Raw genomic sequence first — 55,908 nt, 5'->3', positions numbered from 1 at the left:
CAGCCAGTGGGGGGCGGGGAGTTGCTGCCCGTACAGCTGGAACGGGTCGTAGATGTAGCCCTTGCCGGAGTACACCTCGCGGCCGATGATGACGCCGGAGTCACCGAGGCCGGGTGCGGCTGTGGGGAGATAGACGGCCTGGGCCTGCCCGGTGGAGGTGCGGACGGGGAGCCGGGTCGACTCCACCTTGCCGAAGAGGAAGCTGGTGAAGGCGTCCGTGAGGGCCGCGAGGGGATCCAGCATTGCCATAGCGGGGTTGCCTCCTCAGCTCGCGCTTGCGGTCCGGGGGGCTTTGCCCGCCCGCCCACCCGTGCAGTCGGTTGTCGGTTGCGGGCCTGCCTGTGGAGGGCGGGGCGCCGTGCGCCGCCGGCGCGGCATGGCGGCGGCTTCGTCCTGGGCGGGACGGCTGATGGTGTCCATCGGGTCCATCCCTCCTTCAGCGGCGGATGCCGGTTGCGAATGGCAGCGTATTCACAAACGCCCGGTGATGTTCCCGGTCGCACCACTCCAACTTGAGGTACGACTTGCCGGCGGATGCCCTAATCGTGCGCTTGTCGCGCGCCAGCGCTTCGGGGGAGCGCGAGGAGACGGTGATGTAGCCGACCAGATTCACTCCGGCGGCTCCGCTCGCGAGGTCCTCGCCGCGCTGGTCGACGCGGCCGTGGTGGGCGACGTCGCGGGGGTCGATGACGCGGTTCATCTTGGCGGCGCGGCTGGCGTCGGCGTCGTCGTTGGTCTTCTCGGTGAGCATCCGCTCTATGGCGACCTCGGTCGGCTCCAGGTCCATGCAGACGGCGACGGTGCGGATCACGTCGGGGGTGTGGACGAGGAGGGGGGCGAGGAAGTTGACACCGACGGGGGTCATCGGCCATTCCTTCACCCAGGCGGTGGCGTGGCACCAGGGGGCGCGGGTGGAGGACTCGCGGGTCTTGGCCTGGAGGTACTCCGGCTCGGTGGCGTCGAGTTCGGCGGGCCAGGCGTTGCGGCGGGTCATGGCCTGGATGTGGTCGATGGGGTGGTCGGGGTCGTACATGCCGTGGATGAGCGACGACAGCCGGGACTGGCCGAGGGGCTGGCGGACGCGGATATCGGCCTCGGCCAGACGCGCACAGATGTCGGTGAGCTCGCGGGCCATGACGGCGGCGATGCCGGCGTCCTTGTCGAGGCCCTTGCGGCTGACGCCGCTCGCACGGGCGATGGCATTGCCCTCGGCGGCGAGTTCGCGGCCGTAGTGCATGCAGGCGACGAGGTAGGCCCGGTGCTGCTCGGAGGAGGTGGAGACCATGGACTGCAGCTGCTCGTAGGAGACCTTCAGCCACTCCTCGGACTGCGGGTCGCCGCGCACGGCGACGTCCTTGGCGTGGGCGTCGGGGTCAGCGGGGAGGGTGCGGGCGAGCATTTGCAGGCGGGTGACGAATCCGTCGCCGTTCGCGACGTGCTTGAGGAGGGTGCCGAATCGTTCGACCAGCGCCTCCTGGTCCTCGGAGTCGCGCAGGCCGACGCCGGGGCCCTCGATCTCGATGGCGGCGGTGACGGTGCGGCGGTCGACGTGCAGTAGCACGGCCATCTCGTCGGGGCCGAAGGGGGCGGCGAGCCAGGTGATGCGGCCGATGCCGGGCGGCGGGCCGACCTCGATCTCGCGGCCGTCGAGGCGGGTGCCGGCTTCGCTGGCGTCGGAGCGGTAGGTGGGCGTGTTGCGCAACATCCGGCGGTAGGTGCGGTTGATCTCGAACCACTTGTAGAAGGTGCGGCGCCGGTACGGCATGTAGACGGCGGCGAAGGCCAGGATCGGCCAGCCCATGAGCCCGAGGATGCGCGGCAGCAGGATCGGGATCAGCAGGCCGGACATCATGCCGAGGAACGCCCCGGCGATGATGAGGGCGATCTCGCCGGTCTCGCGGTTCTTGCCGACGATCGCGTTCGGGCGGGCCTTGCCGATCAGATATGTGCGGCGCGGCTGGGCGGCGTAGGGCTGGGACGTCACCGGCGGTCACCTCCTGGCTTGCCGTTGTTGCTGCGGTCCTGGGTGCGCGGCGGCGGGGCGGCCGCACTGGGGCCGGGGTTGCCGGTGCGGCTGCTGTGTGCCGCCACTCCGCCGGCCATGGGGTTGCCGGGCTGGGCGCCGCCGCCTCCGGAGCCCTGCTCCTGGGGGCCGCCGCGGGCGCTGTGCGTCTTGATGCCCTGCTTCACCAGGGCCGCCGGGGAGGAGATCACGGCGGCGGCCTGGCTCTGGCCGCTGGCCTTGCGGTTGTTGCGGAGTTCCTGGACGTCGTCGCCGAAGCCGGGGACGAAGCGGTAGATCATGAAGCTGGCGAAGATGGCGAGCAGGATGATCGCCAGGCCGGAGACCACCGCGCCGAACGCGTCGGGGCCATTGGAGGAGCTGAGCGCGCCCGCGAGTCCCAGGACGATCACGATGACCGGCTTCACCATGATCACCGCGATCATGACTCCCGCCCAGCCCTTGACGTGGCGCCACATGTTCTTGTCGACAAGCCCGGAGTAGACGACGGTGCCGAGCATCGCGCCCACGTAGAGGAGTGCCGCCCGGATGACCAGTTCCAGCCAGAGCACACCGGCTGCCAGGACCGAGACGAGCGACACCACGATCAGCATGATCGGGCCCCCGCCGATGTTGGTGTCCTTGGACAGCGCGTTGGAGAAGGAGCCGAAGAACACATCGGTGTTGGAGGAGGTGCCGGACGCGATCACCGTGGTGACGGCGTCGACCGCCTGCACCACGGTGTAGAGGATCAACGGGGTGAAGGCCGAGGCGATGACGGTCAGCCAGAGAAAACCTATGGCCTCGGTGAGGGCCTCGGTGAGCGGGATGCCGCGGACTGCGCGCTTGGCGACGGCCAGCAGCCACAGGACGAGGGTGAGGACGGTGGAGGCGGCGAAGACGACGGCGTACTGGCGCAGGAAGGTCGTGTTGGTGAAGTCGACCGCGGCGGTCTTGGTGACGGCCTTGGAGAGCTGGGTGATCACCCATGCGGCGGCGTCCGCGCAGCCCCGGGCGAGCGACGACAGGGGGTCGAGGGTACTGGTGACGGAGGGCGCGGTGCTGCCGCTGTTGCTCTGCTCGCAGAGCGCCTTGGCCGCGCCGGTGATGAAGCGGCAGGCGGGATTGCCCGTGCTGGCCGACGGGGTGGGCGTCGGGGCTGCTGCGGCCCGGGAGGCCAGCAGGACGAGGGCGGTCTGCGCCCCCGTGAGCATGGCGGCGAGCGACAGGGCACGCCGGCTGCGGCTGACCCCGCGACTTCGGCCGTCTTGGCTCTCTCGGCTACCTCGCATACGTGAACCCTCCGTACCCGTTGACCGCGTTCGCGATCTCGTCCGCGCCGGCAGCCTGGTCGTCACCGCTGACCGGCGCCGGGCCCTGCTTCTGGCTGGACGACTCGATCTTCCAGTCGCCGTTGACCCATGCGAGCTGTTCGGTCAGCGTGAACCAGGTAGCGCTGACCGGTTTGGTCGATCCCTGGCCGGCCAGGCCGCCGAGAGCGGTGGACCAGACCTCCACGGTCGCACTGCTCCCCGAGTAGCCCGTGACTTTGGTACCCACCGGAACGGTGCGTGAGACGAAAGTGAGGCCCTTCGGCGCGGAACCGTCGCTATTGAGGCCGACATCCTTCAGGAAGGCCGCGGAGTAGGCCTTGTCCAACTCGCCCTGGAGCTTGCCGACGACGGCCGGGTCGTGGATCGCGGCCACGATCGTGTGCCGGCGGTCCGTACGGAACATGCCGTCGGAGCCCAGGGCCACCGCGTAGTTCGCGGCAGCGGACTGCGCCCCCTGCTGCGACTTCGCGAAACCCTTGGCGATGCCGGCGGCCTGGCCGGTCACCGGCTTGTCGCCGGTCGGCGCAGTCGGCTGGGCCTGAGTGCCGGCGCCGCTGTTGCTGCCGCCGCCGTTACCCGACCCGCCGCCGGAGCTGTTGCCGCCGCCACGGTTGGCGAAGGCGATGGCGGCGATGAGCACCACGACGACACCGACAACGGTGACGAGGTTGCGGCTGGAGCGGGGCTGGCGGCGGGTGCCGCCGCCCGGTCCGCTGTGGGTCTCGGGAAGCCGAGTGCGGGTCGGTGGGCCGTCCTGTCCGAGGCTCATCGAGAGCTCGCCCCCTCACATGTCGCCAGTGGTCGTGGGCGTGGTCGGGCGAGGGCCGTTCCGCGCATGCCCAACCACCCTACGGCGCCGCCGTAGGGTCCGGCACTGCTGCTCGGGTGAGTGGGCATCAGCAGACGCAGCCTCGGTTGAGGGACAGGGGACAGGGACGGATCCCCAGGGAACAGGCGAACGGAAGCTATGGGGCGTGGACCGACCGCGCTAGACGGCCATCCCGTAGACGATGGTGAACACCGTGCCGAGGGATCCGATGATGAAGACGCCGGTCAGGCCGGCGATGATCAGGCCCTTGCCCTGCTCCGCGCTGAAGGTGTCCCGCAGCGCTGTTGCTCCGATCCGCTGCTTCGCCGCGCCCCAGATCGCGATGGCGAGACAGAGCAGGATCGCTACTGCCATCACCACCTCGACCATCACGCGCGCCTGGTTTCCGAGGGTGCCGAAAGGCCCCCAATTCGGAGCGATGCCACCGATAATGGTGTTGATATCGCCCTTCTGGGCTGCCAGGAACATGGAACTCACCACCGCTACAAATCAGTTGGCATCCTCGCCGGGGCGCAAGGTACCAGGGTCTATCTTGGCTGATGATGCCGCAGTCGTATGTCGACTCAACGACTTTATCGGCCGATTCCCTCGTGTGATCCGGACCGCAGCGTCCACACTGGTGCCGGGCCGGTGTTCGACGGGACATGGTTGACTACTCTGTGTATCACGCACAATAGCGCAGGGCAACGATTGGGGGTGGTGACGCATGGCAAGGCTTCGGGGGGCTCCGGAGGCCTGGCGCACCGTCACCACAGGCTTGGACATTACTTGCATGGGGAGCGCGGATGAGCTCGGCGGTGCGCAAGACCTGGCTGGCCGTCACCGTCGCGGGGGGGCTGTTCTTCGCGTTCCTCGCCCTGCTGCTCGTCGGGACCTTCTCGGCTGCGGCGTCGCTCACGGGGGCGAACGGGCCGGTGGCGTTGGCCAAGGGCGCGGTGCCGGCGGCGTACAGCAACCTCGTGCGGCAATGGGGGAGTCTGTGCAGCGCGATCAACCCGGCGCTGCTCGCCGCGCAGCTGTACCAGGAGAGCGGATGGAACCCCAAGGCGCAGAGCGGGGCGCACGCGCAGGGGATCGCCCAGTTCATCCCCGGCACCTGGGCCACCCACGGCATTGACGGGAACGGCGACGGGGTCCGGGATGTGTGGGACCCGGCGGACGCGATTCCGTCGGCGGCGTCGTACGACTGTGAGCTCGCGCAGTATGTGAAGGACGTGCCGGGGGACCTGACCGCCAATATGCTCGCGTCCTACAACGCGGGCGCGTACCGGGTGATCCAGGCGGGCGGGGTGCCGGACATCGCCGAGACGAAGAATTACGTCAAGATCATCACCTCCCTGGAGAAGAGCTTCGCGGCGCCGGTGGGGACGGTCGCGGCCTCGCAGCAGGCGGCCGCGGCGATCTACTACGCGCAGAACAAGCTGGGCACGCCCTATCTGTGGGGCGGTACGGGCACGACGGCGCAGGGCGGCCGGTTCGACTGCTCGGGGCTGTCGCAGGCGGCGTACGCCTCTGTGGGGATCGCGCTGCCGCGGGTGGCCAACGACCAGTGGAACGCGGGGCCGCACCCGGCCCGGAACGCGCTGCTGCCGGGGGACCTGGTGTTCTTCGCCACCGACTTGAACGATCCGCGGACGATCCATCACGTGGGGATCTATGTGGGCGGCGGGTACATGATCAATGCTCCGCACACGGGAGCCGTGATCCGCTTCGACAAAATCGACACGGCGGACTACATCGGGGCGACCCGGGTGACGAAGGACGGGGCCGCGGCCCTGCCGACGGCGAACACCAACTACTGACCTCTGGTCTCTCTTCTATAACTTACAAGTGATCATCTGGTGCAGACCGGAACGCGCCGTACCGTGCGCCCCGTTGGAGAGGGGAGAATGACCTCCTCGCGGAACGCGGAACGTCGGGTAAGGGGTACCACCACATGGCAGAGCTTGCATTGGACGGTTCGAACCCCGATGTGAGCCTGCTCCGTGACATCAATGGGCTCGCGAAGGACGCTCCGCACTGGCTCGACCGGGTGGTGGAGTTCGTCGGCGAGTACGGGCTCATCCTGCTCATGGTGCTGCTGGCGGGATGGTGCTGGTGGCGCATCGCCCGGCGCAGTGCCGCCGATGAGGCTCCGGCGGCGGTGGCCGGGGTGGTGTGGTCCGGACTGGCGGCCGGGATCGCGCTGCTGCTGAACGTGCCGCTGCGGGCGTTCGTGGAACGGCCGCGGCCGTTCGTGGACCACGACGGGCTCGACGTGCTCATCAGGGGCAAGAGCGACTTCTCGTTCGTCAGCGACCACGCGACGCTGACCATGGCCGTCGCGGTGGGGCTGTTTCTCGTCAGCCGGAAGGCCGGGCTGCTCGCGATCGGCGTGGCGCTCCTGGAGGGTTTCTGCCGGGTCTACATGGGCGTGCACTACCCGACGGACGTTGTCGGGGGGTTCGCCCTCGGGACGGCCGTCGCCCTGCTTCTGGCTCCGCTGGCGATGATGCTTCTGACGCCGTTGGCCGCCGCGGTGGGGCGGTCCAGGGCGGGCTGGCTCGTCCGCGGCCGTCCGTCCCCGGCGTCGGGTGACGGCATCCCGTACCCGGAGCCTTCGGCGTACGACAAGGGGCTTGCGGCGTAGCGGTCTTCCGCCCCCTGCTCCTGCTCCCTCCGCTCCCCCCTGTTTCCCCGCTCCCCCGTTTCCCGCCTCCCCGCTGATCAGAGGGCCTGCGGGAAGTCGAAGAGTCGTGCGGGGTCGTACTGGTGCTTGAGGTTGGTGAGGCGTGTCGCCGCGCTGCCGTAGTAGGCCTGGCGCCAGTCGGTGAGGGAGGCGTCGGTGTAGTTCTGGTAGGCGGCGCCGGAGGCGTACCGGCGCATGGCCGCGTGCAGGGTGCCGAGCCAGGTGCCGGTGCCGGGGGCGTCGATGTACTGGGCGAGGAACCGGGAGCGGCGGTGGACGAAGGCGGTGGCGGTGGGGGAGACGCGGTTGACGGCGCCGCCGAGGGCGGTGAGGGCGACGGAGCCGGCGCCGGAGCGGACGCCTTCGACCTGGGCGAGGAGGGTTTGGATGCCGGTGGGGGAGAGGGAACGGTCGTAGAAGTCGGAGCGGGCGGAGTAGGTCTCGCGGGCGAGCCGGCCGGAGCTGGTGCGGCCGGGGGTGGTGCCGGGCAGGTGGCACTGGGCGGTGCTGAGGGAGGAACAGCCGGCGTAGGCGAGGGTGGCGTCGAGGTAGGGGCGCGGGTGGAGGGAGACGGAACTCGCGGAGGCGCCCGCGCTGGTGGCGAGGCGGTCGAGGGCGTTGGCGAGGTCACCGCGTGAGGTGAGAGAGAGGACGGCGACGGAGATCTGCGGGGTGCCGTTGGCGGATTTGTCGAGGTGGAGGGCGGACCAGATCTCGTCGGGCTGGCCGGGGCCCCACTCCTGCCAGGCGCGCAGTACGGCGGCGGCTTTTGCCCAGGGCCAGGTGAGGTAGCCGGTGACGACCTGGGGCGCGGCGAGGGTGCTGAAGTACAGCTTGGTGACGACGCCGAACTGGCCGCCGCCGGCGCCTCGCAGGGCCCAGAAGAGGTCGGGGTGCTCGGCCGTGGAGCAGTGCAGCAGTTTGCCGTCGGCGGTGATGATGTCGGCGGCGGTGAGGCTGTCGCAGGTCAGGCCGTGGGCGCGGCTGATCACGCCGTGGCCGCCGCCGAGGGTGAGGCCGGATATGCCGACGGTGGGGCAGGAGCCGCCGGGTATGGTGCGGCCGTGTTCGGCGAGACCGGTGTAGATGTCGATGAGTTTGGCCCCGGCGCCGATGGTGGCGGTGGTGCCGGAGGCGGTTACGGCGGAGAGCTTTGATACGTCGATGACGAGGTGGCCATTGCCGCTGGACCAGCCGGCGTAGGAGTGGCCGCCGTTGCGGATGGAGACGGGGACCCCGGTGTCGCGGGCGAAGGCCAGACACTCCCGGATGTCTTCGTCTGACGACACATATGCGACGGCCGCTGGCTTCAGGCCGTCGAAGCGGGTGTTGTAGAGGTGCCGGGCGGTGGTGTAGTCGGCGTCGCCGGGGCGGATGAGCCGGCCTTCGAGGCCGTGGCCGAGGGCTGCCCAGTCCGGGGTGCTGCGCTTGGTCATGGTGGTGGCGGTGCCTGCCGTGGCTGTCGTGCCCGTCGTCCGGGCCGTAGCCGCCGGGGTGGCGGACACGGCGGTCGAGCCGCCGCTGTCGGCTGTGCAGCTGCTGGCCAGCCAGCCCCCCGTGACCAGGCCGGTTGCGGCGAGTAGCGCCTGTCGTCGTTCCACTGAAGTCCCTTCCGCTGTCGTTGCGGAGGACGTGCGGTGGGGATGATGCGGTTCCGCTTGGATCGTCCGCCTACTGGCGGACGATCCGAGGGTAAGCCTAGTCCGGGGAGTGTCGGGTGGCGTCGCGTCTGGCCCGGTCGCGGGCCCGGCGGGCGGGGCCGCGCCAGCCGCAGGTGCAGTTGGCGATGGCGAAGGAGCCGTTCTCGGTCACGGATGTGTGGTGCGGCAGCGCGGGCGCATGGGGCCGTTCCGCGGGGAGGTTGAGCACGCAAGAACGCTACCCGGCCGTGACACGGGCCAAAGATCGTCGTTAGGAAAAAAGAGGTCCGGAGACGGAAACTGCGGAAGGTCGGCGTCGATGGGGCAGCGGGGACGCGCTACTGCCGCACTTGTGGGTCTCGGGCTGGCCGCGGCGGCGATGTCGGGGTGTTCCGGCAGCGGTCACGCCGCCGAGGTCGATCCTGTCCCGGTGGACCCGGCCACGGCGGTGCGCCACGCCGCGGACGCGCTGGAGGGGGCCGGCACCTCGAAGGTCCGGACGTGGATGGAGATGGCCAGCGGCGGGACGCGGGTCGCGATCAGCGGCGATGGCGTCTTCGACTACGTAAAGCGGCGGGGGGAGCTGAAGCTCGCGCTGCCCAGAGACGCGGTCGGGGTGGCGGAGCACAAGCCGATCACCGAGCTGCTGATCTCCGGGACGCTGTATATGAAGAACCGCGGTGAGGGGGTGCCGGCGGACAAGTGGGTGCGGATGGACACCGCGGAACTCGCCGACGGCAATCTCGTGTACGGCGGCGCCACGGACCCCTTGACGACCGCCGAGATGCTGCGCACCGCGCGGGGCGTGACGCTTGTCGGCGAGGAGACGCTGGGCGGGGTGCGGGTGCGGCACTACCGGGGCACGGCGGACATCGCGCGGGCGGCGGAATCCGCCGCGCCGGGTGTGCGCGGGGCGCTGCGGGCCGCGGCGAAGGGGTTCGCGGTGACGGCGGTGCCCTTCGAGGTGTATCTGGACGAGGAGGGGCGGCTGCGGAAGGTGCGGCAGCGCTTCACCTTCAGCGACCGTGCCGTGGTGACATCGGTCACCGGGCTGTACCGATTCGGGTTGCCGGTGCGGATCCGGGTGCCGGACGAGGACGACGTCTATACGGGAAAGATCGTTTCTCCCCGCAACCCGTAAGCATTGCCACTCATCGCGGAAATGGTCCGGAAGTGCCATGCGCGGACTGTGCGCCGGTGCCTACCCTGGGCAGTGAGGAGGCGGTACACGTGTCATTGTCGCGCGGATCACAGAGGCCGGACCAGGAACGCATGGCGCTCGCGGAGATCGAGCTCTGCGGTGAGCTGATGATCGCCGCGGCGGCCACCGTCGAGGACCGGTTGAGCTGGCTTCGTATCGACGAGGTGCTCGAAGTGCGGTCGCCGGGCGGCGGGCTACGTGCGTAGCAGCCGCGCTATCGCGGCCGTCGCCTCGGCGACCTTCTCGTCCAGCTCCTGGCCCGCCTGGGCGGTGCCATCGGCGGAGCCGCTGTTGGCCGCGGTGGCGACGCAGTGCCGCAGATGCTCCTCCAGCAGCTGAAGTGCGAATGACTGCAAGGCCTTTGTGCCCGCCGAAACCTGGGTAAGGATGTCGATGCAGTACACGTCCTCCTCGACCATGCGCTGGAGGCCGCGGATCTGCCCCTCGATCCGGCGCAGCCGCTTCAGGTGCTGGTCCTTCTGCTTGCTGTAGCCATGCGGGCCCTGCGGTGGTTGGTCGTGCGGTGCGGCCTCGTGGGTCTCGGTGGTGTTTTTGCTCTCGCCGGTCGCGCCGGTCGTGGTGACCTCTGCGGTCGTCATGGCCGTCCTCCCTAGCCCGATATACCCCTGGTGGGTATATCCTACCGAAATCGGTCCGTTGTGCGAGACTGTGGGACGCCGGTTAGCTGTGGCCGGATGTTGCACCTAGCATCAATGCGACCGACACCGATGTATCCCGAGGACTTCACGTGCGCTTCCGTCTGACCCCCAGGGAGACGAGCTTTTATGACATGTTTGCCGCATCCGCGGACAACATCGTCACTGGCTCGAAACTCCTCATGGAACTGCTCGGAGCCGATTCGGCCACGCGCACCGAGATCGCCGAGCGCATGCGGGCCGCCGAGCACGCCGGTGACGACGCGACGCACGCGATCTTCCACCAGCTGAACTCCTCCTTCATCACGCCGTTCGACCGCGAGGACATCTACAGCCTTGCCTCGCAACTCGACGACATCATGGACTTCATGGAGGAAGCGGTCGACCTCGTCGTCCTCTACCAGGTCGAGGAACTGCCCAAGGGCGTCGAGCAACAGATCGAGGTCCTCGCGCGGGCCGCCGAGCTGACGGCGAAGGCGATGCCCAATCTCCGTACGATGACGGACCTCACCGAGTACTGGATCGAGGTCAACCGGCTGGAGAACCAGGCCGACCAGATCCATCGCAAGCTACTGGCACACCTCTTCAACGGCAAGTACGACGCCATGGAGGTGCTGAAGCTGAAGCAGATCGTGGATGTGCTGGAGGAGGCGGCGGACGCCTTTGAGCACGTCGCCAATACGGTGGAGACCATCGCGGTCAAGGAGTCCTGAACCAGGTGGACACCTTCGGACTCGTCGTCGTCATCGGCGTCGCGCTCTTCTTCACGTACACGAACGGTTTTCACGACTCCGCGAACGCGATCGCCACTTCGGTGTCGACGCGGGCGCTCACCCCGCGGGCCGCGCTCGCGATGGCCGCCGTGATGAACCTCGCCGGTGCTTTCTTCGGCAATGGCGTCGCCACCACGGTCGGTAAGGACATCATCACCACCCCGTCGGGCAAGCAGGGCCTGATCGTGCTGTTCGCAGCGCTGGTCGGAGCGATCGCCTGGAACCTGGCGACCTGGTACTTCGGCCTGCCGTCCTCCTCCACCCATGCGCTCTTCGGCGGCATGGTCGGTGCCGCACTGGCGGGGGCGAGCACGGTGCACTGGCGCGGGGTGCTGGACAAGGTCGTCATCCCGATGATCGTCTCGCCGATCATCGGGCTGGTCGTCGGCTATCTGGTGATGCTGGCCGTCCTGTGGATCTTCCGCAGGTCCAACCCGCACAAGGCCAAGCGCGGCTTCCGTATCGCCCAGACCGTCTCGGCCGCGGCGATGGCGCTCGGGCACGGTCTCCAGGACGCCCAGAAGACCATGGGCATCGTGGTGATGTCGCTCACGATCGCCGACGTCCAGCAGGGGAGCGGCATCCCGATCTGGGTGAAGTTCGTCTGCGCCGCGATGCTTTCGCTCGGTACGTACGCGGGTGGCTGGCGGATCATGCGGACGCTCGGGCGGAAGATCATCGAGCTGGATCCGCCGCAGGGCTTCGCGGCGGAGGCGACTGCGTCGTCGATCCTCTATACGACGGCGTACGTTTTCCAGGCGCCGATCTCCACGACGCATGTCATCACGTCGGCGATCATGGGGGTCGGGGCGACCAAGCGGGTCAAGGCCGTGCGATGGGGCGTTGCCAAGAACATCGTCATGGGGTGGTTCATCACGATGCCGGCTGCCGGACTGGTGGCCGCCGTCATCTACTGGCCCACCCACCTGGTCCTGGACTGACTTCTCTCTCCGCGAGAGTGCGGGCCCGCCCCCGGGAGGGGGCGGGCCCTTCGCCTTGCGGTGGCACCGCCATGCAGCACCGCAAGGCTGCTCTTTCTCGCTCGCCTCCGGGTGCTCGGACCCCTTTGGCTCCCGAGGTGTGGTCAGCCGAAGCGGCCGGAGATGTAGTCCTCGGTGGCCTGGACCGAGGGGTTGGAGAAGATGCGCTCGGTGTCGTCGATCTCGATGAGCTTGCCGGGCTGGCCGACGGCCGAGAGGTTGAAGAAGGCGGTGCGGTCGGAGACGCGCGCGGCCTGCTGCATGTTGTGGGTGACGATGACGATGGTGAAGCGTTCCTTGAGCTCCCCGATGAGGTCCTCGATGGCGAGGGTGGAGATCGGGTCCAGGGCGGAGCAGGGCTCGTCCATGAGCAGGACCTCGGGCTCGACGGCGATGGCGCGGGCGATGCAGAGCCGCTGCTGCTGACCGCCGGAGAGGCCGGAGCCGGGCTTGCTGAGGCGGTCCTTGACCTCGTTCCAGAGGTTGGCGCCTCTGAGGGACCTCTCGACGATGGTGTCGAGATCGCGCTTCTTCTTCATGCCGTTCAGCCGGAGGCCGGCGGCCACGTTGTCGTAGATCGACATGGTGGGGAAGGGGTTCGGGCGCTGGAAGACCATGCCGACGGTGCGGCGCACGGTGACCGGGTCGACGCCGGAGCCGTAGAGGTTCTCGTCGTCCAGGAGGACCTTGCCCTCCACACGGCCGCCGGGGGTGACCTCGTGCATACGGTTCAGGGTGCGCAGGAAGGTGGACTTGCCGCAGCCGGAGGGGCCGATGAAGGCGGTCACGGTGTGCGGCTCGATGTTCATCGAGATGTCGTCGATGGCTTTGAAGGCGCTGTAGAAGGCGCTGAGGCCGCTGACGTCGATGCGCTTGGCCATGGTGCTGGTCTCTCAATCCGTAGGTCGCTGGGCTGGCCGCGTCAGCGACCGGTCTTCGGGGCCTTCCAGCGGGCGATGCCGCGGGCCACCATGTTCAGGATCATGACGAAAACGATCAGTACGAGGGCTGCCGCCCAGGCCCGGTCGTAGGACGGTTGGTTGCCGTTCCCGTACTGCTTGTAGATGTAGTAGGGCAACGATTCCTGCGGTCCGCTGAACGGGTTGTTGTTGATCGTGTTGCTGCCGAAGACCAGCAGGGCGATGGGTGCGCTCTCACCTGCGATGCGTGCCACGGCCAGCATGACACCGGTGGTGATACCGCCGATGGCGGTGGGCACGACCACCTTGAGGATGGTGCGCCACTTGGGGATGCCCAGGGCGAGGGAGGCCTCGCGCAGCTCGTTGGGGACGAGCTTGAGCATCTCCTCGGTGGAGCGGACCACGACCGGGGTCATGAGGATCGTCAGGGCCAGCGAACCGGCGAAGCCGGACTGCGGGGCGACGCCGTTGATCACGAACCAGACCGAGAGGATGAAGAGGCCGGCGACGATGGACGGGATGCCGGTCATGACATCGACGAAGAAGGTGACGACCTTGGCGAGCCTGCCCTTGCCGTACTCGACGAGGTAGATCGCGGTGAGCATGCCGAGCGGGGCACCGATGATGGTGGCGATGCCGACCTGCTCCAGGGTGCCGATGATGGCGTGGTAGATACCGCCGCCGGGGCCGATGGTCAGCACGCCGTTCATGGAGTGGCTGAGGAAGTTGACGTCGAGGACCTTCACGCCCTTGCTGATCGTGGTCTCGATCAGCGAGTAGAGCGGGATGACGGCGAGGACGAAGGTGGCCCAGACGAGGCTGGTGGCGACCCGGTCCTTGGCCTGGCGCTTGCCCTCGACCTTGGTGGTGATCGCGTACGTACCGACGACGAAGAGTACGAGGGCGATCAGGCCCCACTGGACCTTGCTGCCGAGGCCCGCGCCGAGCCCGATGGCGACGCCGAGCACGATCGCGCCGGCCGCGATGGCGGCCGGGGCCCAGCGCGGCAGGTGGGCGTGCGCGAGGGTGTTCGGGCGCGGGGCGGCTACGGGTGCTTGTGTCACCAGGTTGCTCATGCGTTGGCCCCCGAGTACTCCTTGCGGCGGGCGATGATCAGTCGGGCCGCGCCGTTGACCAGCAGGGTGATGATGAAGAGCACCAGACCGGACGCGATCAGCGCGTTACGGCCGAACTCGTCCGCCTCGCCGAACTTGGCGACGATGTTCTGGGAGAAGGTGCCGCCGGCCGGGTCCAGGATGTGGATCGTGAGGACGCTGGAGGCGGAGAGCACGGTGGCGACAGCCATCGTCTCGCCGAGGGCGCGGCCGAGGCCGAGCATCGAGGCGGAGATGATGCCGGAGCGGGCGAAGGGGAGGACCGAGAGCCGGATCGTCTCCCAGCGGGTGGCGCCGAGCGCGAGGGCGGCTTCCTCGTGCATCTTCGGGACCTGGTTGAAGACCTCGCGGCTGACGTTGGTGATGATCGGCAGGATCATGATCGCCAGCAGGATGCCCACGGTGAACAGGGAGCGCGCGGCCGCCGGGTTGTCCGACTTGAAGATGACGGTCCAGGCGAAGTAGTTGTTCAGCCACTCGTTGAGGCCGACGAGGTGCGGCACCAGGAAGAGGGCGCCCCACAGGCCGTAGATGATGCTGGGGACCGCGGCGAGCAGGTCGATCACGAAGGAGATCGGCAGGGCGAGCCGGCGCGGTGCGTAGTGCGAGATGAACAGCGCGATGCCGATCGCGATCGGCACGGCGATGAGGAGCGCGATGATCGAGCTGACCACGGTGCCGTAGGCGAGGACCGCGATGCCGAAGACCGGCGGGGTCGCACTGGCGTTCCACTCGAAGGTGGTCAGGAAGTTGCCGTGGTCCTTGGCGATCGCATCGGCGGCGCGGACGGTGAGGAAGACCGCGATCGCGGCCATGACCACCAGCAGCAGGATGCCGGATCCGCGCGAGAGATTCGAGAAGACCGCGTCACCCGGGCGGGTGACCTTGCCGCTTCTGACGGCTGGGGCACTGGGGGGCGGTGCGGGTGAGTTATCAGTTATAGCCATCGGATTCTCCGGTCTGGTGGGGCTGGGGCCCCGGGCGGCGGTGCACCGGAAGGTGGGCCGGCCCCGCGGTTTTGAGGCCGCGGGGCCGGCCCGTCAGAGGGTCAGGAGAGGGAGGTCACGGTGGAGCGGACCTTGGTGGCGATCTCCGTCGGCAGCGGCGCGTAGCCGGCGGTCGACAGCTTGGCCTGGCCGGCCTCACTGGCGGTGTAGGTGAGGAAGGACTTCAGCAGCGGCAGGGTGCTGGCCTTGTTGCCCTTGTCACAGGCGATCTCGTACGTGACCAGGACGATCGGATAGGCGTTGGCGGCCTTGGTGGTGTACGTCGAGGAAAGGTCCAGCGACAGGTCGGAGCCCGTGCCGACGACCTTCGCCGAGGCGATGCCCGCGGAGGCGTTGGCGGAGGTGGCCTCGGCCGGGGAGGACGCGCCGGTGGCGATCTTGGCGGTCGTGATGCTGCTGGCGGTCGCGTACGACAGCTCGAAGTAGCCGATGGCGCCATCGGTCTGCTTGACCTGCGCGGCGACACCCGAGGACTTGGCGGCGGACTGGCCGCCCTTGCCGGCGAAGGCCTTGGCGTGCGGGTACGGCCAGTCGGCCTTGGCAGCGGTGCCCAGGTACTTGGTGAGGTTGTCCGTGGTGCCGGACTCGTCCTGGCGGTGGAAGGCCTGGATCTTGGTGCTCGGCAGGGTGGCGGTCGGGTTGAGCGCCTTGATCGCCGGGTCGTTCCACTTGGTGATCTTCGAGTTGAAGATCTTGGCGATGGTGGAGGCGTCCAGGACCAGGTTGTTCACGCCCGAGAGGTTGTAACCGATAGCGATCGGGCCGCCGACCATCGGGATGTCGATGCCGGTGCCGCCGGCGCAGACCTTCTTCGAGCTGGTGGCCTCTGCGGGCTTCAGCGGGGAGTCCGACCCGGCGAAGGAGTCGGTGCCCTGGTTGAAGTCGATGACGCCCTCACCGGAGGACGACGTTTTGTAGTTGATGGTCGTGCCCGTGCAGGCGGCCTGGTAGGCCTGCACCCAGGCATCCATGGCGTTCTGCTGGGCGGAGGAACCCGAAGCCAGCAGCTGGCCCTTGCCGTCGCACTTGATACCGCTTGAGGACGAACCGGACGGGGTGCTGGAGCTGGGGCTCGAACCGCTGTTGTTGTCCGAACCGCACGCCGTGAGAACCAGCGCACCGGAAATCGCGACCGCGCCGACGGTCAGGGCGCGCAGCCCGCTCTTACGCTGAAGCTTCACCTTCGAGTGTTTCCTTCCAGAAGCCCGCCGGTGGACGGCGAAGCAGAGGATTGGGTTTCTGCATCCACCCGGCGACATGATGCTCACCGGTAAGGCCGAAATTAGGCAGATGAGGTGAAGCGCCCGGCGGCAGAGGGTGAACGCGAGGTGAACCTCGTATATCAGTGCGGCAACTCGATGCTGTGCGGACCGCGCGGGGCCCGACGGGGGACCCTGCCGAAGGCCCAACGCACCTTCAACCGTAACCTCCCGCTGCCGGTCGTAGGCTCTGCGCATGAACGATGCCGCGCAGCAGACCGCAGAGCCGGACCCCCGCCGGATCGACGTACTCGACGAGCCGGCCCCCGCCATCGTGCGGGCGGTGCTCACGCTCATCGAGGAGGGGGCGGCGGTCGACGGCCAGCCGGCGGTCTCGGAGCAGGGCCGGATCAATCTGCGGGCCGGCGCGCGCCCCGGCGTGCGGCATCTGCTGGTGTACGGAGGGGAACGCCTCGTCGGCTACGCCCAGCTGGATGACACCGACCCGGTGGAAGCCCCCGTCGCCGAGCTGCTGATCCACCCCGGCCACCGGGCCGAGGGCCACGGCCGCGCCCTCGGCCACGCGCTGCTGGTCGCGTCCGGCAAGCGGCTGCGGGTGTGGGCGCACGGCGGGCACCCCGGTGCCCGGCACCTGGCGGGGGTGCTGGGGCTGACCCTCTTCCGGGAGCTGAGGCAGCTGCGGCGGCCGCTGCCCGGTGACGCGCTTCCGGCGCCGGTGCTGTCGCCCGGGGTCACCGTACGTACCTTCGTGCCCGGCGAGGACGACGAGGCGTGGCTGGCGGTGAACGCCGCGGCGTTCGCGCACCACCCGGAACAGGGCGGACTGACCCAGCGGGACCTGGACGACCGGAAGGCGGAGCCGTGGTTCGACCCGGCCGGCTTCTTCCTCGCGGTACGGGACGAGGACGGGGCCGTCATCGGCTTCCACTGGACCAAGGTGCACGCGGCCGAGCGGCTGGGCGAGGTGTACGTGCTGGGTATCCATCCTTCGGCCCAGGGGCTGGGGCTGGGGAAGGCGCTGACCTCGATCGGGCTGCGGTACTTGGCCGGTGAGAGGGGGCTGCCCGGGGCGATGCTGTATGTCGATGCCGACAACGGGGCGGCGGTCAGCGTCTATGAACGCCTTGGCTTCACCACGCACGAGGTGGACCTGATGTACCGCACGGAGAACTAGGTCCTGTCGCCCGGACAGGACCTAGGGCCGTCCGGGGCTCCGCCCCAGGCCCCGGTCCTCGAACGCCGGACGGGCTGGACTGTGCCGGCCACTTCTATCCCCCCGGGCCATAGCCTCCGCGCCATCTACCCGTTACCGGCGATTCAACCTCCCTTGCGAGCATCACAGAATGCAGCCGGTGCCTTACACCCCCGTGCCGCCGCTCGACCTGCCACGATCCCGTCCGACGCGCGAGAATGGAGTAACGGCCGACGGCAGGCGCCAGCGCGCCGCCGGCCGGGTGTATGACGTGCCGGAACCGGAGGAGGGCCCGCACCGATGGCCTCAGTGAACATTCCCGCCGAGCCCGTGGGGCCGGAGCCGTTTGGCTCCCTGACCCCGTTGGCGCCCTACCGCCCTCGCGTCGTACCGGATCTCACCGCCGACATCGATCAGGATGCCGACGACCTGGGCGGCACGGCCGGGGACGACCTCAACGCTGCCGAGCTGCCCCAGGGCCGCTTCCTGGACCGGGAGCGCAGCTGGCTGGACTTCAACGAACGGGTGCTGGAACTCGCCGAGGATCCGACGACCCCGCTCCTCGAACGGGCAAACTTCCTGGCCATCTTCGCTAGCAATCTCGACGAGTTCTTCATGGTCCGCGTCGCCGGTCTGAAGCGCCGCATAGCCACCGGTGTCGCCACCCGCTCCGCCTCCGGCCTCCAGCCGCGCGAGGTGCTGTCCCAGATCCTGAGCCGTTCGCGCGAGCTCATGGCCCGCCACGCGGCCTGTTTCCAGCACGATGTCGCCCCGCAGCTGGCGGACGAGGGCATCCATGTCATCCGCTGGCACGAGCTCACCGAAAAGGAGCAGGCCCGCCTCTTCACCCTGTTCCGTAACCAGATCTTCCCGGTCCTCACCCCCCTCGCCGTGGACCCGGCCCACCCCTTCCCGTACATCTCCGGCCTCTCGCTCAACCTGGCCGTCGTCGTACGGAACCCGGTCTCGGGCCATGAGCACTTCGCCCGGGTGAAGGTCCCGCCGATCCTCTCCCGCTTCTACGAAGCGAGCCCGCAGCGCTACGTCCCGCTGGAGGACGTCATCGCCGCGCACCTCGAAGAGCTCTTCCCCGGCATGGACGTCCTGGACCACCACATGTTCCGGGTCACCCGCAACGAGGACCTGGAGGTGGAGGAGGACGACGCGGAGAACCTCCTGCAGGCGCTGGAGAAGGAGCTCATGCGGCGCCGATTCGGCCCGCCGGTCCGCCTGGAGGTCGAGGAGTCGATCGCGCCGAGAGTGCTCGACCTGCTCGTGCACGAGCTGAAGATCAAGGAGGCCGAGGTCTACCCGCTGCCCGGCCCGCTCGATCTCACCGGCCTGTTCGCCATGTCGTCGCTCGACCGGCCGGAGCTGAAGTACCCGAAGTTCGTGGCCGGCACCCACCGCGACCTCGCCGAGGTGGAGTCGGCGCACGCGCCCGACATCTTCGGGGCGATGCGCGAACGCGACATCCTGCTGCACCACCCGTACGACAGCTTCTCCACCTCCGTACAGGCATTCCTGGAACAGGCGGCCGCCGACCCCGACGTCCTGGCGATCAAGCAGACGCTCTACCGCACCTCCGGCGGCTCCACCTCCCCCATCGTGGACGCGCTGATCGATGCCGCCGAGTCCGGCAAGCAGGTCCTGGTCCTGGTCGAGATCAAGGCGCGCTTCGACGAGCAGGCCAACATCAAGTGGGCCCGCAAGCTGGAGGAGGCGGGCTGCCATGTCGTCTACGGCCTGGTCGGCCTGAAGACCCACTGCAAGCTGTCGCTGGTGGTACGGCAGGAGGGCGACACCTTGCGCCGCTACAGCCATATCGGCACCGGCAACTACCACCCCAAGACCGCCCGCCTCTATGAGGACCTGGGCCTGCTCACCGCCGACCAGCGGGTCGGGGCGGATCTGTCGAATCTCTTCAACCGGCTCTCCGGATACTCCCGCTACAAGGACTACGACCGGCTCCTCGTCGCGCCGCGCAGCCTCCGCGACGGCCTGATCACCCGGATCCTCGCCGAGATCGAACACCACCAGGCGGGCCGCCCCGCCTTTGTGCGCATCAAGGTCAACTCGATCGTCGACGAGGCGATCATCGACGCCCTGTACCGGGCCTCGCAGGCCGGGGTGCCGGTGGACATCTGGGTCCGCGGCATCTGCGCGGTGCGGCCCGGGGTCGAGGGCCTGTCGGAGAACATACGGGTGCGCAGCGTGCTCGGCCGCTTCCTGGAGCACTCCCGGGTCTTTGTCTTCGGCCACGGCGGCGAGCCGGAGGTCTGGTTCGGCAGCGCCGACATGATGCACCGCAACCTCGACCGCCGTATCGAGGCGATGGTGCGGGTCGCCGACCCCGCCCACCGCGCGACCCTCAACCGTCTGCTCGAAACCGGCACCTCGGACACCACCGCGTCCTGGCACCTCGGGCCGGACGGCTGCTGGACGCGGCACAGCACCGACGCCGAGGGGCGCCCGCTGCCCAACGTCCAGGAGATGCTCATCGACGCGCGGAGGCGCCGGCGTGGCCCAGCGACACCCTGAGACCGCACTCGCCTCCGACGACGTGGCGGCTCCGCCATGCATAGGCAGCGACTCCGCCGGAGAGGTGCTGTCCCATTACCTCCACGACCAGGCCGGCGTTTTCCTGCGCGCCCTCGCCGTCACCGGGCAGCCGGACGACGACTCCGAGACAACCCTGCCCCTGCGCCGTTCCGCCCGCCGCATCGCCGCCGCCCTCCACACCTATGCCCCGCTCACCGACCCCGGCTGGGCGGAGCCGTTCCGCACCGAGCTCGGCTGGCTCGCCACCACGCTTTCCCGCGAACACCAGCACGCCGCGCGCCTGGCCAGGCTCCTGTCCGCGCTGCACCGCCTGGCCTCCGAAGAGGACTCCCCGCACTCCTACGACCGCCTCGCCCCCCCGCCGCCGGGGCCCCAGCCCGTCCGGGCCCGCGGCAACGAGACCACCCCCGGCAGCGGTCCCCTCGCGGTCGGCGCCGCCCGCGCGGGCGCCCTGCTCGACCGCCAGCTCCGGCTCGCCCGCACCCGCGCCCACTCCGCCGCGCTCCAGGCGATGGGCTCCTCCCGCTTCCACGCCGTCGCCGACGCCGTCGCGGTGCTCGTCTCCGACGTCCCGCTCTCCGCCGCTGCCGCCGCGCCCGCCGCGCACACGCTCCCCGCGCTCACCGAGCAGGCGCACGCCCGCCTCACCGACGCCGTCGGCGCTCTCCCGCTGGCCCGCGCCGCCCACCCCTACACCGCCGACGCGCTGCGCGCCGCCCTCGGCGCCGAAGACGCGGCCGAGCGCCAGGACGCCCCCTGGCACCGGGTACGCAGCCTGCTGCGGATCAGCCGCTACGCCTGCGAAATCCACCCTTACGGTGACGTGGACGCCGAGCCCGCCGGCCGCCTCTCCGCCGCCGCCCGCACCCTTGAGCAGCACCGCGAAGCCGCCGAGGCTTCGGCGGCGGTCGCCTCCGCCGCCCGCACACCCCGGATCGCCCCCGCCACTGCCTACGCCCTGGGCGTGCTCCACACCGACCAGCGCCAGGAGGTCGAGGCCGCCCGCTTCGCCTTCGCCCGGCTCTGGCAGCGGCCCGCCTCAGGTGCCTGAGGAGACGCAAGCCATGGACACCGACGACCCCGCGCTCCCCGTCCTCGCCGCCGGCGCTGTGCTCTGGCGCCGCTCGCCCTTCGACGACGGGCTCGAGATCGCCCTCGTACACCGCCCCCGCTACGACGACTGGTCGCACCCGAAAGGCAAGCTCAAGCCGGACGAGGACGCGACGTCGGCCGCCCTGCGCGAGGTCAAGGAGGAGACCGGCATGGACTGCGTCCTGGGCTCCCCCCTCCCGCCCGCCCGGTACATGGCCAACGGGCGCCCCAAGCACGTCCGCTACTGGGCTGCCCGCGCCACCACCGGCGCCTTCACTCCCAGCCGCGAAGTGGACCGCGTCATCTGGCTCCCGCCTACCGCCGCCCGCCACCGCCTCACCCAGGACCGCGACCGCGAGCTGCTTGACGCGCTCCTCGCCGGGCCGGCGAGTTAGAGGCCACGCAGATAGGTGGGGCGGCGTCGCGGGCCGATGGCTCTCGCCTGGAAGTGTTGCCGTCGGTGTCGGTCGACGACTCTCCCCCAGACTCCGTCCGGGAGGTGCCCCCACCAAGCTCTCGGCTCCGCTCGAGCAGGGGGCACCCCCATCGCGTCGCCTCGCCCCCAGCCTTCGGCCGGGAGGTGCCCCCAGGAGGTGCCCCCACCTCCGCCTTGCCAGACTCGGCCCTCGCCCCGCTCCTTCACCCACCCCACCCATCCGCGCGGCCTCTTAGGGCCTGTCCGGCCGCTGCGGCTGATATCCCTCCCCCGGCTGACGCCGGGAGGTACCCGCAGCGCGTCCGGCCCGAATAGAGGCCACTCTGCAAGCGTTCTGGCGCCTTGCGATTCACCGCGCCAGACGACGCCTTGACCGCCCATGATCGGCCGGACACGGCCTAGGTGCCGGTGCCCGTGCCGGTGGGAGATGCCTGCGGCCGCAGGCGGGCGGCGGGGCCGGGCTCCGGGTCGGGCCCGGCGGCGGTGGCGCGCACCGGGATGACCAGTGCCGAGGCGCAGGCGCAGACCGCGGCGACGGCGAAGCCGGGCCAGTAGCCGGCGGCGGTGATGAGGGCGCCCATGGCCGGGGGTACAACGGCCGCCGTCAGATTCTGACCGGTGTTGTGGACACCGAGGGCGCGCCCGGACCACGCGGGCCCCGCGCGCTCGGCGGTAGCCGTGAAGGAGAGCCCGTTCGTGCTGGCCGTGATGGCGACGGCGGTCACAAGCACCGCGCCGGTGAGAGCCGACGGATAAGCGACGGCCAGCGCGGTGGCCGCGCACACCGCCGCAGTGAAGAGGGCGAGCTGCCGCATGGGCCGGAGCCGGGAGCCGACGCGGTCGGACCAGCGGCCGGCGGCGATCCGGACGAGGGCGCCCAGGACCTGCGCCCCGGCGAGGAGCTGCCCGGCGTGCACCGCCGACCAGTCGCGGACGTCGACAAGGAGGACCAGCGCGAACGCGCTCGCCGTGAACTGCGGTACGACCAGCAGTGCACCGCCCGCATGGATCCGGGGCAGCACGGATGAACCCCGGTAGGGGTTGCCGGACCGGTCCGCGGCGGTGCCCTTCGGCGTCGTACGGGGAGGGTCGGCGGTGAGAAGCGCCGTCATGACGGCAACGCCACCGCAGGCGGCAGCCAGGGCGGCGACGGCGCCGTGTACCCCGTAGGCGGCGGCCAGCGGGGGCATGGAGAGGGCGGCGAGGCCCATGCCGAGGGGGGTGGAGGTCTGCCGGATGCCCATGGCGAGGCCGCGCTGACGGGCGCCGAACCAGCCGAGGACCAGTCGCCCGCTGCCGGAGGAGACGGACCCGGTGGCCACGCCCGCCAGGGCGAGGAGCAGGCCGAGAGCGAGCATGCCGTGGGCGACGGGGGAGGCGGCGAGGAGCAGCAGGACCGCGGTCAGGCCGAGGCCGAGGGCGAGCACGGTGCGCTCGCCGTGGCGGTCGGCGGCGGCGCCCCAGGCGTACAGGCCGACGACGAGCCCGATGGTCGGGCAGGCGACGAGCATCCCGACCTGCGTGAGAGTGAGGTGTTCGGCGCTTCGCAGCTCGGCGGCGAGGTAGGGGATGCCGTAGAGGAAGGCGCAGGCGGTGGTCTGCGCGGCGGTCCCGAGCGCCAGCATGAGCCAGCGACGTGCTCCTATGTCCACTATGTGAGACGCGTTGTCTCGCGCTTCGGTCATGACAGCCAGTCAAGCACGACCCACGCACGGTGCGGTACCGCATTCCACAAGGCGGACGCATGGGAGAGGGCGGCCCCCGGCAGGGACCGCCCTCTCTCACTTCACCACACGCCTAGAGGTCCGACGGATCCAGCCGGTAGATGTCACTGCTGGAGCCGGCGGAGCCGGAGCTCGACGTCGACGACGTGCTGCCGTACGCGCTGGGCTTGACCAGCGTGCCGTGCTTCTGCACCCACGTCGTGATGTCGGACGTGCTGTTGCCGCCGCCGCCAAAACCGCCGCCCCCGCCGCCGCCGGTCTGGATGTAGTGCAGCTTGCCCGCCTTCACCAGCTCCTCCAGCTTGGCGAGGGTCATCGCCTTGTCGCTGCCCGACCAGCCGCCCATCGCGGCGACCGGCTTCTTGGTCTGAAGGATCAGCGGGGACGCGCTCTGGTCCCTGGAGACCGCCAGGATCCAGGTGGCGCCGTCCTGGTGCTTCAGCAGATACGACACCAGCTGGGAGCTGACGCCCCCGCCCATGCCACCGCCCATGCCGCCGCCACGTGCGGCACCGCCGGCGGGCATCTGACCGCCGGTAGCGCCGGCGCCGGCACCGGCGGCGCCCTTGCCCGTACCCGTACCGCCGCTCCCCGGCTGCGCCTGCCCACCCCGCTGCGCGCCGCCGCCGGGGAAGCCTCCGCCGGGGAAGCCGCCCGGGCGACCCGCGCCTCCGCGGCCCCCGCCGCCGCCAAACCCGCCACCGGCGACCGCCGGGCCCGCCGTCGGGTTCGTACCGTCCTCCGAACCCTTCGTCGCCGCCGAGACGGCGTACGCCGAAGGCCCCGCCAGCAGCGCCACGACTCCCGTCAGGGCCGCCACCGCGCCCGCCCGGCGCGCCGTGACCTTGCCGAACCGGGCCAGGAGCAGCCCCGCGATCGAAGCTGCCGCCAGCACCCCGGCCACCGGCCCGATCCAGGCGTTCCACGACGTCGTACGGCTCAGCAGCACCACGGCCCACACCGCGCTCACCGCGACAGCGGCCGGCAGCACCCACACCCAGCGCACATCCCGGCCGCGGAACGCCCGGTACATGGCCACCCCGCCGGCGCCGCACAGCGCGGCGATACCCGGCGCCATGGCGGTCGTGTAGTACGGGTGGAAGATGCCCTGGGCAAAGCTGAAGACCACAAAGTGGACCCCGACCCAGCCGCCCCACAGCAGATAGGACGCCCGCTGCGTATCGGTCCGGGGCCGCCGCCCCCGCAGGACCAGCCCCGCCGCCAGCGCGATGGCGGCAAAGGGGATCAGCCATGAGATCTGGCCGCCGATGATGCTGTTGAACATCCGCCCCACTCCGGCGGCCCCGCCGAAGTTGGCGCCCTGCCCGAACGAGCCGGTGCCGTCACTGGCCCCGAAGACCCGGCCCAGGCCGTTGTAGCCGACGACCAGGTTCCAGAAGGTGTTGTCCGTCGAGCCGCCGATGTACGGACGCGAGTCCTTCGACACCAGGAAGTCGGCCACCAGCACGAACCAGCCCGTCGACGCGGCCAGCGCCACCCCGGCCACCGCCAGGTTGCGGATCCGCTTTACCACGCTGCACTTCGCCGCGAAGCCGTACGCGAGTACGAACGCCGGAAGCACCATGTAACCCTGCAACATCTTTGCCATGAAGGCGAAGCCGATCGCGACCCCGCACCACACCAGTGGCGCCAGCCTGCCCGTACGGATCGCCCGCAGGCATCCGGCGGCGCCCAACAGCATCAGCAGCACCAAGAACGGGTCCGGGTTGTTGTCCCGGCTGATCGCCACCGTGATCGGGGTCAGGGCCAGAACCAGCGCCGCGATCGTCGCGGCCACATAGCCGAAGCTGCGCCGCACCATCGTGTACAGCAGCGCCACCGACGCGGTGCCGGCCGCCGCGACCGGCACCATCATCTGCCAGGTGCCGAAGCCGAAGACCCGGCAGAACAGCCCCATCACCCACTCGGCGAGCGGTGGCTTGTCGACGGTGATGAAGTTCCCGGCGTCGAGTGAGCCGAAGAAGAGCGCCTTCCAGCTCTGGGTGCCGCTGAGCACGGACGCGGCGTAGAAGGAGTTGGCGTTCCCGATGGATGAGACGTTCCACAGGGACAACAAGGCGGTCAGCAGCAGCACGGCCCACAGTGCGGGCCGTGCCCAGCGTGGAGCGTGCGTAGGCCCGAAGGCCGCCTGCCTGGCCCTGACCGCAGCAGTGGCGGCAGAGACCGGGAAGGAAGCGGGGGCAGGAGTAGTCGAAACGGACATGGGGTCGAGACTTGCGCCTGCGTATGGGGGGTTCATGAGATGTCAATGAACGCAGCATGAGAAATCTATAATTTACCAGCCGCCGTCGTCCTCTTGACCTACCGCTTCCTTCTCTGAGGATTTTCAAAGATGCATGAGGGAATCTAAGCGACTGCTAACGGCGCCTTAAGTGATTTCGGGCTTTGGGCCCGAAAATTTTCGCTACTGTCTCTCTTGTCGACACGAACCGGTGACGACAGCAGGTACGACGAACAGGATTCTGAGATGGCTTTCAAGGCCCCGCTGCACAAGCCGAAGAAGAAGCTCCTTCCCCCGCCGCCGCCGCCGAAGAAGCACCACAAGAAGCACCCCAAGCCGGTCGACCTCCACGGCGACAAGTAAGCAAGAGTAACCGCTGATCAGCAGGTTAGAGCGGGCCAGTGACAGACGTCACTGGCCCGCTCTGCCGTGTGCCCGACGGGGCCGGCGAGGTGGTGGGACGCGAAACGAAGGGCGCCCGGTTGCGGCTCGATGGTGAGAAGTTGCCTCACATTCATTTCATAGGCATCTCACCGGAAACGGCTTCCACGCCGCCTCTTCTCGCGTAATGTTTCGGGTGTCGGAGGGAAAGCACACTCCGGCGGGAAACGCGCAAGAACGTCAGAAAACTTGTATTAGGGAGAACCATGAGCTTCCGTAAGATCGCCCCCCTCGCCAAGCCGGCCCCCAAGCACGAACTGCACAAGAAGGCCCAGCCTAAGAAGGCCTGCAAGAAGGCGCACCGGCGTCCCATCGCCGGCTGACCCACGGCCTGACGCCCCTGAATTCGGGCACACGGCACACCCGCAGATCAGGCACCCACACCCGCACACCTCAGGAGAAACCATGAGTTTCCACAAAATCGTCCCGCTTAAGCCCGCCCACAAGAAGGCCCCGGCCGCCCCGGCGAAGAAGTGCGACCCCAAGAAGCACGCCAAGAAGCACCCCCGTCGCCCCATCGGCGGCTGACCCAGCTTCCGGAGGCGGGCTGGTGGCAAAGCGCCGCCGGGCCCGCCTCGGCCATGCCCGCACCACTCACAGTCCCGCACCACTCCGCACCAACGGTGGGAGGAACGTTGACCACGTACGAACCCCGGGCCGACCAAGCCACCATGCAACTCCGCGTGGTCGACCTCGAGCCCGTCGCCGCAGGCAGCGGCCGGCACCGCAGATCCCGTCGTGGCCGTGTCCACGGCCGCTATGAGACCGGCGCCATCCCCATCCCGGTCTTTGACACCGAGCCTGTGTACGAAGACGCGGAGGAAGAGGCCGAGGCCAAGCCCACCCTCCCCGTCCGCGACGCCTTCAAGCGCTTCTGGCCGCTCACCAAGGGCGACCGTCGCTGGATGATCGTCATCTGCCTCTGCGTCGTCATCGCCGCCCTCGGCGAGACCGCCGCGATCCTGCTCTTCAGCGACCTCACCGACAACGCCCTCCAGACAGGCAAGCTGTCCGCCTTCTGGGCTCCGGCCGCCAAATGGCTGGGCGTCACCATCTTCGGCGCCGGCGTCGGCTACGTCGGCAACTCCCTCGCGGTATGGGTCGCTGAACGGTTTGTCATGCGCCTGCGAGGTAAGGTCTTCAGCCACATCCAGGACCTCCCGCCGGACTTCTTCCAGCGCAACCGCCACGGCGACCTGGTCGAACGCCTCACCGGTGACGTCGAGTCCGTCGAGCACATGGTCGTCTCCGGAGTCGTCGGCACCATCTCCGCGGTCTTCAGCGTGGTCTTCTTCTCCGCCGCCGCGCTCTACCTCCGCTGGGACCTGGCCCTGGCCACCTTCGTCCTGGCCCCGCTCTTCTGGCTGTCCGCCAAGCTCTTCTCCAGCAAGCTCAAGGACGTATCGCGGGACGAGCGGGTCGCCGACGGCGCCATCACCTCCGTAGTGGAGGAATCCCTCGGCAATGTCCTGCTCACGCAGGCCTACAACCGTAAGCGCTCAGAGGAGACGCGCCTCCGGAAGGAGGCCAAGTCCTGGCTGACGGCCTCCGTCCTGAGCGCCCGGCTCAGCGAGCGCTACGCCCAGCTCGTCGAGGTCGTCGAGACCGTCTGCGTCCTCACCGTCATCGGCCTCGGCGCCTGGGAGATCTCCGCCGACCGGATGACCATCGGCAAGCTCCTCGCCTTCGCCGCCTTCCTCGGCTACCTGTACCCGCCGATCCGCTCCCTCGGCACCCTGGGCCTCACGCTGAACGCGGCCGCCGTCAGCGCGGAACGCATCCTCGAAATCGTCGACACCGAGGTCACCGTCCGCGACCCCGAACGCGCCGTCCCCGTCCCCCGCCGCGTCCAGGGCTACGTCGAATTCCGGCAGGTCGGCTTCCGCTACCCCGCCGCGGAGAAGAACTCCCTCAGCAACGTCTCCTTCTCCGCCCAGCCCGGTGAGCTCGTCCTGGTCACCGGCGCGAGCGGGGCCGGCAAGTCAACCGTCTCCAAGCTCCTGCTCCGCTTCTACGACCCCGGAGCCGGCGCCATCAGCCTCGACGGGGTCTCGCTCAGCGACTACCCCGTCGACCACCTGCGGGACAACGTGGCGCTGCTCCCTCAGAAGACCCTCATCCTTCACGACACCATCCGCGAGAACATCGGCTGCGGCCGCCCCGGTGCCACCTACGAGGAGATCGTCCAGGCCGCGATCGACGCCAATGCCGACGACTTCATCATGGCCCTCCCCGGCGGGTACGACACCCCCATCGACAGCCATACCGCCGAGCTCTCCGGCGGTCAGCTCCAGCGCATCGCCATCGCCCGCGCCATGCTCCGCGACGCCCCCGTCCTCGTCCTCGACGAGCCCACCACCGGCCTTGACGCCCTCGCCGCCCGCCGCGTCATCAAGCCGCTCCGCCGTCTCATGCGCGGCCGCACCACCATCATGATCACGCACGACCTCAACCTGGCCCCCGACGCGGACCGCATCCTCGTCCTCGACAACGGCCGCCTCGTCGAGGTCGGCACCCACGAGCAACTGCTCGCCCAGCAGGGCGCCTACGCCCACCTTCACCACTCACAGAACAGCGGGACCGCGATCGCCGACAGCACCGGAGCGTTCCGCATCCCCATCGAGCTCGCAGCGGAGAACCGGATATGGCGATGACCGTGACCGGCACGATCGAGGCGGCCGACGCCTCACGCATCCTGGTGGTCGACGACGAGCCCGCCATCCGCGACGCGCTCGAGATGATCCTCACCCGCCGCGGCTACGTAGTCCTCTTCGCCGGAGACGGCGAGGAGGCCCTCGGCCTGGTCGAGTCCCAGCGCCCCGACCTCGTCATCCTGGACGTACTCCTCCCTTTCATGGACGGCCTCACCGCCTGCCGCCGGCTCCGTGCCCGCGGCGATGACGTGCCCGTCATGATGCTCACCGCCCGCGACACCATCGGCGACCGCGTCACCGGCCTCGAAACCGGAGCCGACGACTACCTCGCCAAGCCCTTCGCCACCGACGAACTCATCGCCCGCGTCCGGGCCCTCCTCCGCCGCCGCGCCACCACCGTCGCCGCCCATGACGCCGTCCTCAGCTACGGCGGGCTCCGCATGGACACCGCCGCCCGCGAAGTCACCCGCGAGGGCCGTGACCTGCGCCTCACCCGCACCGAATTCGCGCTGCTGGAACTCTTCCTCGCCCGCCCCCGCCAGGTCCTCGAACGCGACTGGCTCCTCAAGTCCCTCTGGGGCGACCACGGCCTCCCGACCCCCAACTCCCTCGACGTCTACGTCATGTACCTCCGCCGTAAAACCGAGTCCGGCGGCAAGCCGCGGCTGCTGCGTACGGTGCGCGGCGTGGGGTACGTACTGGACGCGGAAGGGGCTTGACGCGGGTTTCGGTGCCCTCTGTCGGGGTTGCCGATCCGTCCTCAAACGCCGGGCGGGCCCGCAAGGGCCGTCACCAGCACCCCCATGAGGCAATTTGTCCACCTTTACGCCCATTGTTCGAGCGGGCACGGATTCTGAGTGCTGAAAGTGAAGAGAATTGCCCTAATTGCCCACTTCTGGACTTCACTAACTGCACTGAAGTTCACAGGAGACCAATGCACTCTCGGACGGGAGCACAACTGCCCGCCTGCGTGCACTTCCACCCATGCTTGCGTACAGCCCCGCCCTGGCGGGGGTGTACGCAAGCATGGGTGCGATTCTGTACAGGCAGCCCATCCCGGGCGTGGTGGTGTGCCTCGACCGGGCGCTGGCGCCGTCCGGACTTCCTCTTTCGCGCCGAGGGCCTTGTCGTCGAGATCGAGGGTTGCGCCTGGCGCGGCACCCGCCGCTGGGCCGCCTGACGCGAGAACCGGTCGGCGGGAAAATCCCGCGACACCGGGTCGCCGCGCTGTTAGTTTCGGGCATCATGGAGCCGCTCAGCGAGAACCAGATCCGCGCATTGTTCGTCAACTGTTCCAAGGGCGAGGCGCGCAGGCTGAACCTCCCCCGTGGCCTGGCCGAATTGCCCTGGGCCGACCTGGACTTCCTGGGCTGGCGGGACCCGGGCGCTCCGGACCGGGGTTACCTCGTCACCGAGCGGCACGGCGAGTATGTCGGCTTCACGCTGCGCACACCGTCGGCCGCACGCAGGAGCCTCATCAAGACCAGCCTCTGCTCGATCTGCGTCACCGCCCACGCCGGCTCCGGCGTCGACCTGCTGACCGCGCCCAAGGTCGGCGCCGCCGGCCGCCAGGGCAACACCGTCGGCACCTACATGTGCGCCGACCTCGCGTGCTCCCTGTACATCCGGGGCAAGAAGGCGTCCGTGCTGGTCCGTCCGTTCGAGGAATCGCTCACCCTGGACGAGCGGATCGCCCGCACCCGCTCGAACCTGGCCCGCTTCCTGGACAAGGTCTACGAGGGCGCCGAGACGAAGGCGTAGCGGTCCCGGGCTGTCCGTGCTGGGCGGGAATCCGGGATACGCAGCCGGGCGATGGGGGCCGCCTGCGCAGAATCGCACCCACGCCTGCGTACACTCCCGCCCCACGCAAGTCTACGCAGGCATGGGTGGAAGTCCGCGCAGGCACCGAGGCGATACGCCCGATATGCCGGAGTGGCTCCCGTGTCCCGACCCGCACCGGACCGGCAACGGGTCCACCCCTCCCGCCGGAACGTTTCTGCACCCCCAGTCGGGACCGTAAGGCACCAACCCCTCGCCGGAACGTTTCTGCACCCCCAGTCGGGACCGTAAGGCACCAACCCCTCGCCGGAACGTTTCTGCAGCCCCACCCCCTCCCCGGGTCACCGGGACCGCCACCACCCCACCCCCGCACGAGACCCAAACCACAGGAAGCCCCCAACGGCACCCCCGCCCCCGGACACCTGACTACCCCCGCCCCCAAGCACCCGACAGCCGCCGGTTACGGCAGCGCAACCACCCACGAACAACAGGCGTCGCCACCGACCATCTCTACCCGGATCCGGCAACGAGACCCCAGACACCCACCGGACCGAAGCTGCTCAAGCGCCTGAACCCCCGCCACCCACCCACCCGATACCCGGCCGACGGACAGGAGCCCCCTCCCCTCTCATCCGCAGCCAGCCGCCTTGCGCCCGGAGGGCGCGAGACGCACCCGCACTTACGACGCAGCGAGCGACAGGCGGATCGTCAATCGGCGAGGCGGCGAAGGTCGTCGACAAGACGGAAGCGTTCCAGAACCGCCAGTGTCGCGTCGTCCACGGTGAACTCCGGGTCCTCCAACGCAGCCCGCATCTCCTCGCTGTGCCAGAACCGCTCGTGACTCGACCTCCACCCGGCCACGCTGGTGTCCCCCTCCCCCTCGTCCACCGCATGAGCGAGATCCACCTCCGCCAGCGGGACGACGCGCACGCTGGTCACCTCGATGACCGCGACCGGATGGCCGTCCGAGTCGATGACCACCGAACGGCTCCCGACTTCCGGCAGCGACTCCCCCTCGTGCTCGTAGTCGGCGACCAGCCCTGTCGTGGAGGACTTGGAGCCGTTGAGGATCGCTGCGACGAGCTGGTCGCGCAATGGGCCCGGGAAGGCGAATTCCGCCCTGGGCATCGACGCGAGGTCTGCGGGTGCGGCTGAGTCAGTCGTCATACGGTCACGGTAGCGGCCCCTCCGCGCAGGTCGGCGCCGACCAAGGAGTTTCCCGGACCAGGTCCAAGCACCCCCTGAGGAGCGGGTGTCGGACGCGCCGGTCCAGGAGACAGCCAGCCGCCCGGCATCGGCGAGGACCGCAGCCCCGGCGGCGCTCCCGGCGCCGAAGCGGCAACCGCAAGCGGGGTGGGCGCCATTGGGCGCTTGTCGCCCCGTTCGCCCGCCTCGCTGTCGTGGCTGGCTTTCTGCGGCGGCGGTAAAGGTCTGCGGTCAGATCAGAGGGCTACGTCGTTGAACTCACCGGCCTTGATGCCGAGGAGGAGGGTGCGGAGGCCGGTGGGCGTGGCGGTGAGGACGGCGTTCGGGGCGTCGCTCTCGCGGAGGCGGATGGTGCCGTCGGGGGCGGCGGCGACGTTCAGGCAGTTGGAGCCCGAGCCGCTGTGGGAGGACTTCTGCCAGGTCAGGGTAGACACGTTCGCTCCCGTGGCCCCGAGCCCCCCACCCGGCGCCGACCCGCCCCAACTGTCCGCACACTCCCGCACCAGAAACAGCCCCCTCCCCCCAGCCCCGTCCCCCGGCACCTCCCACGGCCCCGACGGCACCGTCCGTCTCCGCGAAAGCGACGACCCCGACGTCATCCTCACCGCCAGGGCTGCCGGACTCCGCGCCCTCATACTCAGCATCCGGGCAGGCGAGTTCGATCGTCCGACGGCTGCATGGGAAGACGTTGTGGTTCGAGATGGCGGCGGCATGACGAAGGCGGGCCGCCCGGGTGATCCCGGGTGGCCCGCCTTCTTGTTGCGGGTGGGTCAGCTGACGTCGGAGGGGTCCAGGCGGTAGAGGCCGCTGGAGGTGCTGGAGGTGCTGGTCGAGCTGGACGAGCTGCTGGTCGAGGTCGTGTACGCCGAGGACTTGACCGCGGTGCCGTGCTTCGCGACCCAGGTGGCGATCTCGGAGTTGGTGGACTGGCCGCCGGTGCTGATCATGATGTAGTGCAGTTTGCCGGACTTGACGAGGGACTCGAGCTTGGCCAGCGTCATGGCGTTGTCGCTGCCGGACCAGCCGCCCATGGAGATGACGGGCTGGCCGGACTCCAGGATGATCGAGGAGGCGGTCTGGTCGGTGGCGACCGCCAGCAGCCAAGTGGCGCCGTCCTGGTGCTTCTTGAGGTATGTGATCATGTCGGAGCTGACGCTGCTGCCGCCCATGCCGCTGCCGCCCATGCCGCTGCCGCCCATGCCGCCGCCGCCCATGCCGCCGCCGCCCATGCCGCCACCGGCGCCGCTGGGCCGCGTGCCGGACTTGGAAGCGCTGGAGCCGGAGCTGCCCGGGGCGCCGGACGGGGGCGTGCCCATGCCGCCGCCGCTGCCGGAAGGAGCGGTGCCGCTCGGCCGCGTACCGGACTTGGCGCCGCTCGGGGCGCCGCCGCCCATGCCACCGAAGCCACCGCGGCCGCCACCGCCGCCGCCCATGCCGCCACCCGTGGAGGGACCGGCGGTGGGGTTGGTGCCGTTGCCCTGGGAGGTGGCGGCGGAGACGGAGTACGTGGCGGGGCCGGCCAGGAGGGCGACGACCGTGGCCGTGATGGCGAAGCCCATGAAGCGGTTCCGGCGGGTGAAGCGGGCGACCAGGAGGCCGATGACCGACACCGCGGCGGCGACGCCGATGAGGAACTCGGCCCAGCTGTAGCCGGTGGTACGGGCCAGGAGGACGATCGCCCAGACGGCCGAGCCGGCGATGGCGGACGGCAGGACCCAGGCCCACTTGGTGATGGAGCCTTCGCGGAAGGCCTTGTAGAGGGCCACCCCGCCGGCGCCGGTGAGGGCCGCGATGCCGGGGGCGAGGGCGGTGACGTAGTAGGGGTGGAAGGTGCCCTGGGCGAGGGCGAAGGTCAGGTAGTTGAGCAGGAACCAGCCGCCCCAGAGCAGGAGGGAGGCGCGCTGGGTGTCGGTGCGCGGGGCACGGCCGCGCAGCAGCAGGGCTGCCACCAGCCCGACCACGGCGAAGGGGATGAGCCAGGAGATCTGGCCGCCCATGATGGTGTTGAAGAGGCGGCCGATGCCTGCCGTGCCGCCGAAGCTGGCGCCGCCGCCGGCGGAGCCTACGCCGCTGGTCTCGCCGAAGATGCGGCCGAAGCCGTTGTAGCCGATGACGAGGTCCCAGACGGTGTTGTCCGTGGAGCCGCCGATGTAGGGGCGCGACGATGCGGGGATGAGATCGACGATGACCATCCACCAGGCGCTGGAGACGATCAGGGCGACCGTCGCCACGGCGAGGTTACGGATCCGCTTGCCCAGCGAGAGCCTGGTGGCGAAGAGGTAGACGACGAAGAAGGCGGGCAGGACCACGTAGGCCTGCATCATCTTGGTGTTGAAGGCGAAGCCGATGGCGACGGCGGACCACACCAGCGGGGCGAGCTTGCCGCCCCGTACCGCCCGCAGCAGCCCGGCGGCGCCGAGCAGCATGAGCAGGACGAGGATCGGGTCAGGGTTGGTGTCGCGGTTGATGGCGACGGTGATCGGGGTGAGGGCGAGAACGAGAGCGGCGATGAGGGCGGCGGCGTGGCCGAAGGGCTTGCGCACCATGCGGTAGAGGAGGGCGACGGAGCTGACGCCCGCCGCGACCATCGGGAGCATCAGCTGCCAGTTGCCGAAGCCGAAGATGCGGGCGGAGATGCCCATCACCCACAGGGCGAAGGGGGGCTTGTCCACGGTGATGAAGCTGCCGGAGTCGAGGGCGCCGAAGAAGAAGGCCTTCCAGCTCTTGGTGCCGCTGTAGACGGCGGCGTTGTAGAAGGAGTTACCGGTGATGGAGGAGATGTTCCAGACGTACAGGCCGGTGGCCAGCAGCAGGATCAGCCAGAGGGCGGGACGGGCCCAGCGCGGGTCGTCGGGGCGGCCGGTGAAGAGGGTCTTCACCCGGGAGGCAGGGGCGACGGTGGCCCGGTGCGAACGCCGCCCCTCAAGGGTGGGTGACGGCGGAGAGACGAGGGTCGTCATGATGCGTACTCCGAGGTGAGGGCGGTCTTGCGACGCGGGTTGAAGACCCAGAGCCGCATGAGGACGAAGCGCGTTACGGTGGCGACTGCGTTGGCGCCCACGAGTACGGCGAGTTCGGTGCCGTGAGAAGCGTCTGCGGCCAGGACATGCAGGCCGGCGACGGCGCCGGTGGTGAGTCCCAAGCCGATGATGAAGGCGAAGCCGCCCTCGATCTGGTGGCGGAGAGCGTCGGCGGAGCCGGTGATGCCGAAGGTGTAGCGGCGGTTGGCCGCGGTGTTGGCGACGGCGGTCACCAGCAGGGCGAGCCCGTTGGCCCAGATGGCGGGCATCAGCTGCCGGGCCAGCAGGTAGAGCGCCATGTAGGCGAGGGTGCAGGCGACGCCGACGGCCAGGAAGCTCGGCAGCTGTCCGGTCAGGCCTTTGCGCTGGGCGGGAGCGTCCGGCTGCGGCTGGTTCAGCCGCCGCGGCGCGGGGATCGCGGCGATACGGGTCTCACCGCGCAGCGTGCGCCTGGTGATCCGCGCCATGCCCTTCAGGTCGTCGATCGCCGTACGGACGATGTCGACTCGGCTGTCGGGGTCGTCGACCCAGTCCACCGGGACTTCGTGGATCCGCAGGCCGTTGCGCTCGGCGAGGACGAGCAGTTCGGTGTCGAAGAACCAGGCGTTGTCCTCGATGTGCGGGGCGAGGGCCTGGAACACCTCGGTCCGTACGGCCTTGAAACCGCACTGCGCGTCGGAGAATTTCGCGGCGAGGCCGACTCGCAGCAGGAGGTTGTAGGAGCGTGAGATGAACTCGCGCTTGGGTCCGCGCACGACGGCGGAGTCACGGTGCAGCCGGCTTCCGATGGCCACGTCGCTGTGGCCGGACAGCAGGGGTGCGACGAGTGGCAGGAAGCCCTCGAGCCCCGTTGACAGATCAACGTCCATGTAGGCGACGACATCCGCCGTGGACCGGCTCCACACGTGCTTGAGCGCGCGGCCGCGGCCCTTCTGGTCCAGGTGCACCGCGTGCACGTGGGGCAGCTGGTAGGTCAGGTCGATCGCGACCTGCCAGGTGGCATCGGTGCTGGCGTTGTCCGCGACGGTGATCCGGAACGGGAACGGGAAGGAATTCTCGAGGTGGGCGTGGAGGCGGCGGATGCTGTCGGCGAGGACGTGGGCCTCGTTGTACACCGGCACCACGATCTCCACGGACCGCTGCCGCGCGCCTCCTGCTGTCGTTTGGTTCATGTCAAGGACTCTGACGGCCGGATCTGGAAGGCCTCTGTGAGCTCAGTTAGCGGAAGATGAGAATCAGAAAGCTCACAGGCCAGTCACAAGATGGCCGATTCCGGAGGTCGCCTGAGGGGCTCCGGGCAGATGGATACGGGCCATCGTGCCGCCTCCGTAGGCGGGTTGCAGCGCCACCGAGCCGCCGGAGCGCTGCACGGTGTGGGCCACGATCGACAGTCCGAGGCCGCTGCCGGGCATGCTGCGGGCGCTGGGCGACCGCCAGAAGCGTTCGAAGACGTGCGGCAGCTCCTCGGCCGAGATGCCGGGGCCGTAGTCACGCACGGTCAGCTCGCCCTTGCGCAGCTGGACTTCGATACGGCCGCCGGGCGGACTGAACTTGACGGCGTTGTCCAGCAGATTCACCACCGCGCGCTCCAGGGACGCCGGGTCGCCCTGGACGTACCAGGGCTGCACATCGGTGACGAAGGAGATGTGCGGTCCGCGCAGCCGGGCCCGTTGCAGGGCCCGGTCCACGGAGTTGTGCAGGGGGGTGGGGGCCGCGGTGGTGGGCTGGATGGCCTCGGGCCGGGAGAGTTCGAGGAGGTCGCCGATGAGGCTGGTCAGCTCGGTGGTCTGGGCCTGGAGGCTGCCGAGGAGAGCGTCCCGCTTGTGGGCGGGGATGGGGCGGCCGGTCTGGTTGCTGCGTACGAGCAGGTCGATGTTGGCCCGCAACGAGGTGAGCGGGGTGCGCAGTTCATGGCCGGCGTCGGCGATCAGGCGCTGCTGGTGGTCGCGGGAGCTTTCCAGGGCGGCGGTCATGCTGTTGAACGACTGGCTGAGCCTGGCGATCTCGTCGCGGCCGCTCACCGGGATGCGGACCTTGAGGTCCTCGGTGCGGGCGATGTGCTCGACGGCGGCGGTGAGCCGGTTCACCGGGCGCAGCGCGGAGCGGGCGACGAGCAGGCCGGTGCCCAGTGCGGTGAGGATGCCGCCGCCGCCGACGACGCCGAGGAGGACCCCGAGCCTGTTGAGCGGATCCTCGAGCTCGCTCATCGGCCGGGCGATCATCATGGTGGCGCCGCGGGGGGTGTGGAGGGTGAGGACGCGGACGCGTGTCCCGTTGTCCCGGATGCCCGTCCGCAGCACCGGCTTGGCCTTCTTGTTGGCGGCCACGGCGAGGTCGGAGGCGGTGACCTGGATGGCGGTGTCCTCGGAGTCGATGCAGCGGGTGCCGTCCGACTTCAGCATCTGGCCGGTGATGCGGGCCGGTGGCGCGTTTTGCTCGGTGTCCGGGGGTGTGCCGCCGCACCGCTTGTTCAGGTTGTCGACCCAACCCATTGAGATCATGGCGGTGGTCAGCGAACTGTCGAGGTCGCCCCTGAGCTCGTTGGCGGTGATGTACCAGCACGCCGCCGCCGACGCCCCGATGGCGATGGCGACGGCGGCGGCGGTGAGCAGTGCCAGACGGGCACGGAGCGGCAGTCTGCTGATCATTGCTTCTCAGGCGGCGAGCCGCCTACCTTCCAGGTCGCTCTCGGGCAGGGTCGCCGTGAAGTCCTTGACGAACTCCTTCAGCCAGCTTCGGAACTCCGGACCCAGGTCCGGGCGGTCGCATGCCAGCCGTACGACGGTACGGAGGTAATCGGCGCGGTCGCCGGTGTCGTACCGCAGGCCCGTGAAGACCACGCCGTGCACCGGGCCGCCGGGGCTGTCCAGCGAGGACAGTTCCTGGATGGCGTCGGTGAGCTGGATCTCGCCGCCGCGGCCGGGGACGGTGCGGGCCAGTACGTCGAAGACCGCCGGGTCCAGGACGTAGCGGCCGATCACCGCGTAGTTGCTGGGGGCGTCCTCGGGGGACGGTTTCTCGACCAGGCCCGAGACGCGCACCACGCCGTCCTCGGCGGTCGGCTTGACGGCCGCGCAGCCGTAGAGGTGGATCTGGGCCGGGTCCACCTCCATCAGCGCGACGACGCTGCCGCCGTAGCGGGCCCGCACGTCCAGCATCTGGCTGAGCAGCGTCTCGCGCTCGTCGATCAGGTCGTCGCCGAGCAGGACGGCGAAAGGCTCGTACCCGACGTGGGCGCGTGCGCACAGCACGGCGTGGCCGAGGCCCAGCGGGTCGCCCTGGCGGACGTGGTGCAGGCGGGCGAGCCGGGTGACGCTGCGCACGGCCTCCAGACGGGCGGTGTCGCCCTTGGCCTCCAGGACGCGCTCCAGTTCGGCGTTGTTGTCGAAGTGGTCCTCGATCGCCCGCTTGTTACGGCCGGTGACCATGAGGATGTCCTCCAGCCCGGCGGCTGCGGCCTCCTCCACGACGTACTGGATGGCCGGCTTGTCGACGACGGGCAGCATCTCTTTCGGAGTGGCCTTGGTCGCTGGGAGGAAACGGGTGCCGAGGCCCGCCGCGGGGACGACGGCCTTCCTGACGCTGTGGCCGGCAGAGGCGTGGGGGAGAGTCATGGAAGGAATGCTGTACCACGGGAATGAGAAGGCTCTGAATTCCCGCTGAGCTGGGCTGCAAAAAGGGAATTTGTAACTTTGGCGTTACGTGGCGTCCGACCTGACGTCCCGCGGGCGCAGGTTACGCGAGCGCAGCGAGCCGCGCACCGCCCCGGCGATCGGCGGCGCGACGGAGAGGACGACGACCGCGATGAGGACCACGTCGATGTGGTCCCGGATGAAGGCGATCTGCCCCAGGAAGTAACCGGCCACGGTCACCCCGGCGCCCCACAGCACGCCGCCCAGGACGTTGAAGACCACGAAGGTGCGGTACGCCATGCCGCTGACACCCGCGAGGATCGGCGTGAAGGTCCGTACGACGGGGATGAAGCGGGCCAGCACCAGGGCCTTGGGACCGTGGTGCTCGAAGAAGGCGTGGGCCTTGCCGACATACTCCTGCTTGAAGAGACGGGAGTCCGGCCGCCGGAAGAGGGCGGGCCCGACTTTGCGGCCGAAGAGATAGCCGGCCTGGTCGCCGAGGACGGCGGCGACGGAGATGAGGAGGCAGACGAGCCACAGGGGCTGGTGGACGATCTGGTGCTGGGAGATCAGCAGGCCGGCGGTGAAGAGGATGGAATCGCCGGGGAGGAAGAAACCGATCAGGAGCCCGGACTCGGCGAAGACGATCGCCAGGACGCCGAGCAGCCCGAATACGGAGATCAGGTGGTTGGAGTCGAGCATGGCTCAGCGGACCTCGTAGTCCTTTGACGCGCGCAGCACATAGCCGGTGCCGCGCTCGGTGTGGATGATGCGGGGCAGGCTGCCGGACTCGGTCTTGCGGCGTAGGTACATGACGTAGACGTCGAGGGTGTTGGAGGTGGGCTCGAAGTCGAAGCCCCAGACATCGCGGAGGATGGCGGCCCGGCTGAGCACCTGCCTGGGGTGCGACATAAAGAGCTTGAGCAGCGCGTATTCCGTCTTGGTGAGGTCGAGCCGCTTGCCTGCCCGGGTGACCTCCCGGGTGCTCAGGTCCATGGCGACGTCCTCGAACTCCATCCGGCTCGTGCTGGTGGGGGCGGCATGGCGCCCCTTGCGCGGCGTGGAGACGGCGGCGGGGAGCGCGCTGCGCCGGAGCAGGGCGCGGACGCGGGCGAGGAGCTCGTCGCCCGCGAAGGGCTTGGGCAGGTAGTCGTCGGCGCCGTTGTCGAGGCCAACGATCCGGTCGCCGATCGCGTCACGGGCGGTGAGCATCAGGATCGGCACGGTGTCGCCCTTGGCCCTGATCCGGCGGGCCGCGGCGAGGCCGTCGAGGACGGGCATCATGACGTCGAGGAGGATCAGATCCGGATGGTCGTGTTCCAGCTGCTCCAGAGCATCCATGCCGTCCGTCGCGGTGTCCACCAGGTAGCCCTCGAACTCCAGGCTGCGGGCGAGCGCCTCTCTGACCGCCGGCTCATCGTCGACGATCAGGATGCGAGCGGGGTTCTCGCTCTGGGCCGAGTCCGTAGCGTGCATGCGGTTCACCGTTCCGGGTAATTCTGTGAATAGCCTGAGAGATACATGTGCGGAACTGCAGAATCCGCTACGTGTTTCTTAAGTTCCGAAGGGTGGTGAAAAGTTCCGAGGGGTGGTGAAAAATTCGGATGGGTTTCCGGGGGCTTTCGCCCTCCAGGCCCCTAAAGTTCCGGTGGCGGGACCGATGACCCCGGCAGCCGCATGACGGCCATGGTGCCGCCGCCGTGCGCCCGGTGCAGGCCCACCACACCGCCCGCCTGCTGGACGGTGCGGGCCACGATGGACAGCCCCAGACCGCTGCCGGGCAGCGCGCGGGCCGAGGTCGACCGCCAGAAGCGTTCGAAGACGTGCGGCAGCTCCTCCGGCGCGATGCCGGGACCGTGGTCACGTACGGTGAGCTCGCCGCCGTACAGATTGACCTCGACGGTGCCCTGCGGCGGGCTGAACTTCACAGCGTTGTCCAGGAGATTCACGATCGCCCGCTCCAGGGCGGCCGGCTCGGCCTTGACATACCAGGGCGTGACCTCTGCGAGGATCTTGATGTCCTGGGCACGCAGCCGGGCCCGCTGCAGCGCGATCTCCGTGACTTCGTGGAACGCCACGACCTGCAGCGGGCTGCCGGCCGGGTTGGTGTCGGGGCGCGACAGCTCCTGCAGGTCGCCGATGAGCGAGGCCAGCTCCGACATCTGTGCCTTCACGGAGTCGAGCAGCGCCTCGCGGTCCTCCGGTGGCAGCGCGCGGCCGGTCGCCTCGCTGCGCTCCAGCAGCTCGACGTTGGTACGGAGGGAGGTGAGCGGTGTGCGCAGCTCGTGTCCGGCGTCGGCGATGAGCTGCTGCTGCAGCTCCCGGGAGGCCGCCAGGCGGGCGGTCATCGAATTGAACGATGCGCCCAGGCGGGCGATCTCGTCCTCCCCGTCGATGGGGATGCGGATGCTCAGGTCCTCGGTCCGGGCGATGCGCTCGACGGTCGCCGTCAGGCGGTCGACGGGCTTGAGCCCGGCGCGGGCGATCACCAGGCCGGCGGTGGCCGCGACGAGCACGCCGGCTCCGGTCACGATGGCCATGACGAGCGCGAGGGTGTTGAGGGGGTCGGTGACGCTGCTCAGGGGGCTGGCCACCATGACCGCGGTGCCCTGCCCGAGGAGTGCGGTGACCGCGGGGCTCGCGGCCTTGGTGAGGACCTCCAGCTCGGTGCCGCTCTTGGTCGTCACGGTATGCATGCTGCCCTGGCTGCCCGGGCGGCGGCTCCCGCCCAAGCTGTGATTCCCTGTCGGGCCGCTGTCCAGGCTCGTCGCCGTCGCAGCTATCTGCTTGTCCGTGTCCTTGACCGGGATGGTTTCATCGCCCATGATCCAGCAGGTCTGGCCGCTGGCGAGGACGAGCTGTACGGAGAACTTGGTCGGGTTGAACCCGTTGCCGCCCGCCTTCACTGCAGCGTCCCCGGTGAGTGGCTTGGACAGACAGCTGCCGGTCTGGCTCAGGACCTTTACGATCTGCTGAGTCGGATCCGATGTGTGCAGCGACTGGTTGAATTGCTGCATCAGCTGGTTCTGGGTGATGAGCCAGCAAGCCAACGCCGACGCTGCTACGGCGACCGCCACCGCCCCCGCCGTCAGCATCGCCAGCCGGGACCGCAGCGGCAGCGAGCGGAACCGCAGGACGCGGTTGTGCTTGCGGCGCCGCCGGGAGCGGCCCTGTTGCGGCGCCGGCGCCGGGGGCTGCGGCATGGCCGTCTGCGGCGGGGGCATGGCCGGGGGGAGCGGCGCGGACGGCGGTTGCGGCCGGAATTGGCCCATCAGCTTTTGCCCTCCGTGGACCGGAGTACGTACCCCACTCCGCGTACCGTATGGACGAGCCGGGGCAGGCTGCCGATCTCGGTCTTGCGGCGCAGGTACATGACGTAGACGTCGAGGGAGTTGGAGCTCGGTTCGAAGTCGAAGCCCCAGACGGCCTTGAGGATCTGCTCGCGGGTGAGGACCTGGCGCGGGTGCGCGAGGAACATCTCCAGCAGCGTGTACTCGGTGCGGGTCAGTTCGACCGGGGTGCCGCCGCGGCTGACCTCGCGGGTGGTGGTGTCCATGCGGAGGTCGGCGAAGGAGAGGACATCGTTCTCGGCCTCGTCGGCGCCGAGCGCGGCGCTCGCGTAGGAGCTGCGGCGCAGCAGGGCCCGGAGCCGGGCGAGGAGCTCGTCGAGCTCGAACGGCTTGACGAGGTAGTCGTCGGCGCCGGCGTCGAGGCCGGTGACGCGGTCGCCGACGGTGTCGCGGGCGGTGAGCATGAGGATCGGGACGGTGACACCTCCGGCACGGAGCCGGCGGGCGGTGGTGAGGCCGTCCATACGTGGCATGAGCACGTCGAGGATGATGGCGTCCGGCTGGTACTGGCCGACCTGTTCCAGGGCGGCCAGCCCGTCGGCGGCGAGCGCGGCCTCGTACCCCTCGAAGGCAAGGCTCCGCCTCAGGGCCTCTCGGACGGCCGGCTCATCGTCCACGATCAGGATGCGGGCGGGGGCGTCGCCGTTCTCGGCCGGGCTCATCGGTGGGGACCTCACTCCGTGGGGCTGCTGCTGGGTCTTGTTCGGATCTCAAGGATGCACGATCGGCGTGCATGGGGTTGGCAAAGCCTCCCACGGAGCCGGCGGACCGGGCCGGCCGTGCCGTCCTTGACCTCCGGACAGGCTCGCATTCAGCCCTGTGCGGCGGCTGTGCGGCGACGCCGCGCGGTGTGGCGGCGGCGGGCGTGCGGGGCCGCCGGGACCTCGGGGGCCCGGGTGGTGCCGGCCTCGGGGCTGGTGGGCTCGTAGTGGGTCAGTGCGAGGGCGAAGGGGAGGTCCAGGTCGGCGGGGCCGGTGCGGACGGTGGAGGCGTGCTGGGCAGTGCGGATCATGATGCCCTCCTGGGTGCTGGCTGCTGGGTCGGGCGGCCTCTTAGTTGCTGGTGCCGCCCGACCGCAGGGTGGCGAGGTCGGACTTGACGGTGTTGATCGGGATGGCGAAGCCCAGGCCGATGCTGCCGGAGCCGCTGGAGCTGGACGAGGAGGAGCTCGCCGAGTACATCGCGGAGTTGATGCCGATGATCTGGCCGCTCATGTTGATCAGTGCGCCGCCGGAGTTACCCGGGTTGAGCGCGGCGTCGGTCTGCAGGGCCTTGTAGGTGGTGGTGGAGGAGCCGGTCGTGCCGTTGTACTGCTGGCCGCCGAAGGAGAACGGCCACTGGCCGCGCCCGCCTCCTCCGCCGCCGCCCTGGCTCTGCGACTGGGAGTTGTCCTCTGTCGAGACTGTCACATCACGGTTGAGCGCGGAGATGATGCCGCTGGTGACGGTGCCGGTCAGGCCCTCCGGCGAGCCGATCGCGACGACCTCGTCGCCGACGGTGACGCCGGAGGAGTCGCCGAGGGTGGCGGTGGTGAGGCCACTGACGCTCTGCGCCTTGATCAGCGCGAGGTCCTTGTTCTTGTCGGTGCCCACGACGGTCGCGGTGGCGGTCTTGCCGTTGCTGAAGGCGACCTTGATGCTCGACGCGCCGGTGATCACGTGGTTGTTGGTGACGATCTCGCCGCCGCTGGTGATGATCACCCCGGAGCCGGTGGCCTCGCCGGCGGAGGAGCTCGCGGTGATCTCCACGATGCTGGGGCTGACGGCCGACGCGATCGCGGCGACGCCGCTGCTGCTGGAGCTGGCGTTCACCACCTTCGTCGTGGTCATCGTCGTAGCCTGCGTCGACGTCATGTTCCCGACCAGCGCGGCCGTTCCGCCGCCGATCAGGCCGGACACGAGCGCCACGGCGGCCAGCAGCGCGATCGGGCGGCGCGGCTTGCGCTTCACATGCGCCGGCGCCGGGCCCTCCGGGATGCCGCTGCCGCTGCCGGTGCCCTCGGCACTGGGCCAGACCGTCATGCCAGCCGGCGTGGTGACCGGCTCCTGCGGCACGTACGGGGGCGGGGGCGGGTAGGAACCGTGGTACCCACCGCTGCCATAAGGCTGCTGCGGGTCGTATGCGCTGCTGCTGCGGTGGGTGTTCTCGTCCATGGCTATGACTTTGCGACCTGAAGATGAGAGCTTCCTGAGTGCCCGCTGAGAGTCGCGGTAGAAGTTCATAGGGTTCGTATAAGTAGCGAACCCGCAGGTCAGGCCGCATCTTTACGCCGTCCAGACAACCGCAGGTCACGCTGTTGCCGCCCATTCAAACGCTTTTGCGGCGAGCGGCGGTGCGGCTCCGGCCCCCTAGGCCCTGTCCGGGCGATCTCCGCGGCGTCGCGTGCCCTGGCGCTGGGGGCACCTCCCAGCGGTAGCTGGGGGAGCTCGCGGCGTCGTCGTCAGTCAACGACTCCCCCAAGCTCTCGGCTCCGCTCGAGCAGGGCGTCGCTTCCTTCCTCCGCCTTGCGATCGCAGGCACCAGACCCCGCTCCTTCTCCCACGGAGATCGCCCGGACAGGGCCTAGTGCCCGGCCGGGGCGCTACGCGCAGCCGCAGGAGCTGCGGACGACCAGTCGGGAGGGGAACTGGCGGAGGCGTTCGCGGCGGGAGCCGGAGACACGGACGGACTCGTCGAGGACGAGGTCGATGGCGGCGCGGGCCATGGCCTGGCGGTCGGAGGCGACGGTGGTGAGGGGCGGGTCGGTGAGCCCGGCCTCCTTGACGTCGTCGAAGCCGGCGACGGCGAGCTGGCCGGGGGCGTCGATGCGGAGCTCGCGGGCGGCGCGGAGGATGCCGATGGCCTGGTCGTCCGTCGCGCAGAAGATGGCCGGGGGCCGGTCGGGGCCGGCCAGCAGCTGGAGGCCGACCTGATAGGCGTCGTAGCGGTTGTAGGGCGCCTGGAAGAGCCGTCCCTCGGTGCTCCGGCCGGATTCGAGCATGGCGCGGCGCCAGCCCTCCACGTGGTCCGTGACGGGGTCGCCGACGGTGGGGGTGGCTTCGGTGCCGCCCAGGCAGGCGACGTACTCGTGGCCGTGTTCCAGCAGATGGCGGGTGGCGAGCTGGGCGCCGCCGATGTCGTCCGTGACGACGGCGAACTCGTCGATCGCCTCCGTGCGCTCGTGCAGCAGCACGATCCGCGCCTCCCACGCCTCGATCTCGGCGGCGGCGCTCTCGCTGAGGCCCTGGCTGACCAGGATCAGCCCCGAGACCCGCATGCCGAGGAAAGCGCGCAGGTAATGCACCTCGCGGTCGTGGAGGTAGTCGGAATTGCCGACCAGCACCATTTTCCCGCGCTCGGCGGCAGCCTGTTCCACGGCGTGGGACATCTCGCCGAAGAAAGGCTGCCGGGCGTCGGGGACGATCAGCCCTATGAGGTCAGTACGGCGGCTGGCCATCGCCTGGGCCACACGGTCCGGGCGGTAGCCGAGCTGCTTGATGGCCGCGAGCACGCGCTCGCGGGTGGCCGGGGCAACCGGCCGGGGTCCGTTGTTGATGACATAGCTGACGACAGCGGTCGAGGTCCCCGCCAGCCTTGCCACATCGTCACGCGTCACCTTTGCCACGCGGTGAGTCTACGCGGGTCTACTCCGCCGGAATACAGTTCCTAGCGGAGCGTGACCATGGCGTGATCAGCAGGGCTGATCAGCGCTGCTGCGATTCCGCGACCGTCGCCACCGCCTCCGCGGCGGCCTCCGCACGGGCCTTGTGCTTCGCCGCCTCCTCCGCCGCGCGCTCCACCTTCTCCGGAGTGACGAAGCGGTAGCCGACGTTGCGTACGGTGCCGATCAGCGACTCGTGCTCGGGGCCGAGCTTGGCCCGCAGCCGCCGTACGTGGACGTCCACGGTGCGGGTGCCGCCGAAGTAGTCGTAACCCCAGACCTCCTGCAGCAGCTGGGCGCGGGTGAAGACCCGGCCGGGGTGCTGCGCGAGGTACTTGAGCAGCTCGAACTCCTTGAAGGTCAGGTCCAGGACCCGGCCCTTGAGCTTGGCGCTGTAGGTCGCCTCGTCGACCGAGAGGTCGCCGTTGCGGATCTCCATCGGGCTGTCGTCGACGGTGATCTGCTGGCGGCCCATCGCGAGCCGTAGCCGCGCCTCGACCTCGGCCGGACCGGCGGTGTCGAGCAGTACGTCGTCGATGCCCCAGTCGGCGGTGACCGCGGCGAGGCCGCCCTCGGTGACGACCAGCACCAGCGGGCAGCCGGGGCCGGTCGAGCGGAGCAGCTGGCAGAGGGAGCGGACCTGCGGGAGGTCACGGCGCCCGTCGATAAGGATGACGTCGGCACCCGGGGTGTCCACCAGGGCGGGGCCCTCGGCGGGCGCCACGCGGACGCTGTGCAGGAGTAGTCCGAGCGCCGGCAGTACCTCGGTGGAGGGCTGGAGCGCGTTGGTCAGGAGGAGAAGAGAGCTCACAGGGTGCCCCCATCATTCATCGTCCGGTTGTACACACGTCGATTGCCCATAAACGAACCCTCCTCGGTCCCATGCGAGGACGAAAACCTTGCGGTAGAGCGGCCCAGATAGCACGAAAGGATCCGGGGGCGACACTGCCCGGATCCTCCTGAGGTAAGAGAATAGCCCACATGGAGTCATTGCGTGATACCCAAGTTTCACAATTGCGTCTCTCTCCGGTCACTTCAGGAGACCAGCGGGTGACGCTGCTGACGGACGACGGGGTCGGTATCGACGCGATGTACTCCCCGTCAACGCGGCGTAAACCCAGTGGTGGGGCGGGTCTGGCGATTGTCATCGCCCACGGTTTTACCGGCACGCTGGAGCGGCCCGCCGTACGGAGGGCCGCGGAGGTCCTCGCTGATTTTGGGGGAGTCGTTACCTTCTCATTCCGGGGACACGGCCGCTCGGGCGGGCGCTCGACGGTCGGCGACCGCGAGGTCCTCGACCTCGACGCCGCGGTGCGGTGGGCGCGGCTGCTCGGACACGGACGGATCGCCACGGTCGGCTTCTCCATGGGCGGCTCGGTGGTGCTCCGGCACGCGGCGGGGCCTGACGCCCCGGTCGGCGCCGTCGTGTCCGTGAGCGCCCCCGCCCGCTGGTACTACCGGGGTACGGCCCCGATGCGCCGGGTGCACTGGGCGGTCACCCGTCCCGCCGGGCGCCTCGTCTCCCGCGTCGGGTTCCGCACCCGCATCCACCCGGGGGGCTGGGACCCGGTGCCGCGCTCGCCGGTCGAGTCGGTGCCCCTCATCAGGGCGCCGCTGCTGATCGTGCACGGCGACCGGGACGGGTACTTCCCGCTGGACCACCCGCACTCCCTGGCCGCCGCCTCGGCCGACGGCTCCGCCGAGCTGTGGGTGGAGCCCGGTTTCGGCCACGCCGAGGACGCCGCCGACGAGGAACTGCTGCGCCGGATCGGCGGCTGGCTCGGCGCGCGGGGGTAGCCGTCCGACATGATGGACGGCGGCAGCACGGAACGCGTACGAGAGAACTGAGAAGAACTGAGGAGAGAGGCCGTCATGGCGGCAACCGAAACGGCGGAGGGACCCGGCTCGCCCGCGGGGACGATCCGCTACTGGGCCGCGGCCAAGGCCGCCGCCGGGACGGCGCAGGAGCCGTACCGGGCGGGCACGCTGGCCGAGGCGCTGGCGCAGGCCAGGGCACTGCACACGGGGCAACCGGAGTTCGCGCGGGTGTTGGGACACTGTTCGTTTCTGGTCGACGGGAACCCCGTCGGCAAGCGTGACCACGCGGTGGTCGCGCTGTCCGAGGGCGGCACGCTTGAGGTGCTCCCGCCGTTCGCGGGAGGGTGAGCGCGATGACAAATCCTTACGAGCACGACTACGGGTACGACCCGTACGCACCCGAGCAGCCCGCCCAGCACCCGTACCCGGTCCCTTACGGCTCATCAGGCTCGTACGACAGCACCGCCGTACTGCCCGCCGTGGACGCCGCGCCCGCGCCCACGCCCGCCCCAGCACCCGCGCCCGATGCCGCACCGGCGCCGGGCCACGGTGGGCGACGCGCCGCCCGCGGCAGGACCGCTCCCGCCGCACCCGCCGGGCGCACCGGCTCGCCCATCATCGCGCCGGGGATGCAGCCGGCCCTGCTCACCGCGCTGCTCGGCCTGCTGCTGGCCGGGGCCGCCATGGCCGGCCGCCCGGCGATCGTGGCGCCGGGGCTGCTGTTGCAGGCGGTCACAGCGGCCGGATGGTTCCGGCTGAACGGCATGTGGCCCGCCCGCCAGGGCATCGTGCTGGCCTTCCTGGCCGGGGTCACGGCCGACGTCGCGCTGCTGGCGACCGGCGGTGACCACGCCCCGGCCGTGCTGATCGGCACGGTGGGCGTATGGCTGATGCTCGTCCTCGTACTCCAACTGCGCCACCACGGCTCCGCGGACGAGCGGCTGTCGTCGCTGACGGCCACCGCCGCCTCCACCCTGCTGACGGTGCTGGCCACCGGCTTCCTCGCCACCGCGGGCACCTCGGCGGGCACCGACCCGGTCGTGGTCGGTGCGGTGGCCGTGGCCGTCGCCGCCGTCGCCCGCGCGGTGCCGCTGCCGGGCGTGGTGTCGGTCGTCGTCGCGCTGCTGGCCGCCGCCGGCAGCGGCATCGCCACCGGCGGGGCCACCGGGCTCGGCACAGGGGACGGCACCCTGCTAGCCCTCGCGGCCGGCGTCTGCGGGCTGATTGGCCTGCGGGTGGCCAGCTACGACTTCCCGTCCCGTTTCGTCCACTTCACCGCGGGTGTCGCCCTGCCGCTGACAGCAGCCGCCCCCGTGGTCTACGTGCTCGGCCAGGCGCTTGCCGGGTAGCCCCGGCGCATCAGCGCCCCTGTCCCCGCGCCCTGTCGCAGCGCCCTGTCACAGCCCCAGGAGCAAATGAATGCGCGCAATACGGATACTGCTGGTCCTCGCTGTGGTGCTCGGCGTCCTCTTTGTCGCCGCCGACCGCATTGCCCTGTGGTTCGCGGAGTCGCAGGCGGCGGACAAGGCCCAGCAGTCGCAGGGCTTCACCTCCAAGCCGGACGTCTCCATCAAGGGCTTTCCCTTCCTGACCCAGGTGGCCGCCAAGAAGCTGGATGACGTCCACATCACCGCCAAGGGCATCGAGGCGGGCACCGGCGGCCAGACGCTGCGCATCGACCGCTTCTCGGCGGACCTGCGTGGCGTGCGGCTCTCCGGCAACTTCTCCTCCGCCGTCGCCGACACCGCCGACGGCACGGTGCTCATCACGTACGCGGATCTGACGAAGGCGGTGCCGTCCGGGATCACGGTCGGGTACGCCGGCAACGGCAAGGTGAAGCTGAGCGCGCTCGGCTTCACCACGACCGTCGAAGCGACGCTGGCCAATGGGAAAACGGTCCGGCTGGGAGGGCTCTCCGGGCTCCCCGCCGAGCTGCAGGCACTGGTCGGCAGCGGACTGAGCTGGGATCTCTCCGGGCTGCCGACCGGCATCCAGCTGAAGTCGGCCACCGCGACCGCGGACGGCATCCAGGTGGTGGCGAGCGGCACGCATGTGGTGCTGGCCAATTAGGCCGATCAGCCGATGAGTCCATGAGTCCATGAGCCCATGTGACCTGGGCCGGGGTCCCGAAGCGTGAGACGGTGCTGTCCACCGGACAGCCGTGCGGACCCCGGCCGGGCCTCCGGAACCTCGTGCCACGGTCGGCGAGGCGCTGCTATCCCGAAATGCGGACAATCGCGTATCGAATGGCGGAACGCCGGTGACACTCCGCGTCCCGTTCCCTACGATCGAAGCCATGGAGCGACAGGCGGACCTCACGAAGCGGCGGGCAGTTGACCTGTGCCGCGTCGCCGCCATGCTCTGTCGCATGCCGTAGGGGGCCTGCGCACGCATGCGCGCCCGCCTCCGCCCCTTCCCCCGCCATTCCCGCATTTCCCGCGGCGTCGCGCTGCGCACCCGTCCGTGCGCAGCGCCCGAGCCCCGCCGCACCGGCACAAACGGCACATCCGCAACTGCCCGGAGGAGAACAGCATGAGCCGCAGTGACGTCCTGGTCGACGCCGACTGGGTCCAGGCCCACATCGACGACCCCAAGGTGGTCATTGTCGAGGTCGACGAGGACACGTCGGCGTACGACAAGAACCACATCAAGAACGCGATCCGGATCGACTGGAAGAAGGACCTCCAGGACCCGGTGCGCCGTGACTTCGTCGACCAGGCCGGCTTCGAGAAGCTGCTGTCGGGGAAGGGCATCGCCAACGACGACACCGTCATCCTGTACGGCGGAAACAACAACTGGTTCGCCGCCTACGCGTACTGGTACTTCAAGCTCTACGGCCACCAGGACGTCAAGCTCCTCGACGGCGGCCGCAAGAAGTGGGAACTCGACTCCCGCGACCTGGTCGACGAGGTGTCCGAGCGCCCCACGACCGAGTACAAGGCCAAGGCGCAGGACAGCTCGATCCGTGCCTTCCGTGACGAGGTCCTCGCCGCGATCGGCAGCCTGAATCTGGTCGACGTCCGCTCGCCCGACGAGTTCTCCGGCAAGCTGCTCGCCCCGGCGCACCTCCCGCAGGAGCAGTCGCAGAAGCCGGGCCACATCCCGACCTCCCGCAACATCCCGTGGTCGAAGAACGCCAACGACGACGGCACCTTCAAGTCCGACGACGAGCTCAAGGCGCTCTACGAGGACGAGGGCGTCGACCTGTCGAAGGACACCATCGCGCTCTGCCGTATCGGAGAGCGTTCCTCGCTCACCTGGTTCGTGCTGCACGAGCTGCTCAACCAGCCCAACGTCAAGAACTACGACGGCTCCTGGACCGAGTACGGCTCCCTCGTGGGCGTGCCCATCGAGCTCGGCGCAGGCAGCTGAAACCCCGACTCAGAAGGATTGCATATGTGTGGAGCGAAGGCCGGCGGCCCGTCCCTGGCAGGCGTTGACGTGGCAACTGAGACGATCATCCAGGGTTCCGTGACCCGCGACGGCGAGCCGATCAGCGGCTATGTCCGGCTGCTCGACGGCGGCGGCGAGTTCACGGCCGAGGTCCCCACCTCGGCGACCGGACAGTTCCGCTTCTTCGCCGCGCCGGGCACCTGGACGCTGCGCGCGCTCGTCCCGGGCGCCACGGTGGACCGTACGGTCGTCGCCCAGCAGGGTGCGCCGGCCGACGTGGCCATCGCCGTCTGATTCGTACGATCCGAGGGCCGCAACCCATGCCGGGATGCGGCCCTCGGCCGTACCGTAGAAGTGTGTTGTCACGCCGTAGGCACTGGTACTTCGTCATGATGATCGGCTGCATCCTGCTCTTCGTCCTGGCGTGGGCCGTGGTGCGGCTGTGGTCCGTCCCTGCGGCCGTCGCCATGTGCCTGGTCGCCATGGTCATCCCGCCCGTCGCGGCGATCGTCGCGAACCGGCGGGGCCCGGACGACCGCTGGTGGGACGACCCCTCCGGCGACGACCAGTCCGACCAGTGGTGGGACGAGCTCGACGGCAAACGGCGCCACTAGGGCCTGTCCGGCGGATCATGAACGGTCCCTTCGCCGCCGCGGCAGGCGCGGCAGGCGGCGCCTTACGGATACACCGCACCGGACAACGCCACGGCGACATCAGCCTGCCCACCCTCCGGCCGGGAGGTGCCCCCCAGCGCGGTGGGCGCCCGCGATCCGGCGGACAGGGCCTAGTAGACCAGCGCCTGCACCCCGTCCGGCATGATCTCGCTGACGAACACCTGCGCCCCCGCGATCCGGATCCCGTCCAGCACATCCTTCTCCGTGATCCCGCGCCGCGCCGCGCACTGCGTGCACAACGTGATCCCGCCGCCCGCCAGGATGCCCTCGATCAATTCAGGCAACGGCGCCGCATGCGGCAGCTCGAATTCCGCCGCCTTCCCGGGCAGGGCGAACCACGCTGATTCCCCGGTGAGCCACAGCGACACCTCCACCCCGCTCGCCACCGCGACCGCCGCCACCGTGAACGCCTGCGAGCAGCGCTCGGGCGCGTCCACGCCCGCCGTCACCTTGATCACGAGCTTCTTCGCCATGACCCCAGGGTAGGCCTGCCGGCCAGGGAGGAGAGACGCGCCGACGTGGCCCGGGCCACAGTAAAACCGCTGTCAAGAAGCTGTGTGTGCTCGACATAATGCAGCTTCGCCTGTTGCGCACGGTGCGCGTGTGCTCTGTGACGGCGCCCGGGGGGGCCTCGTGAAATCCCGTTTCACCTTCACCGCTCTCGCGGACGGCTGCGCTCCGGCGTTCCAGCAGCTCCAGCGGCTTTTCGACGGCCGCTGATCCCACCCCTTCTCGTGGAGAAACCTTTGTCCGAGGACAGACCTGTCCCAGACCCCGACGCCGCACCCGACCCTGACCCCGGTGCCGTCCTGGATCCGGCTTCTGCCGCCACGGCGCCGGAGGCCAAGCCCCGGCGCCGTGGGCGTACCGCCGTCCTGATCGCCGCAGCCGCCGTCCTCGGCGTGCTGGCGGGGGCCGGGACCGGATACCAGATCCAGTACCAGCGCCCGGACACCCCGCTCCCGCCGCTCGCCCAGCCAGAGCTGAAGCAGCCCACGGCCCCGGCCGCCAAGGCCACCCCGCTCACCGCCGCAGAGGACACCCTGGTCAAGACCGACGGCGACCTGCGGAAGCTGCTCCTCGCGAAGCCCAAGGGCGCCAAGGACTGGGCCATCCCGTTCGCCGACGACGGCTGGGTGTCGCTCTACGACTACGCCATGACGTTCGACGACCAGAAGTACATGTTCAGCCAGCTCAACCAGGACGCTTTCCGGCGTCTGGCCGCCGCCACCTGGACCGTTGGCGGCTCCACCACCTACACGGATACCGAGATCCGCCTCGTCCAGTTCCGCGACGAGACGCACTCCTACGCGGAGGACCACGCCTACGACATGGCGGGATACATGCCCGAGGCCGACTACGCCGGCCACGACGGCCAGTTGATCCCCGGTTCCGTGGACGGCGAGGCATGGGTCTACTACAAGCCCACGATCACGGCGGGCTACCTGCCCGAGTACCAGGCCCGCGCGCTCGCCCGGCAGGGCGACATCGTGATGGACATCTGGCTCACCTCGGCGAAGCCGATCACCGGCAAGGCCATCATGTCCGTCGCCAAGCGCCAGCTGGAGCGGCTGTGACCGACGAACCGACACCTCCCCAAGCTGAAGCGACCGCGGTGCAGCGCCCCGATCCGCAGCCGCCGACCGAGACCGCCGACCCGGCGGCTGAGCTGTCCGAGGCCGCCCCGATGCCCGAACTCGCTGCCGAGCCGCAGCCGTCGCTGCTGGCCGGAGCAGAACCGGCCCCGGAGCCGTCCGTGGCGGAGCCGCCCGCCGCGCCCGCGCCGGAGGCGAAGGCGTCACGGCGGCGCCTCGCGCTCGGGCTCGCCGGCGCACTGGTCGCCGTGGCGGCGGGCGGCGGCATCGGCTACGCCGTACTGAACCAGGGCCGGAATCAGGACGCCGGCAAGAAGACCACCGGGAAGGCATGGAAGGCTCCCGAGCCGAAGCGGACAGGCGCGTACGGGGCAACGTCGGGCGGGAGCCACTACGGGGCACTGAGGAAGCTGTTGCTGCCGATGCCGGAGACGTATGTGCCGGGACCGGATGTCGCCGAGTTCGGGAACGACGCTCAGCTGAGTGGCAAGCAGGCGTCCGACCTGGTGAAGGAGCGCTACCGGAGCCTGCCGAAGAAGCAGCGCGAGACGGCGCGCAAGGCCGTCGACCGGCTGGGTATCCAGGGCATCGGTATGCGGACGTACAGCACATACGGAGGCTCTGGCGGCGCCACCGACGGGGAGGCCGCCCTCGTCGTCGAGATCCGGCTCCTCCAGATGACGAACAAGCGGGCCGCCCGCGCCGCAACCGACTTCTTCGCCGCGGCCACCGAAGGGACGGGCGTCCTCCGGAAGGGCCCGACGATCGCCGGGCACCCGAAGGCCCGCTGCGTCCTGCCGCCCCTGGAGAAGGGCGTCTCGCTCGATTCGATGTACTGCGAGGCCACCGAGGGGGACCTCGTGATCAGCCTCAGCGCCAGTGGCACCACACCCCTGCAGAAGGACGACGCCGCCAAGCTGCTCAAGCAGCAGCTCGACCGCGTCAAGGACCCGGGAGAGGCCGCATGACCGACCAGCCGATGGCCCCCGCCGTGGCGGCGGGGGAGCCGCCCGCCGCACCCGCCACGCCCACGCCCACGGCAAGAGAGCACCGTGTGCTGCGGGCAGCGCTGCGCTGGACGTCGGCCGTGCTGGTGTTCGCGGCCCTGGGCGGGGCCACCGCGTACGCCGTGACGCAGCCGGAGCGCACGGAGATCCCGGGCCTGCGGACCCCGGAAGACGGGCGCTGGACGTACCCGGCGCTGAGCCTGCCCCGTCTCCCGGAGGGCGCGCCCCGGCCGCTGGAGGACGTCAAGAAGAACCCCGGCCGCCGCCATTACGCGGATCTGCGGGCGCTGCTCCTCCCGGCGCCGGAGGGTGCGAAGAACGACCCGGTGTTCCCGGGGCGCAGGGGATGGCTGCCTACCGGCACCTTCCTACAGCTGTTCCAGAAGGACCACCGGCAGGAACTGGCGCTGGATCTGAAACACGAAGGCCTCCGCCACATCGCGGCACGCGCCTGGACCACGAAGGACGGTACCCACGCCGCGATCTATCTGCTCCAGTACAGCACCCAGGCGTACGCGACGCGCTCCCAGCTGGACCTGTCGAGGATCGGCACCTTCCAGGACGCGCCGGACGTGTCCTACGACCCGGGATTCGGCGACAGCGGCAACCTCCCCGACGGCGTCGACTCGTTCGTCTTCGACGAGCGCAAGCCACGCGGCCGGGACCATGTCCGCTACGCCCATCTCGTCGCCGGCGACACGATCGCCGTCATCGTGCTGTCGCACCGGGGCAGCATGCCGGCCGTCCCGATGCACCAGACGGTGCTCCTGCAGGCCCAGCTGCTCGGCTGACGGCTCGGCTGACGGCCGGGCTGACCTCCGCCCACCGACCGGGGGCGATTAGACTCGTCCCCGGTCCACCACCGACAGAGGAGCACAGCTGTGAGCGCCCTTGAATACACCTTCGACGCACTGCTCGTCCTGGTCTGCGTCGGCGTACTCGCGTTCTCCGTCCTCGCGGTGAAGAAGCTCTACCAGGGACAGCGCTGAACATGATCGAGATTCCCTCCGACCTCCACCCGGAGCTCGTGCCGCTCGCCTTCCTCCTCGGCAACTGGGAGGGCGCCGGAGTCTTCGACTTCCCCGGCGCCGAGAAGTGCAACTTCGGCCAGGAGGTCAGCTTCACCCACGACGGCCGCGCGTTCCTGGAGTACACCTCCAAGACCTGGTCGCTGGACGAGGCGGGAAAGAAGCTGGCCCCGCTGGAGAACGAGACCGGCTACTGGCGGATCAACAAGGACCGCAAGGTCGAGATCACGCTGGCCCGCGACTCCGGCGTCGTCGAGACCTGGTACGGCGAGCTCGCCGACCAGAAGCCGCAGATCGACCTCGTGACGGACGCCGTCACGAGGCTCGCCGACGCACCCGAGTACAGCGGTGGCAAGCGCCTGTACGGCTACGTCAACAGCGACCTGATGTGGGTCGGCGAGAAGGCGACGCCGTCCGTGCCGCTGCGCCCGTACATGTCGGCGCATCTGAAGCGGGTCGTCGACCCGCGCGAGTGGGCGAAGGACCTGAAGGACCTTCCGGACGACGGAATCGCCTTCTTCCGCTGAGCCTTCCTCCAGCCGTGTCCGGCCTAGACTGTGTCTGTGGTGACCACGGACTGGAAGAGTGACCTGCGTCAGCGGGGCTACCGGCTGACGCCGCAGCGCCAGCTTGTCCTGGAAGCCGTCGACACGCTTGAGCACGCGACTCCGGACGAAATCCTCACCGAGGTCCGCAGGACGGCCACCGGCGTCAACATCTCCACCGTCTACCGGACCCTGGAGCTGCTGGAGGAGCTGGGGCTGGTCAGCCATGCCCACCTCGGGCACGGCGCGCCCACCTACCACCTCGCGGACCGCCACCACCATATGCACCTGGTGTGCCGGGACTGCGGCTCGGTCATCGAGGCGGACGTCTCGGTCGCGTCGGCGCTCACGGACCGGCTGAGCGCGTCCTTCGGCTTCGAGACGGACATGAAGCACTTCGCGATCTTCGGCAGGTGCGCCGATTGCTCGGCAAAACCCGCAACGGCCAAGAGTTCAACTACCGGGCCGTAGGCTAGTGATATGAAGCGACACTCCACGACCAGCCCCCTGCTGTCGCTGCCCGGCGCTGTCGC

At 69.7% G+C, this 55,908-nt stretch carries 55 protein-coding genes (2 of these 55 only partly in view); 27 read left to right on the top strand and 28 right to left on the bottom strand.

All coding sequences use genetic code 11. The annotated features are described in order from the left end of the window. The 5 genes from FCI23_RS28600 to FCI23_RS28580 all read right to left on the bottom strand — a co-directional run. On the bottom strand, positions 1-243 hold the start of the coding sequence (locus tag FCI23_RS28600) for an ATP-binding protein (RefSeq protein WP_136726835.1). The gene continues 1,146 nt to the left of window position 1, outside the view; only the first 243 of its 1,389 coding nucleotides appear in the window; the start codon lies at positions 241-243; the stop codon falls past the left edge of the window. A gap of 193 nt (positions 244-436) precedes the next feature. Next, on the bottom strand, positions 437-1,984 hold the full coding sequence (locus FCI23_RS28595) for an SCO6880 family protein (protein ID WP_136726821.1): 1,548 nt from the start codon (positions 1,982-1,984) through the stop codon (positions 437-439). Beyond that, on the bottom strand, positions 1,981-3,216 hold the full coding sequence (locus FCI23_RS28590) for a hypothetical protein (RefSeq protein ID WP_136726820.1): 1,236 nt from the start codon (positions 3,214-3,216) through the stop codon (positions 1,981-1,983). The genes FCI23_RS28595 and FCI23_RS28590 overlap by 4 nt, the downstream gene beginning before the upstream one ends. A gap of 67 nt (positions 3,217-3,283) precedes the next feature. Continuing rightward, positions 3,284-4,105, bottom strand: coding sequence for a hypothetical protein (locus FCI23_RS28585; RefSeq protein WP_136726819.1), 822 nt, complete (start codon positions 4,103-4,105; stop codon positions 3,284-3,286). A 219-nt stretch (positions 4,106-4,324) separates the two neighbouring features. Continuing rightward, positions 4,325-4,633: a hypothetical protein gene (locus tag FCI23_RS28580; protein WP_136726818.1), complete on the bottom strand. Its 309-nt coding sequence runs from the start codon at positions 4,631-4,633 to the stop codon at positions 4,325-4,327. A gap of 317 nt (positions 4,634-4,950) precedes the next feature. On the opposite strand from FCI23_RS28580, the gene FCI23_RS28575 reads away from it, so the two are divergent. Both FCI23_RS28575 and FCI23_RS28570 read left to right on the top strand, forming a co-directional pair. Beyond that, on the top strand, positions 4,951-5,967 hold the full coding sequence (locus FCI23_RS28575) for a C40 family peptidase (protein WP_136726817.1): 1,017 nt from the start codon (positions 4,951-4,953) through the stop codon (positions 5,965-5,967). 134 nt (positions 5,968-6,101) lie between these two features. Beyond that, a complete protein-coding gene (locus tag FCI23_RS28570; RefSeq protein ID WP_136726816.1) occupies positions 6,102-6,794 on the top strand; it encodes a phosphatase PAP2 family protein in 693 nt (230 codons plus the stop codon). Positions 6,795-6,871: 77 nt separating this feature from the next. On the opposite strand, the gene FCI23_RS28565 is transcribed toward FCI23_RS28570, so the two are convergent. After that, a complete protein-coding gene (locus FCI23_RS28565; RefSeq protein ID WP_246144109.1) occupies positions 6,872-8,434 on the bottom strand; it encodes an FAD-binding oxidoreductase in 1,563 nt (520 codons plus the stop codon). Positions 8,435-8,792: 358 nt separating this feature from the next. Between FCI23_RS28565 and FCI23_RS28560 the strand changes: the two genes are divergently transcribed. Beyond that, positions 8,793-9,614, top strand: a complete 822-nt coding sequence (locus FCI23_RS28560; RefSeq protein WP_136726815.1) for a LolA-like protein — start codon at positions 8,793-8,795, stop codon at positions 9,612-9,614. Between the two features lie 89 nt (positions 9,615-9,703). Further along, the gene (locus FCI23_RS56725) at positions 9,704-9,880 is read left to right on the top strand and encodes a hypothetical protein (protein ID WP_169316963.1); all 177 of its coding nucleotides are present in this window, start codon (positions 9,704-9,706) and stop codon (positions 9,878-9,880) included. On the opposite strand, the gene FCI23_RS28555 is transcribed toward FCI23_RS56725, so the two are convergent. Next, on the bottom strand, positions 9,869-10,273 hold the full coding sequence (locus FCI23_RS28555; protein WP_136726814.1) for a metal-sensitive transcriptional regulator: 405 nt from the start codon (positions 10,271-10,273) through the stop codon (positions 9,869-9,871). The two genes, FCI23_RS56725 and FCI23_RS28555, sit on opposite strands and share 12 nt — an antisense overlap. 149 nt (positions 10,274-10,422) lie before the next feature. Between FCI23_RS28555 and FCI23_RS28550 the strand changes: the two genes are divergently transcribed. Then, positions 10,423-11,043, top strand: coding sequence for a DUF47 domain-containing protein (locus tag FCI23_RS28550; protein WP_136726813.1), 621 nt, complete (start codon positions 10,423-10,425; stop codon positions 11,041-11,043). A 5-nt stretch (positions 11,044-11,048) separates the two neighbouring features. Beyond that, a complete protein-coding gene (locus FCI23_RS28545; RefSeq protein WP_136726812.1) occupies positions 11,049-12,044 on the top strand; it encodes an inorganic phosphate transporter in 996 nt (331 codons plus the stop codon). 143 nt (positions 12,045-12,187) lie between these two features. On the opposite strand, the gene pstB is transcribed toward FCI23_RS28545, so the two are convergent. From pstB to pstS, 4 genes are all read right to left on the bottom strand, one after another. Beyond that, on the bottom strand, positions 12,188-12,964 hold the full coding sequence (pstB, locus tag FCI23_RS28540; RefSeq protein ID WP_136726811.1) for a phosphate ABC transporter ATP-binding protein PstB: 777 nt from the start codon (positions 12,962-12,964) through the stop codon (positions 12,188-12,190). A gap of 41 nt (positions 12,965-13,005) precedes the next feature. Further along, positions 13,006-14,079 (bottom strand): phosphate ABC transporter permease PstA, encoded by a 1,074-nt coding sequence (gene pstA, locus FCI23_RS28535; protein ID WP_136726810.1) that lies wholly within the window; start codon positions 14,077-14,079, stop codon positions 13,006-13,008. Beyond that, on the bottom strand, positions 14,076-15,065 hold the full coding sequence (pstC, locus tag FCI23_RS28530; protein ID WP_136726809.1) for a phosphate ABC transporter permease subunit PstC: 990 nt from the start codon (positions 15,063-15,065) through the stop codon (positions 14,076-14,078). The genes pstA and pstC overlap by 4 nt, the downstream gene beginning before the upstream one ends. A gap of 101 nt (positions 15,066-15,166) precedes the next feature. Continuing rightward, on the bottom strand, positions 15,167-16,306 hold the full coding sequence (pstS, locus tag FCI23_RS28525; protein ID WP_136726808.1) for a phosphate ABC transporter substrate-binding protein PstS: 1,140 nt from the start codon (positions 16,304-16,306) through the stop codon (positions 15,167-15,169). A gap of 274 nt (positions 16,307-16,580) precedes the next feature. On the opposite strand from pstS, the gene mshD reads away from it, so the two are divergent. From mshD to FCI23_RS28505, 4 genes are all read left to right on the top strand, one after another. Then, positions 16,581-17,519, top strand: coding sequence for a mycothiol synthase (gene mshD, locus FCI23_RS28520; protein WP_136726807.1), 939 nt, complete (start codon positions 16,581-16,583; stop codon positions 17,517-17,519). A gap of 318 nt (positions 17,520-17,837) precedes the next feature. Then, entirely contained in the window at positions 17,838-20,078 is a 2,241-nt protein-coding gene (locus FCI23_RS28515) for an RNA degradosome polyphosphate kinase (RefSeq protein WP_136726806.1), read from the top strand. After that, positions 20,059-21,150: a CHAD domain-containing protein gene (locus FCI23_RS28510; protein ID WP_136726805.1), complete on the top strand. Its 1,092-nt coding sequence runs from the start codon at positions 20,059-20,061 to the stop codon at positions 21,148-21,150. The genes FCI23_RS28515 and FCI23_RS28510 overlap by 20 nt, the downstream gene beginning before the upstream one ends. A gap of 13 nt (positions 21,151-21,163) precedes the next feature. Beyond that, the gene (locus tag FCI23_RS28505; protein ID WP_136726804.1) at positions 21,164-21,586 is read left to right on the top strand and encodes an NUDIX hydrolase; all 423 of its coding nucleotides are present in this window, start codon (positions 21,164-21,166) and stop codon (positions 21,584-21,586) included. A 439-nt stretch (positions 21,587-22,025) separates the two neighbouring features. Here FCI23_RS28505 and FCI23_RS28500 read toward each other — a convergent pair whose 3' ends face one another. Both FCI23_RS28500 and FCI23_RS28495 read right to left on the bottom strand, forming a co-directional pair. Continuing rightward, on the bottom strand, positions 22,026-23,312 hold the full coding sequence (locus FCI23_RS28500; RefSeq protein ID WP_136726803.1) for an MFS transporter: 1,287 nt from the start codon (positions 23,310-23,312) through the stop codon (positions 22,026-22,028). 112 nt (positions 23,313-23,424) lie between these two features. Beyond that, the gene (locus tag FCI23_RS28495) at positions 23,425-25,575 is read right to left on the bottom strand and encodes a glycosyltransferase family 39 protein (protein ID WP_136726802.1); all 2,151 of its coding nucleotides are present in this window, start codon (positions 25,573-25,575) and stop codon (positions 23,425-23,427) included. Positions 25,576-26,439: 864 nt separating this feature from the next. Here FCI23_RS28495 and FCI23_RS62470 point away from each other — a divergent pair. The 4 genes from FCI23_RS62470 to FCI23_RS28480 all read left to right on the top strand — a co-directional run bounded on the left by FCI23_RS62470 (position 26,440) and on the right by FCI23_RS28480 (position 30,449). After that, positions 26,440-26,562 (top strand): hypothetical protein, encoded by a 123-nt coding sequence (locus FCI23_RS62470; RefSeq protein WP_265737774.1) that lies wholly within the window; start codon positions 26,440-26,442, stop codon positions 26,560-26,562. A gap of 143 nt (positions 26,563-26,705) precedes the next feature. Beyond that, positions 26,706-28,688: an ABC transporter ATP-binding protein gene (locus tag FCI23_RS28490; RefSeq protein ID WP_136726833.1), complete on the top strand. Its 1,983-nt coding sequence runs from the start codon at positions 26,706-26,708 to the stop codon at positions 28,686-28,688. After that, positions 28,685-29,407: a response regulator transcription factor gene (locus FCI23_RS28485; protein WP_136726832.1), complete on the top strand. Its 723-nt coding sequence runs from the start codon at positions 28,685-28,687 to the stop codon at positions 29,405-29,407. Before FCI23_RS28490 ends, FCI23_RS28485 begins: the two co-directional genes overlap by 4 nt. A 526-nt stretch (positions 29,408-29,933) precedes the next feature. Further along, positions 29,934-30,449 carry an FBP domain-containing protein gene (locus tag FCI23_RS28480; RefSeq protein ID WP_136726801.1) on the top strand — a complete coding sequence of 172 codons (516 nt, stop codon included), beginning with the start codon at positions 29,934-29,936 and terminating at the stop codon, positions 30,447-30,449. 726 nt (positions 30,450-31,175) lie between these two features. Here the strand turns inward: FCI23_RS28480 and FCI23_RS28475 are convergent. From FCI23_RS28475 to FCI23_RS28405, 14 genes are all read right to left on the bottom strand, one after another. Beyond that, a complete protein-coding gene (locus FCI23_RS28475) occupies positions 31,176-31,634 on the bottom strand; it encodes an ASCH domain-containing protein (protein ID WP_136726800.1) in 459 nt (152 codons plus the stop codon). Positions 31,635-31,909: 275 nt separating this feature from the next. Next, entirely contained in the window at positions 31,910-32,107 is a 198-nt protein-coding gene (locus FCI23_RS28470; protein WP_136726799.1) for a DUF397 domain-containing protein, read from the bottom strand. A gap of 336 nt (positions 32,108-32,443) precedes the next feature. Further along, positions 32,444-34,633, bottom strand: a complete 2,190-nt coding sequence (locus FCI23_RS28460; RefSeq protein WP_136726798.1) for a glycosyltransferase family 39 protein — start codon at positions 34,631-34,633, stop codon at positions 32,444-32,446. Then, on the bottom strand, positions 34,630-35,865 hold the full coding sequence (locus FCI23_RS28455; protein WP_136726797.1) for a bifunctional glycosyltransferase family 2/GtrA family protein: 1,236 nt from the start codon (positions 35,863-35,865) through the stop codon (positions 34,630-34,632). Before FCI23_RS28455 ends, FCI23_RS28460 begins: the two co-directional genes overlap by 4 nt. A gap of 72 nt (positions 35,866-35,937) precedes the next feature. Then, a complete protein-coding gene (locus FCI23_RS28450; RefSeq protein ID WP_136726796.1) occupies positions 35,938-37,341 on the bottom strand; it encodes a sensor histidine kinase in 1,404 nt (467 codons plus the stop codon). A gap of 6 nt (positions 37,342-37,347) precedes the next feature. Beyond that, positions 37,348-38,307 carry a UTP--glucose-1-phosphate uridylyltransferase GalU gene (gene galU / locus FCI23_RS28445; RefSeq protein WP_136726795.1) on the bottom strand — a complete coding sequence of 320 codons (960 nt, stop codon included), beginning with the start codon at positions 38,305-38,307 and terminating at the stop codon, positions 37,348-37,350. A gap of 84 nt (positions 38,308-38,391) precedes the next feature. Further along, positions 38,392-39,027: a DedA family protein gene (locus FCI23_RS28440; RefSeq protein WP_136726794.1), complete on the bottom strand. Its 636-nt coding sequence runs from the start codon at positions 39,025-39,027 to the stop codon at positions 38,392-38,394. 3 nt (positions 39,028-39,030) lie between these two features. Then, entirely contained in the window at positions 39,031-39,801 is a 771-nt protein-coding gene (locus FCI23_RS28435; RefSeq protein WP_136726793.1) for a response regulator transcription factor, read from the bottom strand. 161 nt (positions 39,802-39,962) lie between these two features. Further along, entirely contained in the window at positions 39,963-41,420 is a 1,458-nt protein-coding gene (locus FCI23_RS28430; protein ID WP_246144117.1) for a sensor histidine kinase, read from the bottom strand. Between the two features lie 176 nt (positions 41,421-41,596). Then, complete coding sequence (locus FCI23_RS28425; RefSeq protein ID WP_136726792.1) at positions 41,597-42,337, bottom strand: response regulator transcription factor; 741 nt, start codon at positions 42,335-42,337, stop codon at positions 41,597-41,599. A gap of 149 nt (positions 42,338-42,486) precedes the next feature. Then, positions 42,487-42,687: a hypothetical protein gene (locus tag FCI23_RS28420; protein WP_136726791.1), complete on the bottom strand. Its 201-nt coding sequence runs from the start codon at positions 42,685-42,687 to the stop codon at positions 42,487-42,489. A 40-nt stretch (positions 42,688-42,727) separates the two neighbouring features. Then, positions 42,728-43,828: a S1C family serine protease gene (locus tag FCI23_RS28415; RefSeq protein ID WP_136726790.1), complete on the bottom strand. Its 1,101-nt coding sequence runs from the start codon at positions 43,826-43,828 to the stop codon at positions 42,728-42,730. A 428-nt stretch (positions 43,829-44,256) separates the two neighbouring features. Further along, positions 44,257-45,279, bottom strand: coding sequence for a LacI family DNA-binding transcriptional regulator (locus tag FCI23_RS28410; protein ID WP_136726789.1), 1,023 nt, complete (start codon positions 45,277-45,279; stop codon positions 44,257-44,259). A 79-nt stretch (positions 45,280-45,358) separates the two neighbouring features. Further along, positions 45,359-46,126 (bottom strand): response regulator transcription factor, encoded by a 768-nt coding sequence (locus FCI23_RS28405; protein ID WP_136726788.1) that lies wholly within the window; start codon positions 46,124-46,126, stop codon positions 45,359-45,361. A 170-nt stretch (positions 46,127-46,296) separates the two neighbouring features. Here FCI23_RS28405 and FCI23_RS28400 point away from each other — a divergent pair, with 170 nt between their 5' ends. The 7 genes from FCI23_RS28400 to FCI23_RS28370 all read left to right on the top strand — a co-directional run bounded on the left by FCI23_RS28400 (position 46,297) and on the right by FCI23_RS28370 (position 51,140). Continuing rightward, positions 46,297-47,112 (top strand): alpha/beta hydrolase, encoded by an 816-nt coding sequence (locus FCI23_RS28400; RefSeq protein ID WP_136726787.1) that lies wholly within the window; start codon positions 46,297-46,299, stop codon positions 47,110-47,112. Between the two features lie 75 nt (positions 47,113-47,187). Next, the gene (locus FCI23_RS28395; protein WP_211265498.1) at positions 47,188-47,481 is read left to right on the top strand and encodes a MoaD/ThiS family protein; all 294 of its coding nucleotides are present in this window, start codon (positions 47,188-47,190) and stop codon (positions 47,479-47,481) included. Between the two features lie 5 nt (positions 47,482-47,486). Then, on the top strand, positions 47,487-48,482 hold the full coding sequence (locus FCI23_RS28390) for a hypothetical protein (protein WP_322973907.1): 996 nt from the start codon (positions 47,487-47,489) through the stop codon (positions 48,480-48,482). Positions 48,483-48,552: 70 nt separating this feature from the next. After that, positions 48,553-49,203: an LmeA family phospholipid-binding protein gene (locus FCI23_RS28385; RefSeq protein WP_136726786.1), complete on the top strand. Its 651-nt coding sequence runs from the start codon at positions 48,553-48,555 to the stop codon at positions 49,201-49,203. A gap of 462 nt (positions 49,204-49,665) precedes the next feature. Then, positions 49,666-50,505 carry a sulfurtransferase gene (locus FCI23_RS28380; RefSeq protein WP_136726785.1) on the top strand — a complete coding sequence of 280 codons (840 nt, stop codon included), beginning with the start codon at positions 49,666-49,668 and terminating at the stop codon, positions 50,503-50,505. 24 nt (positions 50,506-50,529) lie between these two features. Further along, positions 50,530-50,820 (top strand): DUF1416 domain-containing protein, encoded by a 291-nt coding sequence (locus FCI23_RS28375; RefSeq protein ID WP_136726784.1) that lies wholly within the window; start codon positions 50,530-50,532, stop codon positions 50,818-50,820. A gap of 62 nt (positions 50,821-50,882) precedes the next feature. Continuing rightward, on the top strand, positions 50,883-51,140 hold the full coding sequence (locus tag FCI23_RS28370; RefSeq protein ID WP_169316967.1) for a DUF3099 domain-containing protein: 258 nt from the start codon (positions 50,883-50,885) through the stop codon (positions 51,138-51,140). 170 nt (positions 51,141-51,310) lie between these two features. Here FCI23_RS28370 and FCI23_RS28365 read toward each other — a convergent pair whose 3' ends face one another. Then, entirely contained in the window at positions 51,311-51,673 is a 363-nt protein-coding gene (locus FCI23_RS28365) for a DsrE family protein (RefSeq protein WP_136726782.1), read from the bottom strand. 273 nt (positions 51,674-51,946) lie between these two features. Between FCI23_RS28365 and FCI23_RS28360 the strand changes: the two genes are divergently transcribed. From FCI23_RS28360 to ygfZ, 6 genes are all read left to right on the top strand, one after another. Continuing rightward, complete coding sequence (locus tag FCI23_RS28360) at positions 51,947-52,777, top strand: hypothetical protein (protein WP_246144100.1); 831 nt, start codon at positions 51,947-51,949, stop codon at positions 52,775-52,777. After that, on the top strand, positions 52,774-53,763 hold the full coding sequence (locus FCI23_RS28355) for a hypothetical protein (protein ID WP_136726781.1): 990 nt from the start codon (positions 52,774-52,776) through the stop codon (positions 53,761-53,763). The genes FCI23_RS28360 and FCI23_RS28355 overlap by 4 nt, the downstream gene beginning before the upstream one ends. After that, positions 53,760-54,593, top strand: a complete 834-nt coding sequence (locus tag FCI23_RS28350; RefSeq protein WP_136726780.1) for a hypothetical protein — start codon at positions 53,760-53,762, stop codon at positions 54,591-54,593. The genes FCI23_RS28355 and FCI23_RS28350 overlap by 4 nt, the downstream gene beginning before the upstream one ends. Positions 54,594-54,793: 200 nt before the next feature. Beyond that, on the top strand, positions 54,794-55,357 hold the full coding sequence (locus FCI23_RS28340) for an FABP family protein (RefSeq protein ID WP_136726778.1): 564 nt from the start codon (positions 54,794-54,796) through the stop codon (positions 55,355-55,357). Between the two features lie 36 nt (positions 55,358-55,393). Next, positions 55,394-55,846, top strand: a complete 453-nt coding sequence (locus FCI23_RS28335) for a Fur family transcriptional regulator (protein ID WP_136726777.1) — start codon at positions 55,394-55,396, stop codon at positions 55,844-55,846. Positions 55,847-55,855: 9 nt separating this feature from the next. Continuing rightward, positions 55,856-55,908, top strand: the 5' end (the start) of a protein-coding gene (gene ygfZ, locus FCI23_RS28330) for a CAF17-like 4Fe-4S cluster assembly/insertion protein YgfZ (RefSeq protein WP_136726776.1). 928 nt of this gene lie beyond the right edge of the window; the window shows 53 of its 981 coding nt (coding positions 1-53); its start codon is at positions 55,856-55,858; its stop codon lies beyond the right edge, outside the window.

Source organism: Actinacidiphila oryziradicis (assembly GCF_005047355.1).
In the GTDB taxonomy this organism is placed as follows: domain Bacteria; phylum Actinomycetota; class Actinomycetes; order Streptomycetales; family Streptomycetaceae; genus Actinacidiphila; species Actinacidiphila oryziradicis.
The sequence above is the reverse complement of the archived record's forward strand: the minus strand, read 5'-3'. Positions and strand labels throughout refer to the sequence as shown.

What these genes read in the sequence shown, in the direction of transcription:
- FCI23_RS28590 (WP_136726820.1), bottom strand. Translation starts at nt 3,216, where the DNA reads ATGCTCACGGGGGCGCAGACCGCCCTCGTCCTGCTGGCCTCCCGGGCC.
- FCI23_RS28585 (WP_136726819.1), bottom strand. Translation starts at nt 4,105, where the DNA reads ATGAGCCTCGGACAGGACGGCCCACCGACCCGCACTCGGCTTCCCGAG.
- FCI23_RS28580 (WP_136726818.1), bottom strand. Translation starts at nt 4,633, where the DNA reads ATGTTCCTGGCAGCCCAGAAGGGCGATATCAACACCATTATCGGTGGC.
- FCI23_RS28575 (WP_136726817.1), top strand. Translation starts at nt 4,951, where the DNA reads ATGAGCTCGGCGGTGCGCAAGACCTGGCTGGCCGTCACCGTCGCGGGG.
- FCI23_RS28570 (WP_136726816.1), top strand. Translation starts at nt 6,102, where the DNA reads ATGGCAGAGCTTGCATTGGACGGTTCGAACCCCGATGTGAGCCTGCTC.
- FCI23_RS28560 (WP_136726815.1), top strand. Translation starts at nt 8,793, where the DNA reads ATGGGGCAGCGGGGACGCGCTACTGCCGCACTTGTGGGTCTCGGGCTG.
- FCI23_RS28555 (WP_136726814.1), bottom strand. Translation starts at nt 10,273, where the DNA reads ATGACGACCGCAGAGGTCACCACGACCGGCGCGACCGGCGAGAGCAAA.
- pstB (WP_136726811.1), bottom strand. Translation starts at nt 12,964, where the DNA reads ATGGCCAAGCGCATCGACGTCAGCGGCCTCAGCGCCTTCTACAGCGCC.
- pstA (WP_136726810.1), bottom strand. Translation starts at nt 14,079, where the DNA reads ATGAGCAACCTGGTGACACAAGCACCCGTAGCCGCCCCGCGCCCGAAC.
- pstC (WP_136726809.1), bottom strand. Translation starts at nt 15,065, where the DNA reads ATGGCTATAACTGATAACTCACCCGCACCGCCCCCCAGTGCCCCAGCC.
- mshD (WP_136726807.1), top strand. Translation starts at nt 16,581, where the DNA reads ATGAACGATGCCGCGCAGCAGACCGCAGAGCCGGACCCCCGCCGGATC.
- FCI23_RS28515 (WP_136726806.1), top strand. Translation starts at nt 17,838, where the DNA reads ATGGCCTCAGTGAACATTCCCGCCGAGCCCGTGGGGCCGGAGCCGTTT.
- FCI23_RS28505 (WP_136726804.1), top strand. Translation starts at nt 21,164, where the DNA reads ATGGACACCGACGACCCCGCGCTCCCCGTCCTCGCCGCCGGCGCTGTG.
- FCI23_RS28500 (WP_136726803.1), bottom strand. Translation starts at nt 23,312, where the DNA reads ATGACCGAAGCGCGAGACAACGCGTCTCACATAGTGGACATAGGAGCA.
- FCI23_RS28495 (WP_136726802.1), bottom strand. Translation starts at nt 25,575, where the DNA reads ATGTCCGTTTCGACTACTCCTGCCCCCGCTTCCTTCCCGGTCTCTGCC.
- FCI23_RS62470 (WP_265737774.1), top strand. Translation starts at nt 26,440, where the DNA reads ATGAGTTTCCACAAAATCGTCCCGCTTAAGCCCGCCCACAAGAAGGCC.
- FCI23_RS28490 (WP_136726833.1), top strand. Translation starts at nt 26,706, where the DNA reads ATGCAACTCCGCGTGGTCGACCTCGAGCCCGTCGCCGCAGGCAGCGGC.
- FCI23_RS28485 (WP_136726832.1), top strand. Translation starts at nt 28,685, where the DNA reads ATGACCGTGACCGGCACGATCGAGGCGGCCGACGCCTCACGCATCCTG.
- FCI23_RS28480 (WP_136726801.1), top strand. Translation starts at nt 29,934, where the DNA reads ATGGAGCCGCTCAGCGAGAACCAGATCCGCGCATTGTTCGTCAACTGT.
- FCI23_RS28475 (WP_136726800.1), bottom strand. Translation starts at nt 31,634, where the DNA reads ATGACGACTGACTCAGCCGCACCCGCAGACCTCGCGTCGATGCCCAGG.
- FCI23_RS28460 (WP_136726798.1), bottom strand. Translation starts at nt 34,633, where the DNA reads ATGACGACCCTCGTCTCTCCGCCGTCACCCACCCTTGAGGGGCGGCGT.
- FCI23_RS28455 (WP_136726797.1), bottom strand. Translation starts at nt 35,865, where the DNA reads ATGAACCAAACGACAGCAGGAGGCGCGCGGCAGCGGTCCGTGGAGATC.
- FCI23_RS28450 (WP_136726796.1), bottom strand. Translation starts at nt 37,341, where the DNA reads ATGATCAGCAGACTGCCGCTCCGTGCCCGTCTGGCACTGCTCACCGCC.
- galU (WP_136726795.1), bottom strand. Translation starts at nt 38,307, where the DNA reads ATGACTCTCCCCCACGCCTCTGCCGGCCACAGCGTCAGGAAGGCCGTC.
- FCI23_RS28440 (WP_136726794.1), bottom strand. Translation starts at nt 39,027, where the DNA reads ATGCTCGACTCCAACCACCTGATCTCCGTATTCGGGCTGCTCGGCGTC.
- FCI23_RS28435 (WP_136726793.1), bottom strand. Translation starts at nt 39,801, where the DNA reads ATGCACGCTACGGACTCGGCCCAGAGCGAGAACCCCGCTCGCATCCTG.
- FCI23_RS28430 (WP_246144117.1), bottom strand. Translation starts at nt 41,420, where the DNA reads ATGCTGACGGCGGGGGCGGTGGCGGTCGCCGTAGCAGCGTCGGCGTTG.
- FCI23_RS28425 (WP_136726792.1), bottom strand. Translation starts at nt 42,337, where the DNA reads ATGAGCCCGGCCGAGAACGGCGACGCCCCCGCCCGCATCCTGATCGTG.
- FCI23_RS28420 (WP_136726791.1), bottom strand. Translation starts at nt 42,687, where the DNA reads ATGATCCGCACTGCCCAGCACGCCTCCACCGTCCGCACCGGCCCCGCC.
- FCI23_RS28415 (WP_136726790.1), bottom strand. Translation starts at nt 43,828, where the DNA reads ATGGACGAGAACACCCACCGCAGCAGCAGCGCATACGACCCGCAGCAG.
- FCI23_RS28400 (WP_136726787.1), top strand. Translation starts at nt 46,297, where the DNA reads ATGGAGTCATTGCGTGATACCCAAGTTTCACAATTGCGTCTCTCTCCG.
- FCI23_RS28395 (WP_211265498.1), top strand. Translation starts at nt 47,188, where the DNA reads ATGGCGGCAACCGAAACGGCGGAGGGACCCGGCTCGCCCGCGGGGACG.
- FCI23_RS28390 (WP_322973907.1), top strand. Translation starts at nt 47,487, where the DNA reads ATGACAAATCCTTACGAGCACGACTACGGGTACGACCCGTACGCACCC.
- FCI23_RS28385 (WP_136726786.1), top strand. Translation starts at nt 48,553, where the DNA reads ATGCGCGCAATACGGATACTGCTGGTCCTCGCTGTGGTGCTCGGCGTC.
- FCI23_RS28380 (WP_136726785.1), top strand. Translation starts at nt 49,666, where the DNA reads ATGAGCCGCAGTGACGTCCTGGTCGACGCCGACTGGGTCCAGGCCCAC.
- FCI23_RS28375 (WP_136726784.1), top strand. Translation starts at nt 50,530, where the DNA reads ATGTGTGGAGCGAAGGCCGGCGGCCCGTCCCTGGCAGGCGTTGACGTG.
- FCI23_RS28365 (WP_136726782.1), bottom strand. Translation starts at nt 51,673, where the DNA reads ATGGCGAAGAAGCTCGTGATCAAGGTGACGGCGGGCGTGGACGCGCCC.
- FCI23_RS28350 (WP_136726780.1), top strand. Translation starts at nt 53,760, where the DNA reads ATGACCGACCAGCCGATGGCCCCCGCCGTGGCGGCGGGGGAGCCGCCC.
- FCI23_RS28340 (WP_136726778.1), top strand. Translation starts at nt 54,794, where the DNA reads ATGATCGAGATTCCCTCCGACCTCCACCCGGAGCTCGTGCCGCTCGCC.